The sequence below is a fragment of the Stenotrophomonas nematodicola genome (assembly GCF_009467805.1).
Taxonomy (GTDB): Bacteria; Pseudomonadota; Gammaproteobacteria; order Xanthomonadales; family Xanthomonadaceae; genus Stenotrophomonas; species Stenotrophomonas nematodicola.
In genome coordinates this window covers 1-56,317 of sequence record NZ_WIAY01000005.1, presented here as the reverse complement: position 1 = coordinate 56,317, position 56,317 = coordinate 1, and the positions used below count along the sequence as shown (strand labels likewise).

The 56,317-nt window shown below is 68.6% G+C and carries 50 protein-coding genes and 2 tRNA genes; 32 read left to right on the top strand and 20 right to left on the bottom strand.

The annotated features are described in order from the left end of the window. Positions 1-34: 34 nt before the first annotated feature. Positions 35-1,114, bottom strand: coding sequence for a ribonuclease D (rnd, locus tag GDJ08_RS14745; protein WP_153165167.1), 1,080 nt, complete (start codon positions 1,112-1,114; stop codon positions 35-37). 164 nt (positions 1,115-1,278) lie between these two features. Between rnd and GDJ08_RS14740 the strand changes: the two genes are divergently transcribed. Together GDJ08_RS14740 and GDJ08_RS14735 are read left to right on the top strand one after the other, a co-directional pair. Next, positions 1,279-3,102 carry a formylglycine-generating enzyme family protein gene (locus GDJ08_RS14740; RefSeq protein ID WP_153165231.1) on the top strand — a complete coding sequence of 608 codons (1,824 nt, stop codon included), beginning with the start codon at positions 1,279-1,281 and terminating at the stop codon, positions 3,100-3,102. Positions 3,103-3,161: 59 nt separating this feature from the next. After that, on the top strand, positions 3,162-4,058 hold the full coding sequence (locus GDJ08_RS14735; RefSeq protein ID WP_153165166.1) for a M48 family metallopeptidase: 897 nt from the start codon (positions 3,162-3,164) through the stop codon (positions 4,056-4,058). Between the two features lie 37 nt (positions 4,059-4,095). Here GDJ08_RS14735 and xseA read toward each other — a convergent pair whose 3' ends face one another. Together xseA and queG are read right to left on the bottom strand one after the other, a co-directional pair. Then, positions 4,096-5,436 carry an exodeoxyribonuclease VII large subunit gene (gene xseA, locus GDJ08_RS14730; RefSeq protein ID WP_153165165.1) on the bottom strand — a complete coding sequence of 447 codons (1,341 nt, stop codon included), beginning with the start codon at positions 5,434-5,436 and terminating at the stop codon, positions 4,096-4,098. 55 nt (positions 5,437-5,491) lie between these two features. Further along, positions 5,492-6,580, bottom strand: coding sequence for a tRNA epoxyqueuosine(34) reductase QueG (gene queG / locus GDJ08_RS14725; protein ID WP_136003242.1), 1,089 nt, complete (start codon positions 6,578-6,580; stop codon positions 5,492-5,494). Positions 6,581-6,605: 25 nt separating this feature from the next. Here queG and GDJ08_RS14720 point away from each other — a divergent pair, with 25 nt between their 5' ends. The 6 genes from GDJ08_RS14720 to GDJ08_RS14695 all read left to right on the top strand — a co-directional run bounded on the left by GDJ08_RS14720 (position 6,606) and on the right by GDJ08_RS14695 (position 14,321). Further along, positions 6,606-8,090, top strand: a complete 1,485-nt coding sequence (locus GDJ08_RS14720; RefSeq protein WP_153165164.1) for an NAD(P)H-hydrate dehydratase — start codon at positions 6,606-6,608, stop codon at positions 8,088-8,090. Beyond that, positions 8,087-8,569 (top strand): tRNA (adenosine(37)-N6)-threonylcarbamoyltransferase complex ATPase subunit type 1 TsaE, encoded by a 483-nt coding sequence (tsaE, locus tag GDJ08_RS14715; RefSeq protein ID WP_136003244.1) that lies wholly within the window; start codon positions 8,087-8,089, stop codon positions 8,567-8,569. Before GDJ08_RS14720 ends, tsaE begins: the two co-directional genes overlap by 4 nt. A gap of 82 nt (positions 8,570-8,651) precedes the next feature. Then, on the top strand, positions 8,652-10,253 hold the full coding sequence (locus GDJ08_RS14710) for an N-acetylmuramoyl-L-alanine amidase (RefSeq protein ID WP_423669153.1): 1,602 nt from the start codon (positions 8,652-8,654) through the stop codon (positions 10,251-10,253). A 273-nt stretch (positions 10,254-10,526) separates the two neighbouring features. Then, positions 10,527-12,407 carry a DNA mismatch repair endonuclease MutL gene (mutL, locus tag GDJ08_RS14705; protein ID WP_017357615.1) on the top strand — a complete coding sequence of 627 codons (1,881 nt, stop codon included), beginning with the start codon at positions 10,527-10,529 and terminating at the stop codon, positions 12,405-12,407. A gap of 47 nt (positions 12,408-12,454) precedes the next feature. After that, the gene (locus tag GDJ08_RS14700) at positions 12,455-13,357 is read left to right on the top strand and encodes a DUF1684 domain-containing protein (RefSeq protein WP_017357616.1); all 903 of its coding nucleotides are present in this window, start codon (positions 12,455-12,457) and stop codon (positions 13,355-13,357) included. A gap of 10 nt (positions 13,358-13,367) precedes the next feature. Beyond that, on the top strand, positions 13,368-14,321 hold the full coding sequence (locus GDJ08_RS14695) for a TraB/GumN family protein (RefSeq protein WP_051008666.1): 954 nt from the start codon (positions 13,368-13,370) through the stop codon (positions 14,319-14,321). A gap of 79 nt (positions 14,322-14,400) precedes the next feature. Here the strand turns inward: GDJ08_RS14695 and phaR are convergent, their stop codons facing one another. The 3 genes from phaR to gluQRS form a co-directional block, all read right to left on the bottom strand. Further along, positions 14,401-14,952 (bottom strand): polyhydroxyalkanoate synthesis repressor PhaR, encoded by a 552-nt coding sequence (phaR, locus tag GDJ08_RS14690; RefSeq protein WP_136003247.1) that lies wholly within the window; start codon positions 14,950-14,952, stop codon positions 14,401-14,403. 168 nt (positions 14,953-15,120) lie between these two features. Continuing rightward, entirely contained in the window at positions 15,121-15,861 is a 741-nt protein-coding gene (gene phbB / locus GDJ08_RS14685) for an acetoacetyl-CoA reductase (protein WP_017354975.1), read from the bottom strand. Positions 15,862-15,938: 77 nt separating this feature from the next. Continuing rightward, positions 15,939-16,823, bottom strand: a complete 885-nt coding sequence (gluQRS, locus tag GDJ08_RS14680; RefSeq protein WP_153165163.1) for a tRNA glutamyl-Q(34) synthetase GluQRS — start codon at positions 16,821-16,823, stop codon at positions 15,939-15,941. 93 nt (positions 16,824-16,916) lie between these two features. Here gluQRS and htpX point away from each other — a divergent pair, with 93 nt between their 5' ends. Next, positions 16,917-17,789 carry a protease HtpX gene (gene htpX / locus GDJ08_RS14675; protein WP_017354973.1) on the top strand — a complete coding sequence of 291 codons (873 nt, stop codon included), beginning with the start codon at positions 16,917-16,919 and terminating at the stop codon, positions 17,787-17,789. 240 nt (positions 17,790-18,029) lie between these two features. On the opposite strand, the gene GDJ08_RS14670 is transcribed toward htpX, so the two are convergent. Then, positions 18,030-18,857: an inositol monophosphatase family protein gene (locus tag GDJ08_RS14670; RefSeq protein ID WP_017354972.1), complete on the bottom strand. Its 828-nt coding sequence runs from the start codon at positions 18,855-18,857 to the stop codon at positions 18,030-18,032. A gap of 119 nt (positions 18,858-18,976) precedes the next feature. Between GDJ08_RS14670 and GDJ08_RS14665 the strand changes: the two genes are divergently transcribed. The 3 genes from GDJ08_RS14665 to GDJ08_RS14655 all read left to right on the top strand — a co-directional run bounded on the left by GDJ08_RS14665 (position 18,977) and on the right by GDJ08_RS14655 (position 22,852). Continuing rightward, entirely contained in the window at positions 18,977-19,744 is a 768-nt protein-coding gene (locus tag GDJ08_RS14665) for an RNA methyltransferase (protein WP_017354971.1), read from the top strand. A gap of 61 nt (positions 19,745-19,805) precedes the next feature. After that, positions 19,806-20,729 carry a phosphate/phosphite/phosphonate ABC transporter substrate-binding protein gene (locus tag GDJ08_RS14660; RefSeq protein WP_017354970.1) on the top strand — a complete coding sequence of 308 codons (924 nt, stop codon included), beginning with the start codon at positions 19,806-19,808 and terminating at the stop codon, positions 20,727-20,729. Continuing rightward, complete coding sequence (locus GDJ08_RS14655; RefSeq protein ID WP_136003249.1) at positions 20,726-22,852, top strand: putative bifunctional diguanylate cyclase/phosphodiesterase; 2,127 nt, start codon at positions 20,726-20,728, stop codon at positions 22,850-22,852. Before GDJ08_RS14660 ends, GDJ08_RS14655 begins: the two co-directional genes overlap by 4 nt. 66 nt (positions 22,853-22,918) lie before the next feature. Here GDJ08_RS14655 and epmB read toward each other — a convergent pair whose 3' ends face one another. Next, complete coding sequence (gene epmB, locus GDJ08_RS14650; protein ID WP_136003250.1) at positions 22,919-23,923, bottom strand: EF-P beta-lysylation protein EpmB; 1,005 nt, start codon at positions 23,921-23,923, stop codon at positions 22,919-22,921. Between the two features lie 124 nt (positions 23,924-24,047). Between epmB and efp the strand changes: the two genes are divergently transcribed. The 5 genes from efp to GDJ08_RS14625 all read left to right on the top strand — a co-directional run bounded on the left by efp (position 24,048) and on the right by GDJ08_RS14625 (position 28,443). After that, positions 24,048-24,617 (top strand): elongation factor P, encoded by a 570-nt coding sequence (gene efp, locus GDJ08_RS14645; RefSeq protein WP_017354967.1) that lies wholly within the window; start codon positions 24,048-24,050, stop codon positions 24,615-24,617. A 230-nt stretch (positions 24,618-24,847) separates the two neighbouring features. Next, positions 24,848-26,191, top strand: a complete 1,344-nt coding sequence (locus GDJ08_RS14640) for a TRZ/ATZ family hydrolase (protein ID WP_017354966.1) — start codon at positions 24,848-24,850, stop codon at positions 26,189-26,191. Between the two features lie 16 nt (positions 26,192-26,207). Beyond that, complete coding sequence (gene ubiG, locus GDJ08_RS14635; RefSeq protein ID WP_017354965.1) at positions 26,208-26,939, top strand: bifunctional 2-polyprenyl-6-hydroxyphenol methylase/3-demethylubiquinol 3-O-methyltransferase UbiG; 732 nt, start codon at positions 26,208-26,210, stop codon at positions 26,937-26,939. A gap of 19 nt (positions 26,940-26,958) precedes the next feature. Next, positions 26,959-27,627 carry a phosphoglycolate phosphatase gene (locus GDJ08_RS14630; protein WP_153165230.1) on the top strand — a complete coding sequence of 223 codons (669 nt, stop codon included), beginning with the start codon at positions 26,959-26,961 and terminating at the stop codon, positions 27,625-27,627. Positions 27,628-27,735: 108 nt separating this feature from the next. Further along, the gene (locus tag GDJ08_RS14625; protein ID WP_153165162.1) at positions 27,736-28,443 is read left to right on the top strand and encodes a squalene/phytoene synthase family protein; all 708 of its coding nucleotides are present in this window, start codon (positions 27,736-27,738) and stop codon (positions 28,441-28,443) included. Between the two features lie 45 nt (positions 28,444-28,488). Here GDJ08_RS14625 and GDJ08_RS14620 read toward each other — a convergent pair whose 3' ends face one another. The 3 genes from GDJ08_RS14620 to yidD are packed head-to-tail and all read right to left on the bottom strand — an operon-like array spanning position 28,489 to position 30,936. Continuing rightward, entirely contained in the window at positions 28,489-29,334 is an 846-nt protein-coding gene (locus GDJ08_RS14620; protein WP_136003252.1) for a M23 family metallopeptidase, read from the bottom strand. Then, positions 29,334-30,680, bottom strand: a complete 1,347-nt coding sequence (locus GDJ08_RS14615; RefSeq protein ID WP_136003253.1) for a dihydroorotase — start codon at positions 30,678-30,680, stop codon at positions 29,334-29,336. Before GDJ08_RS14615 ends, GDJ08_RS14620 begins: the two co-directional genes overlap by 1 nt. A gap of 1 nt (position 30,681) precedes the next feature. Then, complete coding sequence (gene yidD / locus GDJ08_RS14610) at positions 30,682-30,936, bottom strand: membrane protein insertion efficiency factor YidD (protein WP_136003254.1); 255 nt, start codon at positions 30,934-30,936, stop codon at positions 30,682-30,684. 272 nt (positions 30,937-31,208) lie between these two features. Here yidD and dksA point away from each other — a divergent pair, with 272 nt between their 5' ends. Beyond that, positions 31,209-32,459 carry an RNA polymerase-binding protein DksA gene (gene dksA, locus GDJ08_RS14605; RefSeq protein WP_153165161.1) on the top strand — a complete coding sequence of 417 codons (1,251 nt, stop codon included), beginning with the start codon at positions 31,209-31,211 and terminating at the stop codon, positions 32,457-32,459. A gap of 150 nt (positions 32,460-32,609) precedes the next feature. On the opposite strand, the gene GDJ08_RS14600 is transcribed toward dksA, so the two are convergent. From GDJ08_RS14600 to cysS, 3 genes are all read right to left on the bottom strand, one after another. Beyond that, positions 32,610-33,863: an MFS transporter gene (locus GDJ08_RS14600; RefSeq protein ID WP_136003256.1), complete on the bottom strand. Its 1,254-nt coding sequence runs from the start codon at positions 33,861-33,863 to the stop codon at positions 32,610-32,612. Continuing rightward, positions 33,860-34,309 carry a SufE family protein gene (locus GDJ08_RS14595; RefSeq protein WP_017356630.1) on the bottom strand — a complete coding sequence of 150 codons (450 nt, stop codon included), beginning with the start codon at positions 34,307-34,309 and terminating at the stop codon, positions 33,860-33,862. Before GDJ08_RS14595 ends, GDJ08_RS14600 begins: the two co-directional genes overlap by 4 nt. Positions 34,310-34,444: 135 nt before the next feature. Next, the gene (gene cysS, locus GDJ08_RS14590; RefSeq protein WP_153165160.1) at positions 34,445-35,857 is read right to left on the bottom strand and encodes a cysteine--tRNA ligase; all 1,413 of its coding nucleotides are present in this window, start codon (positions 35,855-35,857) and stop codon (positions 34,445-34,447) included. 222 nt (positions 35,858-36,079) lie between these two features. Between cysS and GDJ08_RS14585 the strand changes: the two genes are divergently transcribed. The 11 genes from GDJ08_RS14585 to GDJ08_RS14535 all read left to right on the top strand — a co-directional run bounded on the left by GDJ08_RS14585 (position 36,080) and on the right by GDJ08_RS14535 (position 47,417). Continuing rightward, complete coding sequence (locus tag GDJ08_RS14585) at positions 36,080-36,637, top strand: hypothetical protein (RefSeq protein WP_017356628.1); 558 nt, start codon at positions 36,080-36,082, stop codon at positions 36,635-36,637. A gap of 319 nt (positions 36,638-36,956) precedes the next feature. Continuing rightward, a complete protein-coding gene (locus GDJ08_RS14580; RefSeq protein ID WP_017356627.1) occupies positions 36,957-37,967 on the top strand; it encodes an N-acetylornithine carbamoyltransferase in 1,011 nt (336 codons plus the stop codon). 64 nt (positions 37,968-38,031) lie between these two features. After that, entirely contained in the window at positions 38,032-39,225 is a 1,194-nt protein-coding gene (locus GDJ08_RS14575; protein ID WP_017356626.1) for an argininosuccinate synthase, read from the top strand. Between the two features lie 94 nt (positions 39,226-39,319). Beyond that, positions 39,320-40,408, top strand: coding sequence for an acetylornithine deacetylase (locus tag GDJ08_RS14570; RefSeq protein WP_153165159.1), 1,089 nt, complete (start codon positions 39,320-39,322; stop codon positions 40,406-40,408). Between the two features lie 73 nt (positions 40,409-40,481). Next, a complete protein-coding gene (locus tag GDJ08_RS14565; protein WP_017356624.1) occupies positions 40,482-41,810 on the top strand; it encodes an acetylglutamate kinase in 1,329 nt (442 codons plus the stop codon). Positions 41,811-41,814: 4 nt separating this feature from the next. Beyond that, on the top strand, positions 41,815-42,414 hold the full coding sequence (locus GDJ08_RS14560) for a GNAT family N-acetyltransferase (RefSeq protein WP_153165158.1): 600 nt from the start codon (positions 41,815-41,817) through the stop codon (positions 42,412-42,414). After that, positions 42,411-43,367, top strand: a complete 957-nt coding sequence (gene argC, locus GDJ08_RS14555; RefSeq protein WP_153165157.1) for an N-acetyl-gamma-glutamyl-phosphate reductase — start codon at positions 42,411-42,413, stop codon at positions 43,365-43,367. The genes GDJ08_RS14560 and argC overlap by 4 nt, the downstream gene beginning before the upstream one ends. 12 nt (positions 43,368-43,379) lie before the next feature. Beyond that, positions 43,380-44,675, top strand: coding sequence for an argininosuccinate lyase (gene argH, locus GDJ08_RS14550; protein ID WP_153165156.1), 1,296 nt, complete (start codon positions 43,380-43,382; stop codon positions 44,673-44,675). A 45-nt stretch (positions 44,676-44,720) separates the two neighbouring features. Further along, positions 44,721-44,981, top strand: a complete 261-nt coding sequence (locus GDJ08_RS14545) for a YciI family protein (protein WP_136003260.1) — start codon at positions 44,721-44,723, stop codon at positions 44,979-44,981. A gap of 13 nt (positions 44,982-44,994) precedes the next feature. After that, the gene (gene proB, locus GDJ08_RS14540) at positions 44,995-46,146 is read left to right on the top strand and encodes a glutamate 5-kinase (RefSeq protein ID WP_153165155.1); all 1,152 of its coding nucleotides are present in this window, start codon (positions 44,995-44,997) and stop codon (positions 46,144-46,146) included. Between the two features lie 23 nt (positions 46,147-46,169). After that, positions 46,170-47,417 (top strand): glutamate-5-semialdehyde dehydrogenase, encoded by a 1,248-nt coding sequence (locus GDJ08_RS14535; protein ID WP_136003262.1) that lies wholly within the window; start codon positions 46,170-46,172, stop codon positions 47,415-47,417. Between the two features lie 24 nt (positions 47,418-47,441). Here the strand turns inward: GDJ08_RS14535 and GDJ08_RS14530 are convergent, their stop codons facing one another. From GDJ08_RS14530 to GDJ08_RS14505, 6 genes are all read right to left on the bottom strand, one after another. Continuing rightward, positions 47,442-48,653, bottom strand: coding sequence for a CynX/NimT family MFS transporter (locus tag GDJ08_RS14530; RefSeq protein ID WP_153165154.1), 1,212 nt, complete (start codon positions 48,651-48,653; stop codon positions 47,442-47,444). A 285-nt stretch (positions 48,654-48,938) separates the two neighbouring features. Then, a tRNA-Pro gene (locus GDJ08_RS14525) sits at positions 48,939-49,015 on the bottom strand. Between the two features lie 136 nt (positions 49,016-49,151). Then, positions 49,152-49,228, bottom strand: a tRNA-Pro gene (locus GDJ08_RS14520). A gap of 48 nt (positions 49,229-49,276) precedes the next feature. Continuing rightward, positions 49,277-49,390, bottom strand: a complete 114-nt coding sequence (cydX, locus tag GDJ08_RS14515; protein ID WP_017357474.1) for a cytochrome bd-I oxidase subunit CydX — start codon at positions 49,388-49,390, stop codon at positions 49,277-49,279. 31 nt (positions 49,391-49,421) lie between these two features. After that, positions 49,422-50,576, bottom strand: coding sequence for a cytochrome d ubiquinol oxidase subunit II (cydB, locus tag GDJ08_RS14510; protein WP_017357475.1), 1,155 nt, complete (start codon positions 50,574-50,576; stop codon positions 49,422-49,424). Positions 50,577-50,591: 15 nt separating this feature from the next. Further along, the gene (locus GDJ08_RS14505) at positions 50,592-52,181 is read right to left on the bottom strand and encodes a cytochrome ubiquinol oxidase subunit I (RefSeq protein ID WP_017357476.1); all 1,590 of its coding nucleotides are present in this window, start codon (positions 52,179-52,181) and stop codon (positions 50,592-50,594) included. A 230-nt stretch (positions 52,182-52,411) separates the two neighbouring features. On the opposite strand from GDJ08_RS14505, the gene cydD reads away from it, so the two are divergent. The 3 genes from cydD to GDJ08_RS14490 all read left to right on the top strand — a co-directional run. Beyond that, positions 52,412-54,139 (top strand): thiol reductant ABC exporter subunit CydD, encoded by a 1,728-nt coding sequence (gene cydD, locus GDJ08_RS14500; protein ID WP_153165153.1) that lies wholly within the window; start codon positions 52,412-52,414, stop codon positions 54,137-54,139. After that, positions 54,136-55,806, top strand: coding sequence for a thiol reductant ABC exporter subunit CydC (cydC, locus tag GDJ08_RS14495; RefSeq protein WP_153165152.1), 1,671 nt, complete (start codon positions 54,136-54,138; stop codon positions 55,804-55,806). The genes cydD and cydC overlap by 4 nt, the downstream gene beginning before the upstream one ends. A 403-nt stretch (positions 55,807-56,209) precedes the next feature. Further along, the coding region (locus tag GDJ08_RS14490; RefSeq protein WP_153165151.1) for a transposase at positions 56,210-56,317 on the top strand (108 nt) is incomplete at its 3' end.

Below are 56,317 nucleotides of genomic sequence, written 5' to 3'. Positions count from 1 at the left end.
GTGGCCCATGCCGACACGCAGACGTGTAGAGGGGTCAGCCTGCCGGCAGCAGCGGAGCCAGCGCCGGTTCCAGCTGCGCCTGGCGCCAGCCGGCCAATGCAGCAGGCCACTGGCGGCTCTCCAGATAGCTTTCCAGATGCTTGCGCGAGGCCAGCACGCCGTCGGGCAGGCCCAGCTCGGCCGTGCGTGCGGCGACCGCATCCTGCAGGCGCTTGAGCGCCTGCTTGTTGGTGTCGTTGGCCGGCAGTGCCAACGGTGCCTCGGCCTCGTCATCCAACGGCGTGACCAGCGCCTGCCAGACCTGTGCGGCCAGCTTGCGCGGCGCCTTGGGGAAGCCCTCCATCAGGGCGCCGAGCGCATCGACATCGGCCGGCGGCGTGCGCGCGAGTACAGCGGCCAGTTCGTTGTCGAGAATCCAGCTGCGCGGCTTGTCGCTGACGCGTGCCTGCACATCGCGCCAGCGCAGCAGCCGCAGCAGGCGCATCTGCGCGGGCGTATCCATGAACTGCGCCGAGCGCATGGCCACATGCGGCCAGCGCTCTTCGTCGTGCTCGACGCTGGCGAGCAGGCGCTCGGCATCGTCCTGCAGCCACTGGCGACGATCGAGTTCGCCCAGCCGGGCGTCGATCGCGTCGTGCAGCGCGAACAGGTACTCCACGTCATCGGCGGCGTATTCCAGCTGCGCGTCGGAGAGCGGGCGCCGCATCCAGTCCGACCGGGTCTCGCCCTTGGCCAGGGTGACGCCGGTGATCGCGTTGACCAGCTTCTGGTAACCCATGCCGCCGCCGATGCCGGCCAGTGCCGCACCGATCTGGGTGTCGAACAGCGGCCGCGGCAGCACCCCGCAGGCCACTTTGAAGGTGACCAGATCTTCGCTGGCGCTGTGCATGATCTTGAGGATCGACGTGTCGGTCAGCCAGGGGGCCAGCGCTTCGGTCATGCCGGGGATCAGCGGATCGATCAGCAGGATGTCATCACCGACCGCCATCTGCACCAGGGCCAGTTGCGGCCAGTAAGTGCGCTCGCGGATGAATTCGGTATCCAGGCCGATGCGGGTGGGGCGCTGGCGGTAGCGCTCGTCCAGTTCCGCCGGGGTTTTGATCCAGTAAGCCACGTGGGGTTCCATCGACTGCAGGGTCTGCTCAGGGTGGGGAGGATAGCGCGATGCACCCCTGCACGGCCGCGCCAGTATGATGAGGCCCTGAACCATCAGGCGGCAGGGAACCGAATTTGCGATCGTCCGGCACATTGCCGTTGTTGCTGGCCCTGACGCTGGGGATGGCCAGCGGCTGCTCGCCCTCGACGCCGCCGGCTGCCACGCCGCCTGCGGCGGGAACCGGGCCGGCGCCTGCCGTGCGTGGACCGGTGGCGGCGCAGGTCACCATCGGGGGCGAGGACGCGGCCGAAACCGTGCAGCGCTGGGAGCCGCCGCCGGTCGTGATTGACGCGCAGGGCGTGGCCAAGGCGCATCGCGAGGCGACGCAGGCATTCGAGCAGGGGCGGCTGTACGCCACGTCCGCCGATGCGATTCCGATCTGGCTGGGCCTGTTGCAGCACAATCCCGGCGATCGCCAGGCGCAGGCCGGGCTGACGCGTGCGCGACACCGCCTGCTGGACGAGGCGACCGCCCTGCTGGCCCGGCCGCTGAAGCAGCGCGAGGCGCTGGCCGAGGCCGGTGACATGGCGCTGGTGCTGCTGACCTTGGCTCCGGAGGACCCCAAGGTGCGCCAGTTGCAGACGCGCGTTGAGAAGGCGCAGCGGGTGCTCGCCTACAACCGGGCCGGCGAGGATGACCTGCGTGCCGGGCGCATCGGTGAAGATGGCGATGGCGCGATTCCCAACTTCCGTGAGGCCCTGGCCCTGGACCCGGACAACGCGCGGGCACGCCAAGGGCTGGCGGCAGCGGAAAGCGCCTTGATCCGGCGCGCCGAGGACGCCGCGCGCGCCACCGATTTCAGCACCGCCGGCACCTGGCTGGCCGAAGCGGCCAAGGTGCGCGATTCGTCGATCACCATTGCCGACGCGTTTGAACGGATCGAGCGCATCCGCGCCGAGACGCTGGTCCGCCTGCGCGATGAAGGTCTGCGCGACCTGGCCACGCCGCAGGGGCTCAAGCCGGCGCGGCAGAAGCTGGAGGATGCGCTGCGGATCGCCCTGCCGGGCGACCCGGTGGTGGTGCAGTTGCGTGAGCGGATCGAACTGGTCACCCATTACGGCAGCTTCCGGCCGCGCCAAGTGTTCAGCGATGCGCTGCGTGACGGCGGGCGCGGCCCGCAGATGATCGTCGTGCCGCATGGCGGCTTCCAGATGGGCGCGGGCGACAGCGAGCCTGGCGCCACCGATGCCGAAAAGCCCTCCCACTATGTGCGGTTCGAGCGCGGCTTTGCCCTGTCGATCACCGAGGTGACGGTCGCCGACTTCCGCCGCTATGTGGAGGCGACCAAGGCGCGCCCGCGCGCGACCCGGCGCGGCCATTCGATCGTGTATGACGAGCGCAGCGGCAACTTCATGCGCCGCAGCGGCGTGGACTGGCAGTCGGACTACAGCGGCGCCCCGGCAATCGCCACCCTGCCGGTGATGCATGTGAGTGTGCGTGATGCCGAGCACTACGCCGCCTGGCTGTCCGAGCAGACCGGCCGTTCCTACCGGCTGCCGAGCGAAGCCGAGTTCGAGTACGTGCTGCGCGCGGGCAGCAGTGGTCGCTACCCCTGGGGCGACGCTGGCACGCCGCCGCCGCGCGCGGGCAACTTCACCGGTGGCAAGGACGTTTCGCCGTCCGGGCGCCGCTGGTACAACGCCTTTGTCGGCTATGGCGACGGATATTGGGGACCGGCGCCCGTGGCGACCTTCGAACCCAACGCCTGGGGCGTTCACGACATCGCTGGCAATCTCAGCGAGTGGGTTGCCGACTGCTGGCATGCCAGCTATCGGCGCGCGCCGTCCGACGGCGTGGCCTGGTTCAACCCGGGCTGCCGCCAGCGCGTGATCCGCGGCGGCAACTGGGCCAACGCGCCCGAGCAGACCCGCGCGGCCTGGCGGCAGTCGCAGGACTCGGACACCACCAGCGCCCGCATCGGCTTCCGGCTGGTGCGCGGCATCTGAGCGATCTAGGATGGGCGGGCGCGGGGCGGCGTGCCCCGGACCCACCAGGAACCACGAGCATGCGCAACGATCCATTTGGCGGTCAGCAGCAGGGCCGGGCCCGGCGACCGGGATTGTTCGGCAACATCCGCTGGTGGGTGCTGCTGGCGTTCGCCGGCTACGCCGCCTTCTACTGGTTCTCCAACCGTGCGGTGGACCCCTATACCGGGGAAAGCGTGCTGATCGACAGCTCGCTCGATGCCACTCAGGAGAAGGCGCTGGGGCTGCAGGCCTACCAGCAGATCCTGGCGCAGGAGCGCCCGGTCGATCCGAACCTGCAGGTGTCCCGGGATGTGCGTGCGATCGCCCAGCGCCTGATCAACAAGGTCGACGTGGTGGAAACCGCGCTTGCCGAGGAGCATGGGCTCAAGCCGGCGCATTTCTCCCGCGACTTCGAGTGGGAGGTGAACGTCATCCAGTCCGATCAGGCCAATGCGTTCTGCCTGCCGGGCGGCAAGATGGCGGTGTACACCGGATTGATCCCGGTGGCGCGCACCACCGATGCGATGGCGGTGGTGATGGGGCACGAGATTGCCCACGCGCTGCTGCGTCACGGGGCACAGCGCATGGCCCAGCAGAAGCTGACCCAGATCGGACAGATGGCCGGCGCGGCCAGCGGCATGGACCCGCAGCAGCAACAGATGGTGATGTCGGCGATGGGCTACGGCTACCTGCTGCCGTATGCACGCAGCCACGAGACCCAGGCCGACGAAGTGGGCCTGATGCTGGCGGCCGCCGCCTGCTTCGACCCGCGCGAAGCGATTCCACTGTGGGAGCGGATGGGCCAGAGCAGCGGGCAGGCACCGCCGGAGTTCTCCTCCACCCATCCCAACCCAGGCACGCGCATCCAGAACCTGCAGGCGCTGATGCCCAAGGCGATGGAGTACCGCAAGCGCTTCTGCGAGAGCGCGGGCTGACCTGGCCACTGCCGGCACGCATCGCCGGCACGGTGCCTCAGCGGGCGGGGTCTTTCACCACGACCTGGATCGCCCCGTCCTGCACGCGCGCGGTGAGCGTGTCGCCGGGACGGACCTGCAGCGGGGACCGCACCAGGCTGCCATCGTCCTCGCGGGTCAGGATGGCGTAACCGCGTGCCACCGTGGCCAGCGGGCTGACCGCTTCCATTGAACGGGCGAGGGCACGCAGGCGCAGGCCATCACGTTGCAGGTGACGCGCGATGGCGCCATCGGCACGTGGCTGCAGACGCTGCAGCCGTTCCCGTAGTGCATCCAGGCGACGCTGCGGGTGACCGTTGCGCAGCACCGCCGCGGCATGGCGAAGCCGCGCCAGGCGGCGCTCATGCAACTGCTGCCACAGGGCGACCAGGTGCCGTGCCGCGTCCTGCTGGCGCCGCCGCAGCAGCTGCAGGCGGGCCTGCGGGCTCTGCGCGTTGAGGCGCAGCAGGGCGCGGTCGGTGCGTTGCATGGCCTGGCCCAGCGCATGGCGTTGCAGTTGCGCCAGGCGCGCGTCCAGGCGACGCAGGTGCAGCGCCAGGTCGCGCTGGTCGGGCACCAGCAGTTCGGCGGCGACGGAGGGGGTGGGCGCGCGCAGGTCGGCGGCGAAATCGGCCAGGCTGAAGTCGGTTTCGTGACCGACCGCCGAGACCACCGGGGTGGTGCAGGCGGCGATGGCACGGGCCAGCTGCTCGTCGTTGAACGCCCACAGATCCTCCAGCGAGCCGCCACCGCGGGTGAGCAGGATCACGTCGTAGCGGCCGCTGGTGTCGGCGCCGCGCAGCAGCGCGGTGATCTGCGCGGCGGCACTGTCGCCCTGCACCAGGCTTGGCAGCAGGTCCACTTCCAGCAGCGGGAAGCGCCGTTCCAGCACGCTCAGCACGTCGCGTACGGCTGCGCCGGTGGGCGAGGTGATCACCGCCAGACGGCGCACGTGGGCGGGCAGGGCGCGCTTGCGCTCGGGCGCGAACAGGCCTTCGGCTTCCAGGCGCGCCTTGAGCTGTTCGTACGCGCGGCGCAGGGCGCCTTCGCCGGCTTCCTCCATGTGGTCCAGCACCAGCTGGTACTCGCCGCGCGCTTCGTACAGGGTCAACCGGCCGCGGGCCAGCACGCGCATGCCTTCGCGCGGGATGAACTTCAGCCACTGGCTCTTCGGCTTGAACAGCGCGGCGCGGATCTGCGCGCGCGCATCCTTGAGCGTGACGTACATGTGGCCGGACGCCGGGCGGGTGACGCTGCCGAGTTCGGCTTCCACCCAGATCAGCGGGAAAGCGCCTTCCAGCAGGTCGCGGGCCAGGATGTTGAGCTGGCTGGGCGTGAGGATCTGCGCGCTGCGGTCCATGAGGGGATAGAACGGTACGAACGGGGAGGCATGGTCGCACGTTGGCGCGCGTGCTTCATCCCGCGGCGTCGCGCCCGGCGTGCTGCTGCAGCGCCCATTCCACGTGTTCACGCACGATGGCTGACGGATGCGCGCGACGCGCGTGCAGCGCGGCGAGGGTGTCGGCATGGGTGGGCGCGTTGCCGAGCGCCACGGCGATGTTGCGCAGCCAGCGCTCGTGGCCGCTGCGGCGGATGGGGCTGCCTTCGGTACGCCGCAGGAACTCGTCTTCCTCCCAGGCGAACAGCTGCGCCAGCGAGGCGGTGTCCAGATCGTTGCGGGCGCGGAAATCGGGCTCGTCGGTACGCCGGGCGAATTTGTTCCAGGGGCACACCAGCTGGCAGTCGTCGCACCCGTAGATGCGGTTGCCCATCAGCGGGCGCATCGGCTCGGGAATGGCACCCTCGTGCTCGATGGTCAGGTAGGAGATGCAGCGCCGCGCATCCAGGCGCTGCGGCGCGATGATCGCCTGGGTGGGACACACATCGATGCAGCGCGTGCAGGTGCCGCAGTGCGCAGTCGCGGGCGTGTCCACCGGCAGCGGCAGATCGACGTAGATCTCGCCGAGGAAGAACCACGAGCCGCCCTGGCGGTCGATCAGGCAGGTGTGCTTGCCGATCCAGCCCAGCCCGGCATTGCGCGCCAGCGCGCGCTCCAGCACCGGCGCCGAATCGACGAACACCCGGTAGCCGAACGGACCGATCTCGGCGGCGAGGGCATCGGCGAACTTCTGCAGCCGGTTGCGCATCAGCTTGTGGTAGTCGCGGCCCAGCGCGTAGCGCGCCACGTAGGCGCGGTCGCCATCGTGCAGGGTGTCCCAGGCCTGGGCATCGTCCTTGTGGCCATAGTCCATGCCCACCGAGATCACCCGCACGGTGCCGGGCAGCAATTCGGCGGGGCGCGCGCGCAGCGTGCCGTGGCGGGCCATCCACTGCATGGTTCCGTACAGGCCTTTGCCGAGCCAGTCGGCGAGGTGCGCCTCATCCTCGCCCAGCTCGATGCCGGCCACCCCGCAGCGCTGGAATCCGTGCGCCCGCGCAAGGGCGCGCAGCCGGTGGGCGGCCAGGGCGGGGTCGAGCGGGACAGGGGCGGGGACGGCGGACATCAGGGGGCAAGTATAGAATCCCGTCATGCTTGAACTCGCTGAACTCTTCGACACCCCTGCCGCCCGCCGCATCGATGCCCAGGCCAGTGCGCTGCTGGGCGACGGTGGCGCTTCGCTGATGGACCAGGCCGGTCTGGCCGCCTGGCAATGCCTGCTGGAGCACTGGCCGCAGGCCCAGCGCATCGGCGTGCTGGCCGGGCGCGGCAACAACGGTGGCGACGGCTACGTGCTGGCGGCGCTGGCGCGGCAGTCCGGCCGCCACGTGCAGGTGCTGCACCTGCCTGGCGACGCACCGGCCACGGCGCTGGCCCAGCGCGCACAGGCGGCCTTCCTGGCGCAGGGGGGGGATGTGCTGGCCGGCGACGGGCCGCTGCCCGCGATGGATGTCTGGGTGGACGCACTGTTCGGGATCGGACTGGATCGCGCGCCGGAGGCGGCCGCCGCGGCACGCATCGCCGCACTCAACCAGGAGACGGCCCCGGTGCTGGCACTGGATGTGCCCAGCGGCGTGGATGCGCGCACCGGCGCGGTGCCGGGCGTAGCCGTGCGGGCTGCTGTGACCCTGCAGTTCATTGTGTGCCACCAGGGCCTGTACACCGGCGATGCGCTGGAACATGTCGGCGAGCGCCGACTGGCACCGCTGCAGCTGCCCGAGGGCAGCGCCCGGGACGTGGTCGCATCGGCGTCGCGCTGGCACCACGAACGCGTGCGCGCGCTGCTGGCGCCCCGTCGCGCCAACACCCACAAGGGCGAATCCGGGCAGGTCCTGTGCGTGGGCGGCAACCTTGGCAGCGGTGGCGCGGTGATGCTGTCCAGCGAGGCGGCCCTGCGCAGTGGCGCCGGACTGGTCCGTGTGGCCACCCGCCAGGCGCATGTCACCGCGCTGCTGTCGCGCCTGCCCGAAGCGATGGTGCACGCGGTTGAGGACGCCCAGGATCTGTCCGCGTTGCTGCCGCAGTCCGGCGTGATTGCGATCGGCCCGGGACTGGGTCAGGACGACTGGGCCCACGAACTGTGGCGGCAGGTGCTTGGCGCCGGCCGTCCGCTGGTGGTCGATGCGGATGCCTTGAATCTGCTGGCGCAGTCACCGCAGCCGCTGCCCGATGCCGTGCTGACCCCGCACCCGGGCGAAGCCGCGCGGCTGCTCGGCTGCAGCACCGCCGAGGTGCAGGGCGACCGCTTCGCCGCCGTACAGGCGCTCGCCCAGCGCTACCAGACCGTGGTGGTGCTGAAGGGGGCCGGCACGCTGGTCGCCGCGCCGCACGCCCGCCCGCGGGTGATTGCCGCCGGCAATCCCGGCATGGCCGTCGGAGGCATGGGAGACCTGCTGACCGGCGTGATCGCGGCACTGCGCGCGCAGGGGTTGGGAGCGTTCGACGCGGCCAGCACCGGCGCGCTGCTGCATGCCCTGGCCGGCGACGCCGCCGCCGCCGAAGGCCAGCGTGGCCTGCTGCCCACCGATCTTCTGGCGCCGCTGCGCCGCTTCGTCAATCCGGACCGCCCCGCATGATCACGTTTTTCCTCGCCGAACCCGCCGACACCGACCTGCTCGGGCAGTGGCTCGCGGCCACCCGCCCGGCGCAGGCCGTGGTGCAGCTGCAGGGCGACCTGGGGGCCGGCAAGTCGACGCTCGCCCGCGCGCTGCTGCGCGCGCTGGGGGTACAGGGCCCGATCCGCAGCCCGACGTACACGCTGGTGGAGCGGTATCCGCTGGCCGATGGGCACGAGGCCTGGCATCTGGACCTCTACCGTATCGGCCACGCCGGAGAGCTGGATTTCCTCGGGCTCGACGAGGGCAGCGCGTCGCTGTGGCTGGTCGAATGGCCGGAACGGGGCGCTGGCGCCCTGCCGCCCACCGACCTGGTGGTGGCGCTGGAGATCGAGGGGCAGGGGCGTCGCGTGCGGCTCCGCGCGGACAGCGCCGCGGGCCGTGAATGGCTCGATCGCCTTCCCCAAGGGGGTGACTTGCAGGCCCTTTCTGTCGGCTGACACTAGGAAAATCCGGCAGGTTACGGATTATTAAGGGAAAAGGAGTTGCATTTCATTCAGCGCGGTGATTGAATCCTGACCCATGCCAATGGGGAAACCACTCACTGCCCTCTGCGCCGTCGTCGGACTCTGTCTGGCGAGCGCCGTGGCGTGGGCGGGCGAGATCCGCCAGGTGGCGCTGGACACGGGCGCCACCGGCACCCGCGCGGAAATCGCGCTGTCCGGCAGCGGCGGCTACAAGACCCTCACCCTGGCCGGCCCGAACCGCCTGGTGGTCGATTTCCCCGACTCCACGGCCATCCGCAACCTCAGGCTGCCCACGCCGAAGGGCGTGGTGACGGCCGTGCGCACCGGCCAGCCGGTTCCCGGCACGTTCCGGGTGGTGTTCGACCTGGCCGAGTCGGTGGCGCCGTTCAGGCCGCAGATGCGCAGGCAGGGCAATGAGTCGACGCTGGTGATCGAATGGCCGGGCGATGGCGGCACGAACGTGGCCAGCACACCGGCCAGCGCGGCGCCGACCGCGACCGTTCCCGCATCGACCGCCACGCCGGCCTCCTCGGCTGCGCCGACGGCAGTCGCGCAGACGCCTGCACCGACGCCGGCAGACAGCGCCCAGGCGCGCAACGATGCCGCCCGCGCGACCGCGCTGCTGACCGCCTCGGTGCGACAGCAGGCCAGCGCTACTGCGGCTGCGCCGCTGCCGACCCCCGCCCCGACCACGGCTACGGCCAACGTGGCCGCCGCGGGCAGCGCCAACGCCGCCAGCAACTCTGCCTCGCCGGCAGCGATCCTCGCAGGCCAGCCCACTGCAGCCGTGGTGGCAGCGCCGGCTCCCGCGCCGGTACCGGCCTCCACGACCGCAGCCGAGGCCCCGCGTCCGGCGATGCCCAGCGATGCGTCGCGGATGAAGATGCGTCCGGGCATGCGCACCCTGGTGGTCGCCATCGATCCTGGTCACGGTGGGCAGGACCCCGGCGCGGTCGGCCCGACAGGCAAGCGCGAAAAGGACATCACCCTGGCCGTCGCGCGCGAACTGGCGCGGCAGGTCAATGCCACGCCGGGCCTGAAGGCGTTCCTGACCCGCGACACCGATGTGTTCATCCCGTTGCCGATGCGTGCGCAGAAGGCCCGCGCCGCCAAGGCCGACATCTTCATCTCGATCCATGCCGACGCGGCCGAGAACCGCGCGGCCACCGGGTCGTCGGTGTACGTGCTGTCCACCAAAGGCGCGTCCTCGCAGCGCGCCCGCTGGCTGGCGGACAAGGAAAACGCCGCCGATCTGGTCGGTGGCGTGCGCCTGCAGCAGACCGAGGGCACCCTGGCGAACGTGTTGCTGGACCTGGCCCAGAGCGGTTACATGAAAGCCTCCGAAGACGCGGCCGGGCACGTGCTGGGCGGGTTGAAGCGGATCGGCAAGAACCACAAGCCGAACATCGAGCGCGCCAACTTCGCGGTGCTGCGCACCTCCGACATGCCGGCGATGCTGGTGGAAACGGCCTTCATCTCCAACCCGGACGAGGAACGGCGCCTGATCGATCCGGCCTACCAGCGCCAGATCGCCGGGGCCGTGCTCGACGGCGTGCACACCTTCTTCAGCCGCCAGCCTCCGCCCGGCACCCTGTACGCCGCACGCGCCCAGGCCGAAATCGACGCCGCCGGCACTGTCGCCGGGGGAAGCAAATAAAAACCCGCCAAAGGCGGGTTTTTATTTGCCCGTAGAGCCGGCCTCTGGCCGGCTGACCTCAGCGCCAAAGGCGGGTTTTTATTTGCCCGTAGAGCCGGCCTCTGGCCGGCTGACCTCAGCGCCAAAGGCGGGTTTTTATTTGCCCGTAGAGCCGGCCTCTGGCCGGCTGACCTCAGCGCCAAAGGCAGGTTTTTATTTGCCCGTATGGCGGGTTTCGATTCACCCGTAGAGCCGGCCTCTGGCCGGCTGCACGGATGCCGCTATCATTCACGCATGACCATCCGCCAACTTCCCGACATCCTCATCAATCAGATCGCTGCAGGCGAGGTCGTCGAACGACCGGCCTCGGTGGTCAAGGAACTGGTGGAAAACGCGCTCGATGCCGGCGCCACACGCGTGGACATCGACCTGGAAGAAGGTGGCGTGCGCCTGATCCGGATCCGCGACGACGGCGGTGGCATCGCTCCCGAAGAGCTGCCGCTGGCCGTCTCCCGGCACGCCACCAGCAAGATCGCCAGCCTGGACGATCTCGAAGCGGTGGCCACGCTGGGTTTCCGTGGCGAAGCCTTGCCGTCGATCGCCTCGGTCAGCCGCTTCACCCTGTCCTCGCGACGCCCCGGTGACGCACACGGCTCGGCGTTGCAGATCGAGGGCGGCAAACTCGGGGAGGTCACCCCGCGCGCGCATGCACCCGGTACCACGGTAGAAGTGCGTGAGCTGTTCTACAACGTGCCCGCCCGACGCAAGTTCCTGCGCGCCGAACGCACCGAACTGGGCCATATCGAAGAATGGTTGCGGTCGTTGGCGCTGGCCCGCCCGGACGTGGAGCTGCGTGTTTCACACAACGGCAAACCGTCGCGACGCTACAAGCCCGGCGACCTGTATTCCGATGCGCGCCTGGGCGAGACGCTCGGCGACGACTTCGCGGCCCAGGCGCTGCGCGTGGACCACAGCGGTGCCGGCCTGCGCCTGCACGGCTGGATCGCGCAGCCGCATTACTCGCGGGCCAGTACCGATCAGCAGTACCTGTACGTCAATGGCCGGTCGGTGCGTGACCGCAGCGTCGCCCATGCGGTGAAGATGGCCTATGGCGACGTGCTGTTCCACGGTCGGCAGCCGGCCTACGTGCTGTTCCTGGAGCTGGACCCGACCCGCGTTGACGTCAATGTGCACCCGGCCAAGCACGAGGTGCGTTTCCGCGATTCGCGCCTCATCCACGATTTCGTCTACCGCACCCTGAAGGACGCGCTGGCCGAGACCCGGGCCGGCATGACCGCCGTCGGCATCGAGGCAGGTGCAGGCATCGCCGCGCCGATGGAGATGCAGGCAGGACAGAGCGGCGCTGCAGCGACCGGCGGTTACGCGTTGGCCGGCGGGGCGGGCGGTGGTGGCGGGATGGGGGGCGGCCAATGGCGGCCGCAACAGTCGCCGTTGGGCCTGCGCGTGGCCGACGCGCCCTCGGCCTATGCCGCGCTGTATGCGCAGCCGCGCGCCGACGATGACGCCGCACCCGCGTCGATGCCGGTGCCGGGCCAGTCCGGGCTGCCGGCGACCTCCGCCGACAGCGGCGTGCCGCCGTTGGGGTACGCCATCGCGCAGCTGCACGGCATCTACATCCTGGCCGAGAACGCCGAAGGCCTGATCGTGGTGGACATGCACGCCGCCCATGAGCGCATCGGCTACGAGCGGCTGAAGACCGCGCACGACGGCATCGGGCTGCACGCGCAACCGCTGCTGGTGCCGATCACCCTGGCGGTGGGCGAGCGCGATGCCGATACCGCCGAGCGCGAGGCGGACACGCTGGTGGCGCTGGGCTTTGAGATCACCCGGTCGGGACCGGGCTCGCTGCATGTGCGCAGCATTCCGGCGCTGCTGGCCAACGCCGAACCCGAAGGCCTGCTGCGCGATGTGCTCACCGACCTGCGTGAGCACGGCCAGAGCCGGCGCATCGCCAGCGCACGCGACGAACTCCTGTCGACGATGGCCTGTCACGGTGCCGTGCGCGCCAACCGACGGCTCACGGTGCCGGAAATGAACGCGCTGCTGCGCGACATGGAAATCACCGAGCGTTCCGGCCAGTGCAACCACGGCCGGCCGACCTGGGCCCGTTTTTCGCTGGCGGAAATCGACCGCTGGTTCCTGCGCGGACGTTGAAGGGGACAGACATGGGGAAGTGGGGAAGGCAGGTCGCACTGGCCTGCATGGTGATCGTGTTCGGAGGCTGCGGGGACAAGGCGGCGGATGCGCCGGTGGCGATGGCGACCGATCCAGCCTTCGCGGCCGAGCAGCAGCAGTGGCGCCAGCAGCGTTACACCGACCTGGTGGCCGCCGATGGCTGGACCACCCTGGTCGGCCTGCACTGGCTGGAGCACAAGGCGCATTACATCGGCCGTGGTCCGGGCAGTGGCATCCGCCTTGCCGTGGGGCCGGACAAGCTGGGCATGGTGGCGCGCACGGGGGACCAGGTCTGGTTCACGCCCGAACGTGGCGTGGCGCTCACCGTGGACGGGGCACCGGTGCACGGGCGCATCCGCTTCTTCAGCGATCGTGATGCAACCCCGACCGTGATCGCCTTCGATGGCGGCAAGGGCCACCTGAGCCTGATCCATCGGGGCGAGCGTTTCGCGCTGCGGGTCAAACATGCCGATGCTGCCTCGCGCACCGGCTTCACCGGCCTGCTGTACTGGCCCGGCGGCCCGTCATGGAAGGTGCAGGCCCGCTTCGTTCCGCACCCGGCGGGTAAAACGCTGTCGATCGTGGACATCACCGGCCTGACCACCGCCATGCCCAACGCCGGCGCGTTGGAGTTCGAGCGCGATGGCGCCACCTACCGGCTGGAGGCCATCGGAGAACCGGGGGGGCCGCTGTTTGTGATCTTCGGTGACCGCACCAGCGGCCACGGCAGTTACCCGGCGGGTCGCTACCTGGACACGGACGCGCCCGATGCCCAAGGCCGGGTCGTGCTGGATTTCAACCACGCCTACAACCCGCCGTGCGCGTTCACACCGTTCGCCACCTGTCCGCTGACACCCCCTGAAAACCGCCTCGATCTGCGCGTTGACGCCGGTGAGAAGGCTTATCACGCACCCGAAGGAGAGGGTTGAACCCATGCGCATGTTGTCCCGTTGCCTGTTCCCGTTGCTGATCGCCGCCGGCCTGTCGTTCGGCATGCCCGCGCAGGCCCGCGCTGCCGCCCCGGCTGCAAAACCGGCGGCAAAGGCGGCCGCCCCGGTGCCGCTGTTGTGGAAGGTCACCGGCCCCGGCGACAGCCGTGTCTATCTGCTGGGCTCCTTCCACCTGCTGCGCCCCGGCGACTACCCGCTCTCGGCGGACGTGGACCGCGCGTTCGCCGACGCGCAGCGCGTGGTGTTCGAGCTGTCGCCGCAGGACATGGAGTCGCCGCAGCTGGCACAGAAGATGGTGCAGGCGGCGGTGCGTACCGATGGCAGCGAGCTCAAGCGCGACCTCGATGCGCCCACCTGGACGCGGCTGCAGGCCTATGCGCGCGACAACAACCTGCCGCTGGCGCAGCTGCAGGGCATGAAGCCGTGGTTCGTCGGGCTGACCATCACCCTCAGTCAGTTCACCAAGATGGGCCTGGACCCGAAGCTCGGTCTGGACCGCCACTTCATGACCCAGGCAGCTGCCTCGGGCAAAGCCACCGCCGGCCTGGAAGACATCGACACCCAGATCGCAGTGTTGTCGGGGATGTCGGCGCAGGAGCAGCAGCAGATGGTCGCCGAGGCGCTGGAACAGGCCGACAAGGGTGACGAGGACGGGCGCAAGCTGCACGATGCCTGGCGCCGCGGCGACGACAAGCTGCTGTGGAATTCGATGGCCACGCAGATGCGCGGCCAGTACCCGCAGTTGTACAAGCGCATCAATACCGACCGCAATGACGCTTGGGTGCCCAAGCTGCAGCAGCACCTGCAGGCCGGGCAGGGCGGTACGCTGGTGGTGGTGGGCACGCTGCACCTGCTGGGCAACGACGGCGTGGTCGAGAAGCTGCGCGCCAAAGGCTACACGGTGGAGCGGATCTGCACGGGCTGCGCCAAGCCCAAGCGCTGAGTCTGCGCGCAGCACCTGCGAAAACGGCGCGGCCCGAGGGCTGCGCCGTTTGTCGTTGCGGAGCCGGACGCGCGGTGGATCAGCGGCGCGTCTTGCCGGTGCCCGGGGTGGACGGTGCATCGGGCTTGCGTGCGCCGCCGGCGGTGCCGCCGCCCGCCGCGGGGCCGGTACCGGTGCCACCCGGACGCCCGCCGAAGCCGGTGCCCATGTTGCGCTGGAAGTCCTGCCACAGCTCCAGGTTGCGCTCGGTCAGCTGGTTCATCATCGCCCACGGCGTCTGGCCGAGCAGGTTGCCCATCTGCTGGCGGAACTGCTGCTGCTGGTCCAGGAACACCTGCATGCTGCGCTCCAGGTAATTGCCCATGAAGCCCTGCAGCGAATCGCCGTAGAAGCGGATCAACTGGCTCAGCAGCTGGGTGGACAGCATCGGTTCGCCGTCCTGTTCCTGGTCGGCGATGATCTGCAGCAGCACCGAACGGGTCAGATCGTCGCCGCTCTTGGCGTCGCGGACTTCGAAGTCCTCGCCATCCAGGATCAGCTGGCGGACGTCTTCGATGGTGATGTAGCTCGAAATTTCAGTGTCGTAGAGACGGCGGTTGGGATACTTCTTGATAATGCGGGTCGCAGCCATGAAGCAATCACTCGTCACAGTAGGCGCGCAGCATGGCGCAGTGCAGCAGCCTATGCAACCGCCGGAAGGCCCATGCGGCGGGGTATCCGGGCCGATTCATGTTGCGCAGCATGGAATTTCGAGGGGTGCAGCATTGGCGCGTGCGCCGGGCGGTGCCCGGCGGCGCACTCACCAGCCCATATGGTGGCCGCCGTTGATGTCCAGGTTCGAACCGGTGATCCAGGCCGCTTCCTCGGCCACCAGGAAGGCCACCGCATAGGCGATTTCCTCGGGCTTGCCGAGGCGGCCGGTCGGAATGTCGGCGATGATCTTGGCGCGCACTTCGTCCGGTACCGCCATCACCATGTCGGTGGCCACATAGCCGGGCGAGATGGTGTTGACGGTGATGCCGAAGCCGGCATTCTCGCGCGCCAGCGAGATGGTGAACCCGTGCATGCCGGCCTTCGCGGCGGCGTAGTTCGCCTGGCCGTACTGGCCCTTCAGACCGTTGATCGAACTGATCTGGATGACCCGGCCCCAGCCCCGGCGACGCATGCCTTCGATCACCGGGCGGGTGACGTTGAACACCGAGTTGAGGTTGGTGTTGATGACGTCGTGCCACTGCTCGGCGCGCATGCGGTGGAAGGTGGTGTCGCGGGTGATGCCGGCGTTGTTGATGAGGATCTCCACCGGGCCCAGCGCGGCCTCGACCGACTGCACCATCGCCTCGGCCGTGTCCGGGTTGGAGACGTCGCCACGGAAGAGCGCCACGTCGCAGCCGCGCGCCAGCATCATCTCCCGCCAGGCGTCGGCCTTGGCCTGGTCGCGGTAGTTGGTGGCGACCCGATGGCCCTGGTCGGCCAGGCGCTGGCAGATGGCGGTGCCGATGCCGCCGGTGCCACCGGTGACCAGTGCGACGCGAGATGTCATGAGCAGCTACTCCGAACGGCAGGGCCAGCAATAGGGGGGAAGGGGATTCTGCAACAACCGCAAAAAAAAGGGGGCGGTCACGGCGCGGCGGGGCGGAGCGGAATGTCGACCGGTGACAGGCGGCGCGGGTCGAACGCTGCGCGGGCGGCGCGCAGGGCGTCGCCGGCCTCATCGACCGTCGCCAGCGCTCCCGGGTCCTGGCCCAGCGCGGCCCAGGCCTGGCGCAGGGCCGGCAGCGGGTTGACGGCATCCACCGGCGCGGCGGCCGTGGATTTGGACAGCTTGCGGCCATCGGCATCGAGCAGCAGCGGCAGGTGCAGGTAGCGCGGGGTGGGCAGGCCGAGCGCCTGCTGCAGCAGGATCTGGCGCGGGGTGGAATCGAGCAGGTCGGCCCCGCGCACGATATCGGTGATGCCCTGCGCGCCGTCATCGACCACCACTGCCAGCTGGTAGGCCCAGTAGCCATCGGCGCGGCGCAGCACCACGTCGCCGACGTCGGCATGCACGTCCTGGCGGATCGGGCCGCGCAGGCCGTCGTTGAAGCTCACCACCGTGCCGGGTGCGACACGCAGGCGGATGGCCGGCTGGGCGCGCGGAGGACGTGGGACGCAGTGATGGTGGATGCCGCCCTGGTCGGCCAGATCGCGGCGGCTGCAATGGCAGGCGAAGGCCAGGCCGGCGTCCAGCAGCTGCGCGAGCGCGGCCTGGTAGGCAGCGTCCCGCTGACTCTGGTGCAGGACCGGGCCATCGCTGTGCAGTCCGAAGGCGGCCAGCGTGGCCAGTTGCCCGGCAACGGCTCCGGGCACGGTGCGCGGCGGGTCGACATCCTCCACCCGTACCAGCCATTGCCCGCCGGCGTGCCGCGCGAGCAGCCAGCTGCCCAGCGCGGCAAGCACGGAGCCGGGGTGCAGCGGGCCGGTGGGGGAGGGGGCGAAACGCCCGACGTAGGGAGTCATGGACATGAACTATGAATCGTCGGTCAGTTTCCGACTTGAATTCAACATGAAGGCACCGCAGATTTGCAGTCAAATCCCTCTTCAAAGCGTCCCTTTCCCATGTTCAGTCGCATTGCCCTCTTTCTTCTGACCAACCTCGCGGTGCTGATCCTGGCCGGTATCGTGATGTCGGTGCTGGGGGTCAACCCCAACCAGATGAGCGGCCTGCTGGTGATGGCGGCCATCTTCGGCTTCGGCGGTTCGTTCATTTCGCTGCTGCTGTCCAAGTGGATGGCCAAGCGCTCCACCGGCGCGGTGGTGATCACCGAGCCGCGCAACCCGACCGAGCGCTGGCTGCTGGCCACGGTGGAACGCCAAGCCCGTGCCGCCGGCATCGGCATGCCGGAAGTGGCGGTCTACGACGGCCCGGAGATCAACGCGTTCGCCACTGGCGCCAACCGCAACAAGGCCCTGGTGGCGGTGTCCACCGGCCTGCTGCACAACATGAGCGAAGACGAGGCCGAGGCCGTGCTGGGCCACGAAATCGCGCACGTGGCCAATGGCGACATGATCACGATGGCGCTGCTGCAGGGCGTGCTGAACACCTTCGTGATCGTGCTGGCCCGCGTGGTCGGTGGTGTCATCGACAGCGCGCTGTCGGGCAACCGCGAAGGCGGCGGCCGTGGCTTCGCCTACTACATCATCGTGTTCGTGCTGGAGATGGTGTTCGGCCTGTTCGCCACGATGATCTCGATGTGGTTCTCGCGCCACCGCGAATTCCGCGCCGACGCCGGCGGTGCCAACCTGGCCGGCCGTCAGAAGATGATCGCCGCGCTGGAACGCCTCAAGCTCAACCACGGCCAGAGCACCCTGCCGACCCAGATCGCGGCCTTCGGCATCGCCGGCTCCACGGCCCGCAAGCTGTTCATGAGCCACCCGCCGCTGGACGAGCGCATCGCTGCCCTGAAGGCCGCCAACAGCACCGTCGCCTGATCCCGGACGGCACTGCCCCCCGAAACGCCCGGCCCTGGCCGGGCGTTTCGTTTGCGTCGCAGCGGGAGACGACCGACGGGTCCCTACGGGGCCCACCCGTGTTCCGCCACCGACCCACTGACCACGCCGTCCTGCCCAGCCGAGGATCGAGGATGCTGGGCGGGTCGCGTCTTTCAGGTACGCCCAAACAAAAACGGCGCCCAGAGGGCGCCGTTTCCGGGCGGGTGCCGGTGCAGTCGATCAGAACTTCGCGTCGAACTCGGCAGCGTAGCCCGTGTTCACCAGCACCTTCTGCAGGATCTCGGTGTTCTTCACGTTGCCGGCCACGATCTGCTGGGTCTCCGGACCACGGCTGTCCATGCGGGCCGGGGTGGCACCCTTGAAGTCGCAGACCCGGCCGCCGGCCTCGCGGACCAGCAGAACGCCGGCGGCGATGTCCCAGGCCTTCACACCGGCTTCGAAGTACGCATCGGCACGGCCACAGGCCACGTAGGCCAGGTCCAGCGCCGCCGAACCGGTGCGGCGGATGTCCTCGGCGTGCACCAGCAGCGCATCCACGGCTTTCAGCTGGGCGCTGCTGCGCGCGCGCTCGCGCGGGGCGAAACCGGTGTGGATCATCGCGCCGGCCAGGTCCTTGCGGTCGGCCACGCGGATGCGGCGGTCGTTGAAGACCGCGCCGGCGCCGCGGCTGGCGGTGAACAGTTCATTGCGGAGCGGGTCGAAGATCACCGCGTCGATCGGCTCGCCGTTCTCGACCAGGGCGATGGACACACAGTAGTGCGGGAAGCCGCGCAGGTAGTTGCTGGTGCCGTCCAGCGGGTCGATGACCCACATGTAACGGTTGACGCCCTGCACGCCACCTTCCTCGCCCATGATCCCGTACTCGGGATAGGCGCGCTTGAGTTCCTTGACGATGACCTTTTCCGCGTCCGCATCGACTTCACTGGCATAGTCCATGCGCCCCTTCTGCACGACGTTCAACGCCTCGAGCTTGTTGATGTTGCGCAACAGGACGTTGCCGGCGAGGCGGGCGGCCTTGACCATGACGGTGACGGCGGGTTTCTGCATGGCGAAAAGCTCCCGTAAAGGCAGAGATGGGGTTTGGCGGGGGAAAAGAGCGGTCCCGGCGCAGAGGCCGGTCGCACAGTTTACCATTTGTGGCTGTCCTGCTCGCGTCTGGCCTGTTCATGTCCATTGAAACCGCTCCGTCCCGCATCCGATTCGTCCTCGTCGGCACCCAGCACCCCGGCAACATGGGGGCCGCCGCGCGCGCCATGAAGACTATGGGCCTGGGCCGCCTGGTGCTGGTGGCCCCTGAAAAGCCCCTCAACGAAGAGGCCTTCCGGCGCTCGGCCGGCGCCGAGGACGTCCTCGGCGACGCCCCGGTGGTCGCCACCTTGGCCGACGCCGTGGCCGATTGCCGGCTGGTGCTCGGCTGCACCGCACGTGCGCGCCGGGTCCAATTGGAGGAGCTGCTGCCGGGCGTTGCCGCGCAGCGCGCCCTGGCCAAGGCCGCCGAGCCGGCCGAAGTGGCCTTTGTATTCGGCCGCGAGCGTACCGGCCTGACCAACGAAGAGCTGCAGCTCTGCCACCTGGCCGTGCATATTCCCTCCAACCCCGACTTCAGTTCCCTGAACCTGGCGGCCGCCGTGCAGGTGCTGGCCTATGAGCTGAGGATGGCCAGCCTGGGGGGCGTCAGCGCCGCCGCGCCGGCCGAGCCGGGCTTCCGCGAGGAGCCGGCCAGCCATGCCCAGGTCGAGGGCCTGTTCGGCCAGCTCGGCGACACCCTGGACGACATCGACTTCCACAAGGGCCGCGCGCCCGAATCGGCGATGCGCAAACTGCGCCGCCTGTTCCTGCGCACCGAACTGAGCGAACAGGAAGTGCGCCTGCTGCGCGGCATCCTGTCCGATGCGCAGCGGATGGCACGCCTGGCCGCAGGCAAGCCTCAATGATCTGACGCAGTTCTCACTTTTTCGGGTACGCTGTTTCGATATCTCGGGGGAGCAATGACGCGTGTCAGTACTGCGATGGCTGCTGCAGGGGGGACTGCTGTGTCTGGCCATCGCTCTGGCGGTCGGTCCGGCATCGGCGGGGCCGTCCAACGTACTGGTGCTGGGACGGATAAGCGATGATCCCAAGTCACACTATGCGCAGCTGCAGCCCCTGCTGGACTACGTCGTGCCGCGCATGCGGGATGTGGGCATCACCGAAGGCCGCATTCTGATGGCCAGCGACTCGCAGCGCATGGGCAGCTACCTGCGTCGCGGCCGCGTGGACTGGGTGACAGAGACCTCCGGCACCGCCGTCGCGCTGGGCATGCGCAGCGGCGCACAGCCGTTGCTGCTGACCGAGCGCAGCGGGGTGCGCGAGTACCACACCGTGTTCTTCGTGCGCCGGGACAGCCCGGTCCGCACCCTGGAAGACCTGACCGGGCGCACCGTGGCCCTGCAGAACGTGGCGTCCACCAGTGCGTACCTGGTCCCGGTGATGACCCTGCTCGAACACGGCATGACCCCGGAGATACTGCACTCGGCAAACGACACGGCCGCGCCCGATACGGTGGGTTACGTGTTCGCGCGGTCCGAGCTGAACATCGCCACCCTGGTGCACAAGGGGCTGGTCGATGCCGGGGCGGTCAGCAGCGTGGACTGGGGGGACGACAAGCGCGTTCCACCGGTCTTCCGGCGCGATTTCCGGGTCATCCACCGTACCGAGCCGTATCCGCGCGGCGTGGAAATGGTGCGCGCCGGTCTGGACCCGCAGGTGCGTGACCGCCTGCAGCAGGTGCTGCTGGATGCAGCATCGGATCCACACGCGCAGGATGCGCTGGAAAAGTTCTTTGGTACGTCCGGGTTCCATCGGGTGGATGCGCAGATGCAGCACCGGCTGGATGAATTGAAACAGGGTTGGGCACGCGTGCGGATGGAAGTGGAATGAGGCCGTTGGGTTCCGGAATGCAGGCACGTTTCGTGCTGGCGATGAGCGGTGCCATGCTGGTGGTGGTGGCGATCGTGGCGGTCGTGCTGGGGCGCCAGGCCACCATGCAGGATGAGGTCAAGCACCTCAGTGGCAGCGTGATCCACGGTCTGTTCGACCGCAGCGTACGCAGTCGTGGCGAGGCTCTGGCGCGCGAGCTCTCCGATGCGCTGGCCAATCCGCTTTACTACAACGACCTGGAGCAGGTCGGCGCGCTGGTGCGCAACACCTCGCGGCAGCAGGTGGTGCGTTATGTGCTGGTGTTCGACGCCGATGGCCGCCTGATCCATGACGGATCGGTGGAGGTGCTGGGCTTCGGCCGTGCCATGACCGACCCGCTGGCCGAAGGGGCCAAGGGCGCCCGCCAGCTGGTGGTGCAGGAGTCGCCCAAGGTGCTGGACAACGCGATGCCGATCATGATCGGCAACCAGCGCATCGGCGGTGTCCGCGTGGGCATGGCGCTGGACGACGTGCAGGCGATGGAGCAACGCGCCAACCAGACCCTCGGCGACCGCCTGCAGCAGGTGGGCAAGCGGCACCTCGGCTGGCTGCTGCTGATGCTGGGTCTGCTGGTGGGGATCGGCGTGGTGGTGATCATCTACGTGCAGCGCACCCTGGTCACCCCGATCCGCGGGCTGGCCGCCGCCGCGCGCCAGATCGAAGCGGGCGACTACCAGGTGCAGCTGCGCGAAAGCTCGCGCAGGGACGAGGTCGGCGAGCTGGTGCGTGCGTTCGGGCGGATGAGCGAGGCCATCGCCCGGCACGACCGCGAGGTCCGGCACATGGCCTATACCGATGCCTTGACCGGCCTGACCAACCGCCTGGCGTTCCGCGAAGCGCTGGATCACCGCCTGATGGCCGCGCGCGCCTCCGGTCATCGGCTCGGGCTGCTGTTTGCCGACATCGACGACTTCAAGCGCGTCAATGACACCCTCGGCCATGAGGCCGGCGACGAGGCCCTGCTGCAGTTCGCCCAGCGCATCAGCGCGGCGGTGACGCAGGCCGGTGGCGACGAGGCCCTGCTGGCGCGCTTTGGTGGCGATGAGTTCGTGATCCTGATCGGCGATGGCGACGTCGCGGCCACCGCGCGCCACCTGGCCGAGATCCTGGTGCGCGAGCTGGGCAAGCCGCTGGTGGTGCAGGGCAGGGAGCTGTTCCTGGGTACCTCCATCGGTGTGACCCTGTTCCCCGACGATGCCGCCGACGCGACCACGCTGCTGAAGAATGGCGACATCGCGATGTACCAGGCCAAGATGGCCGGCAAGAACTGCTATCGCTATTACAGCCGTGCCATGGACCACGCGGTCGAGCGGCGCGTGCACATGGAGCAGGAGTTGCGTGGCGCCTGGGAACGCGGCGAGCTGCGGCTGGTGTACCAGCCGATCTTCCGCACCCGCGACCGCCGCATGGTGGGCGTCGAAGTCCTGCTGCGCTGGCAGCACCCGACGCTGGGCACGATCCCGCCGTCGGTGTTCATTGAAGTGGCCGAGCAGAGCGGCCTGATCGAAGTAATCGGTCCCAAGGTGCTGCGCGCGGCCTGCATGGAGGCGGTGCAGTGGCCACACGGTGCCGACAGTGACGGCCTGTTCGTGTCGGTCAACGTGTCGCCGCGCCAGCTGCGCGGTGGCGAGCTGCCCACCCTGGTCGCCGACTGCCTGCGCGATACCGGCCTGCCCGCCTCGCGCCTGCATCTGGAACTGACCGAAACGGCGGTGATCGGCGACGAGATGCTGGCCGCCGCACTGCTGGACAAGCTCCACCGCACCGGCGTGAAGGTGTGGCTGGACGACTTCGGCACCGGCTTCTCCGGGCTCAGCCACCTGCGCCAGGTGCCGGTGGACGGGGTCAAGATCGACAAGAGTTTCGTTGCCGACATGCAGCGCGATCCGGACGACCTGGCGCTGACCACGGCGATCATCGCGATGGCCCACGCGCTGGGCATCACCGTGGTGGCCGAAGGCATCGAGCAGGAAGTGCAGTTCGACCTGCTGTGCCAGCGCGGTTGCGACCTGGGCCAGGGCTACTGGCTGAGCCACCCGGTCAGCGCGACCGAGGTGGTGCAGATGATCGAGGCGGGCCGGTAACGTGGACGTCGTGATGACCAGTAGTCATCACCTGTCCGCCGATGCCCCTTATTCCCGCCCACGCCCCTAGACGGGGCGTTTGCTGGAATCGCCGGCGATCTCGCGGACCAGTTTGGGGACCAGGTAGCCGGACAGGCGTGCGGTGAGCTGGGCGTGCAGTGCCTTGGCGGTGTCGTCCGGTACCTCGAAGTGGGCCACGCCTTCGACCCGGTCCACCTGGTACAGGTAGTACGGCAGCACGCCGGCGGCGAAGCTGCGTTCGCTCAGGTCCTGCAGCGCCTGCAGGGAGTCGTTGACCCCGCGCAGCAGCACCGCCTGGTTGAGCAGGGTGGCGCCGGCGCCGCGCAGGCGGGCCATCGCCGTGTCCACGGCGGCGTCGAACTCGTTGGCATGGTTGGCATGGATCACAAATGCCACCGGCCAGGGCAGGGCGGCGATCCACTGCACCAGGGCGTCGTCCACCCGTTCGGGCAGCACCACCGGCAGCCGGCTGTGGATGCGCAGACGGCGCAGGTGCGGAATCCGCGCCAGGGCCTGGGTCAGCTCTTCCAGCTTGTGGGTGGCCAGTGACAGCGGGTCGCCGCCGGACAGGATCACCTCGTCGATGTCCGGGTCCTGCGCGATGGCGTCCACCGCCTCGCGCCAGCCCTCTCTGGCGGCATTCTCGGTGCCGTAGTCGAAGTGGCGGCGGAAGCAGTAGCGGCAGTTGATCGCACAGCTGCCGGTGGTCACCAGCAGGGCCCGGCCGCGGTACTTCTGGATCACCCCGGTGGCCTTTCTGGCCAGCCCGTCGCCCACCGCATCCAGGCTGAAGCCCGGTACTACCTGCATTTCATCGGTGACCGGCAGCACCTGCCGCAGCAGCGGGTCGTGGCGGTCGCCCGGGCGCATCCGGGCGATGAAGCCCTGCGGCACGCGCAGCGCGAACTGGCTGGCCGCCTCGGCCGAAAGGGGCAGCCCGGCCGGGTCGAGGTCAAGCTGCGCCAGCAGCTGCCGCGGGTCGCGGACCGCCTCGCGCCAGAGCTGTTGCCAGCGCACGGGGGTGGGCAGGGGCGTGGCGGAAAGCTGCATGGAATGGGGGCCTGCGGTTATCATGTCGGTCAGAAAAACGAGTCACCCCACCGGTGCCGGTGGGTTTTCCATTCTATCCGGCTCGCCGCGCCTGCGCGGCGTTTGCCCATTCAGGAGTTTCAGCATGGCCACTGTTGGCATGAACGATGTCAAGAACGGGATGAAGATCCTGGTCAACAATGAACCGGCGGTCATCACCGAGACCGAGTACGTCAAGCCGGGCAAGGGCCAGGCCTTCACCCGCATGAAGTACCGCTTCATCAAGTCGGGCCGCGTGGTCGAAATGACCATGAAGGCCACCGATGACGTGGAAAAGGCCGACGTCGTCGACACCAACATGAACTACATGTACACCGACGGCGAGTACTGGCACTTCATGGACCCGGAGTCGTTCGAGCAGGTCCAGGCCACCAAGGCCGGCATGGGCGGCGCGGACAAGTGGCTCAAGGGTGAGGAATCCTGCATCGTCACCCTGTGGAATGGCGAGCCGATCTTCGTCCAGCCGCCGAACTTCGTCGAACTGAAGATCACCGAAACCGATCCGGGCGTCCGTGGCGACACCTCGGGCGGTGGCGGCAAGCCGGCCACCCTGGAAACCGGCGCCGTGGTCCGCGTGCCGCTGTTCGTCAACCAGGATGAAATCATCAAGGTCGACACCCGCTCGGGTGAATACTCCGCACGCGCCGGCAAGTAATCCGCCCCACGGTCGGATGACGGCAGAGCCGACCGCTGGTCGGCTGTTGCCCACGACCAACGATCGGATACGGGTAGAGCCGACCGTTGGTCGGCTGCTGGTGGCGGGGTCTGAACGCGCGTCGCGAACGGCAGCCGACCAACGGCCGGCTCTACAGACGGCATGTCCCCGGCGTGTCGCCGGCACACCGCCGCCCCTCCGCTGCATCCCCCCTGCCTCAGCGAGCCCGCATGACCGACACCGCACGCATTCCCGAAGCCTGTGACCTGCTGATCGAAGCCGGTTACGTGGTCCCGATCGAGCCGCATGCGGTGGTGCTGGAAGACCATGCCGTGGCCATCCGTGGCAGCGAGATCATCGCGATCCTGCCGCGTGCCGAGGCGCGTGCGCGCTTCGCGCCGATGCAGACCGTGTCACGCCCGGACGCGGCGCTGATGCCGGGCCTGGTCAACGCGCACACCCACAACCCGATGACCCTGCTGCGCGGCGTCGCCGACGACCTGCCGCTGATGGTGTGGCTGCAGCAGCACATCTGGCCGGTGGAAGCGGCGGTGATCGGGCCGGAGTTCGTGGCCGACGGCACCACGCTGGCGATCGCCGAGATGCTGCGTGGCGGCACCACCTGCGCCAACGAAAACTACTTCTTCTCCGACGTCCAGGCGGCCGTCTACAAGCAGCATGGTTTCCGCGCCCTGGTTGGCGCGGTGATCATCGATTTCCCTACTGCCTGGGCAAAGACCGACGACGAGTACTTCGCCAAGGCCGGCGAGCTGCACGACCAGTGGCGCAACGATCCGCTGATCGGCACCTCGTTCGCGCCGCACGCGCCGTACACCGTCAACGACGCCAATTTCGAGCGCGTGCGCATGCTGTCCGACCAGCTGGACATGCAGGTCCACCTGCACACGCATGAAACCGCGCAGGAAATCAGCGATTCAATCAAGCTGCACGGCCAGCGCCCGCTGGCGCGCCTGGACCGCCTGGGCCTGGTCAACGACCGCCTGATCGCGGTGCACATGACCCAGCTCACCGAGGCCGAGATCCACCTGTGCGCCGAGCGTGGCGTCAGCGTGGTGCATTGCCCCGAATCCAACCTCAAGCTGGCCTCCGGGTTCTGTCCGGCCTGCGCCCTGCAGCGCGCCGGCGTGAACCTGGCGATCGGCACCGACGGTTGCGCCAGCAACAACGATCTGGACATGTTCAGCGAGAACCGCACCGCGGCGATCCTCGCCAAGGCCGTGGCCAACGATGCCACCGCGCTGGACGCGGCCACCACGCTGCGCGCGGCCACCCTGGGCGGTGCACGCGCGCTGGGCTTTGGCGACCGCATCGGGTCGATCGAGGTGGGCAAGCAGGCCGACCTGGTCTGCGTGGACCTGTCCGCGCTGGAAACCCAGCCGCTCCACCATGTGCTCTCGCAGCTTGTCTACGCCGCCGGCCGCCACCAGGTCAGTGATGTCTGGATTGCCGGCCAGCCCAAGCTGGTCCAGCGCGAACTGGTTGGCATGGACACGGCGGCGATCGTCGCCAACGCGCGCCAGTGGCGCGAGCGCATCCGCCACATCCGTGCTTGATGCACCAAGGATCCCCATGAACGCCCCCCACGCTTCCACCAATTTCGATCAGGCCGAACTGGACAAGTTCGCCGCACTCGCCAACCGCTGGTGGGATGCGGACGGCCCGCAGAAGCCGCTGCACGCCCTGAACCCGGTGCGCCTGCAGTACGTGGCCAGCCGCGTACCGCTGCGTGGCGCACGGGTGCTGGACATCGGCTGCGGCGGTGGCCTGCTCAGCGAAGCACTGGCCAAGGAAGGCGCCGAGGTCACCGCGATCGACCTGGCCCCGGAACTGGTCAAGGTCGCGCGGCTGCACAGCCTGGAGTCTGGCGTCACGGTGGACTACCGCCTGCAGGCCGCCGAGGACCTGGCCGCCGAACAGCCGGGCAGCTTCGATGTGGTCACCTGCATGGAAATGCTGGAGCACGTCCCCGACCCGGGCGCGATCATCGCCGCCTGCCACCGCCTGCTCAAGCCCGGCGGCCAGCTGTTCCTGTCCACCGTCAACCGCACCCCGGCCGCGTTTGCGGTGGCCATCGTCGGTGCCGAGTACGTAGCGCGGCTGCTGCCCAAGGGCACGCACCATTACCAGGACTTCATCAAGCCGGCCGAACTCGGCAAGTGGCTGCGCGAGGCCGACTTCACCCTGCGCGATGTCAGCGGCATGGCCTATGAGCCGTGGCGCAACCGCGCGCGTCTGAGCAGCCGCACCGACATCAACTACCTGGCCTATGCCGTGAAGCCGGACGATGCTGCCGGTGTCTGAGTCCGCAGGTCACGCGGGCATGTTCCCGCAGGCGGTGCTGTTCGATCTGGACGGCACACTGCTGGACAGCGCCCCGGACATGCTGGCCACCGCCAATGCGATGCTCGGCGCGCGCGGCCGTGCTCCGATCAGCCTTGACGTCCTTCGCCCGGTGGTGTCCAAGGGCTCCCGGGCGATGGTATCGGTCGCGTTCCCGGAGCTGGGGCAGGCCGAGCGTGACGCGCTCGTGCCCGAATTCCTGGAGCGCTATGAAGGCCTGATCGGCCGCCATGCCGTGCTGTTCGACGGCGTGGCCGGCATGCTCGACGCGCTGGAGGCGGCCGGCTGCCGCTGGGGCATCGTCACCAACAAGCCGGAATACCTGGCGCGGCTGATCGTGCCGCAACTGGGGTGGGAACAGCGCTGTGCCGTGCTGATCGGCGGCGACACGCTGGCCCAGCGCAAACCGCATCCGTTGCCGCTGCTGGCGGCGGCCGAACGTATGGCGATGGCCCCGGCCACCTGCATCTACGTCGGCGACGACGAGCGCGATATCGTCGCTGCCAACGCCGCCGGCATGGCCTCGGTGGCCGCGCTGTGGGGCTACCGCCTGGACGCCGACGACCCGCACGCGTGGGGCGCCGAACGCATGGCCGAACACCCCGCGCAGCTGCAGCGCCCCGACGCCTGGCCGCCCGCGCGCGGGTAGACCGGACGACCGGCCGATGACCCACTCCGGCAGGTGCCAACCGTGGGTCGGCACATTTCCCCAGGCAAGTGCGGACCGTGGGTCCGCACAGCATTTGAAGGACTTCCCGTGACAACTTCCAGCGCCCTGGACAGCTTCCTGGACAAGTGGCGAACCCGCTGGCCGGAATGGTCGGTAGCCGAACCTTTCGTGCCGGAGGCACAGCGCCTCCGCGTGGTGGCGTGGTTCGCGCTGCTGCAGGAGTTCGACGACATCCTCAATATCGGCGGCGACCCGACCCCGGCCGACGCCAAGCTGGCGTGGTGGGGCGAAGAGCTGCGCAGCTGGGCCGCCCAGCGCTCCAGGCATCCGCTGGGCCGTGTACTGGAACCGTTGCGCGCGCCGTGGGCGGAACTGGCCCAGACCCTGCCGGACCTCATCGACGCGCGTGCCGTGCCGGTGGACCCGGCGCAGGCGCTCGCCGCGCTGCGCGCCTACGCCGCTGCGGTGGCCGCAGTGGAGGCGGTGATTTTCGAGGCGGCTGTCCGCGGTGACACCACCACGCCGGTGGTGCTGCAGACCCTGGCGCAGCGACTGCACGAGGCCGGCGTCGCCGCCGTGCCACGCGCATTGCTGGCGCAGGGCGAGCAGGACGTGGCGCAGCGCTGGGGGCAGCAACTGCTGCGCGACTGGCCCGCGCGCGTGGCCGGGCCGCGCCCGCGCCGCCTGTATGCCTCGCTGGCACGCACGCGCCAGCAGGCCTGGGTGCAGGGGCGCGAACTCAAGGCAACGCCGCTGCGTACGCTGCTGCGCACCTGGTGGGCAGCCCGCGGCTGATCGCTGGGGCAGGGTGGGTACCGACCGTGGGTCGGTACGCCTTCGTCAGCGCCGCTCCAGCACCAGCAGCGGATCGATGCGGGTATCGAACCAGTTCATGCCCCAGTGCAGGTGCGGCCCGGTCGCACGACCGGTGGCGCCGACTGCGGCGATCACCTGGCCCTGTTCGACCCGGTCGCCGACCTTCACGTCGATGCGCGACAGGTGCAGGAAGTTCGAGCTCACCCCATAGCCGTGATCAAGCAGCAGGGTGCCACCGGTGAGGTACAGGTCCGGCCCGGCAAACGTGACCACGCCAGCGGCCGGTGCTTTCACCGGCGTGCCGGTCGGCACCGCGATATCCATGCCCGAATGCCCGGCGCCGGGTTGCCCGTTGTAGACGCGTGCGTTGCCGAAGCGACCGCTGATGCGTCCCTGCACCGGCCAGATGAACGCCTGCGCGAAATCGGTCCGGTCGTCGTCGCGGGCGCGGGCAGCAGTGACCTGGGCCTGCTCGCGTTTGATCCGCTCGGCAATCGCCGGCGGCGGGTTGACCGTCTTGGGAGGGACGCCGTTGACGCGCTCCACCGGCCAGTCGCGCGGCGTCACCGCGATGCTGGCCGTCTCGGTGGCGCCGTCCGGGCGTCGCACCTGCACCTGCAGTGGGCCCTTCTCGTCGCGGCCGATGCCAAACACGACACTGCCGTAGCCGCTTACCCGCAGCGTGCGGCCGCCGTACTGCACCGAGCTGCCGGCGGGCACCTTTCCGATCACCATCGCACCCTGCGAGGCGCTGGCCGGGAACACCACGCGGGTGTCGGCCTGCGCCTGGGCGCCCACGGGCAACAGCAGGGCGCCCAGCGTCGCCCCGCCCGCCAGAAGCAGGCTCCAGCCCAGCAGACGCGCCCGCATCAGCGGTCGAAGCTCATGCGCTGGCCGTTCGGCGACCCGACCAGCCGCTCGCCGTCCCACGCAAGCTGGCCGTTGACCCAGGTCGAGGCGATGCGCGAGCGGAAGGTCATGCCCTCGAACGGCGACCAGCCGCACTTGGACAGCACGTCCTCGCGCTTCACCGTGAACGGCACGTCTTCGACCAGCACCAGATCGGCGAAATAGCCCTCGCGCAGATAGCCGCGCTGGCTCACGTCGAACAGCTGCGCCGGGGCGTGCGCGAACTTCTGCACCACCTGGGTGATCTCCAGCTTGCCTTCGTGCACCAGCTCCAGCGCGGCCACCAGCGCGTACTGCACCAGCGGCAGGCCGGACGGCGCCTGCGCATACGGCTTCTGCTTCTCTTCCCAGGTGTGCGGGGCATGGTCGGTGGCCAGTACGTCAATGACGTCCTCGGCCACCGCGCGGGTCAGGGCCTCGCGGTCGCTGGCGTCCTTGATTGCCGGGTTGCACTTGATCAGATTGCCCAGCCGCGCGTAATCGCTGCGGTCGAAGCGCAGGAAGTGGATGCAGGTTTCGGCCGTGATCTGCTTGCGGCTGCCGTCGGCGCGGATCAGTGGACCCTTCTCGAACAGCTTCAGCTCATCGGCGGTGGAGATGTGCAGCACGTGCAGGCGGGTGCCGTGCTTCTTCGCCAGCGCCACCGCCAGCTCCGACGACTTCAGGCAGGCCTCGCGCGAGCGGATATCCGGGTGCTGTTCCGCGCTCAGCGCGTCGCCGTATTTCTCGGCGTATTCCTTCGCCTTGGCGTCGATCATCGGGGTGTCTTCGCAGTGCGTGATGATCGGCGTGGGGGCGTACTTGAAGATCGCGTCCAGCGTCTCCGGGTTGTCCACCAGCATGTTCCCGGTGGAGGCGCCCATGAACACCTTGATGCCCGGCGATTGCTTCGGGTCCACCACCTTGATGTCGGCCAGGTTGTCGTTGCTGGCGCCCATGTAGAAGCCGTAGTTGGCGCGTGCGCGGCCGGCGGCAGCGTCGTATTTGGCCTGCAGGACCGCTGCATTGAGCGTCGGCGGATTGGTGTTGGGCATGTCCATGAAGCTGGTCAGGCCACCGGCCACGGCCGCCGCCGATTCCGTGGCGATATCACCCTTGTGGGTCAGGCCCGGTTCGCGGAAGTGCACTTGGTCATCGATCATGCCCGGCAGCAGCCAGCGCCCGGCGGCGTCGACCACGGTCTCGCCCGGGCGCGCCTCCAGGCCGGTGCCGATCTGCGCGATGCGGCCGTTTTCGATGCGCAGGTCGCCGTCGGTGATGCGACCTTCGTTGACCAGGCGGGCGTTGACGATGAGCGTGGAGGACATTTCAGTGTTTTCCTGTGCAGCGGCAAGCGGCGTGCGGGGCGCGCGGCGGCACCTCGTCCACGCCACCGGGATGGAAGGGATGGCAGCGACCGAGCCGGCGGGCGGCGAGCCAGCTGCCGCGCGCGGGGCCATGCAGGGCGATGGCTTGCATGGCGTATTCAGAACAACTGGGCACGAAGCGGCAGCGCGGCCCCAGCAGCGGGCTGATGAAGCGCTTGTAGAAGCGCAGCAGGGCAATGAGCAGGCGCGAGATCACCCCGCCATCTTAGAGCAGTTGGCATGAAGGCCGCATTTGTCGCAGGATGGGGCGTTGGACCCGCTCACGCCCACGCGCGTGGCGGGCCGCCCCGGTGGCATCACCGGGTCAGGTGCCGAACTGCGCGAGCCGGTCCGCCCAGCGGGCAGGCCGGCTTCACCCCTTGCGACTCCGGGGCTGAACGGAGTAGGCGGTGTGGTTGCTGCTGCTGGTCGGGTAGGCTATAAAGGCCCGCTTTCCCGGGCCCCGGGGAATCCAAGGAAGAGCGTTTCGTGGCTGCTAAAAAAACTGCAAAGAAGGCCGTCAAGGCCGCCAAGAAAACCGCCAAGCCTGTTGTAACGAAGTTGGCGGCCAAGTCCGTTGCCAAGAAGCCGGCCGCCAAGCCGGCCGGCAAGCCTGCATCCAAACAACCGGCGGCCAGGACGGCACCCGCAACGAAATCCACCGGCAAGACCCCGGCCAAGGCGGCCAAGAAGACCGCCACCAAGGCGCCCGTGGTCAAGAAGGCAGCCGCGAAGAAGGTCGCGCCCGCCAAGGCGGCGCCCAAGAAGGCCACGGCCGGGAAGACGGCTGTGGCCAAGCCGGTCGCCAAGGCGCCGGTGAAGAAGGCCGCCGCCAGCAAGACCGTGGCAAAGAAGACGGTGAAGCCGGTGGCTGTCAAGCCGGCCGCCAAGCCTGCACCGGTGAAGAAGGTCGCGGCCAAACAGCCGCCGGCCAAGCCGGTGAAGGCAAGCAAGATCGCCAGCAAGCCCGTGGCAACCAAGCCGGCCGCCAAGCCGGCCGCAGCACCTGTAGTCAAGTCCGCACCGAAGCCGGCATCGCCGGCGCCGGCCAAGTCTGTCCCGGCCAAGTCCGCGGTCACGCCTGCCACCCCTCCGGCGCCTGCGCCGGCGCCGGTAGCAGCGTCCCCCGCCTCGAAAGCCCCGCAAAACAAGAATCCCGTGCCCGTTTCGAAATCGCCTGCAAAAACCCCCGCCAAGTCCGAGTCCGCCCCCAAGCCCGTGTCCCGTCCGGTCGGCAAGGTCGCCGTTGCCGTGGCAGCGCGTTCGGCCGCCCCGGCCCCGCGCACCAAGGTGAAGGTGGTGGAATACAAGACTGACGAAGCCACCGGTCGTCCGATCCTGCCCGACGGTTACAAGCCGAGCGCGGAAGAGGAATACATGAATCCGCTGCAGCTGGAGTATTTCCGCCAGCGCCTGCAGCACTGGCGCAATGATCTGGTCGAGGAATCCAAGCAGACCATCGCGAATCTGCAGGAGGAAGTGCGTGATATCGGCGATGAGGCCGAGCGTGCCACCCGCGAGACCGAGAACTCGCTGGAACTGCGTACCCGTGATCGTTACCGCAAGCTGATCGGCAAGATCAACAGCACCCTGAAGCGCCTGGAAGACGGTGACTACGGCTACTGCGTGGACACCGGCGAAGAGATCGGCCTGGATCGTCTGGAAGCGCGTCTGACTGCAGAGCGCACCATCGACGCCCAGGAGCGTTGGGAGCACCTGCAGAAGCAGCAGGGCGACTGATCGCCGATCGGTCGCGACGCAATCAAAAACCCGGCCTCGGCCGGGTTTTTTTTGATCCGCGGAATTTCGGCGCTCTGCTGCACAGGCAGCCGACCAACGGTCGGTACCTGCCACCGCCGGCGGCCGACCGTCCTGGCAGGCCGCTCCCGGTCAGTGCAGGTCGCGCAGGTTCAGGCGGCGCAGGGTGGGGTTCTTCCAGGCAGTAATGCCGGCCACGCTCAGCACCGCGAAACCACCCAGCACCACCGCCGGCACCAGACCGAGCAGCTTGGCCATCGTGCCCGCATAGAACGCGCCCAGCTCGTTGGACGAACTGATGAAGATGCCGTTGATCGACGATACCCGTCCACGCATTTCTTCCGGCGTGGCCAACTGCAGGATGGTCGAACGGATCACCACCGACACGCCGTCGAAGGCACCGTAGAACAGCAGGATCACCGCCGACAGCCAGAAGCTGTGCGACAGCCCGAACCCGATCACGCACAGCCCGAACCCGGCCACCGCGAACAGCAGCACGCGGCCGGCGTTGCGCTGCAGCGGCCGGCGGGCCAGCCACAGCCCCACGCACACCGAGCCCAGTGCCGGCGCCGCGCGCAGGATGCCCAGGCCCTCCGGACCGTGGTGCAGGATCTCGTGCAGGAACGCCGGCAGCATCGCCACCACGCCGCCGAGCAGCACCGAGAACATGTCCAGCGCCATCGCCCCGACCATGATCCGGTTGCCCAGCACGAAGCGGCCGCCCTCGGCGATGCTCTTGAAGATCGGTGCGGCCGGACCGCTGTGCACCGGCTCGGACACGCGCAGCACGGCCAGACAGCCCACCGCGACCGCCGCCACGCCTACCGCCACGCCGTAGGCCACGCCCTTGCCGCCCCAGGCGACCAGCAGCCCGCCCAGCGCCGGCCCGGCCACCATGCCGGCCTGGAACACTACCGCCCCCAGACCCGCGCCGCGCGCGTACTGCTGGCGCTCGAGCACCCGCGCGAACAGCGCGTTGTAGATCGGCGACAGAAACGCGCGCACCATCCCCGTCATCGCGATCGCCGCATAGATCGGCCACACCCCGTGGAACGGCAGCCAGCCCTGCGCCACCGCGGTCAGCACCACCGCCGTCAGCACCAGCCCGCTGGCTGCCACCATGCCCAGCCGGCGGCGCGGCAGGTGATCGACCAGATAGCCGGCGAACGGTGCCACGCAGAAGAATGGCAGCACCTCGGCCAGTCCGACCAATCCCAGCGAGAACGGATTGCGGGTTACTTCATAGATGTGCCACCCGACCGTGACCGCCACGATCTGGTAGGACAGCATCGCGCAGATGCGATAGGCCAGCAGCAGCGAGAAGCCGGGGCGGGACAACAGGCTGAGCGCGCTGTCGCCTGTGTCGGACGGGGCGTCGGCACTCACGACTGCGCGGACTGCGACTGTGCGGTATCGCGGATGAAGGCCAGCATGGCCGCCACGCCGTTGCTGCGCGTCGGCGACAGATGGCGCGACAGGCCGATGTCCTGGATGTAGGTCGGCTCGGTGGCCAGGATTTCCTCGGCCGACCGGCCCGAGTACACCCGCAGCGCCAGGTAGATCAGCCCGGACACGATCGCCGAATCGCTGATGGCGTGGAAGCGCAGCGACTGCGCATTGCCTTCCGGCACGATCCACACCATCGACTGGCAGCCGAGCAGACGGTGCTGCTCGGTCTTCCACTCCTCAGGGAAGGCCGGCAGCTTGCGCCCCAGGTCGATCAGGTACTGGTAGCGTTCGGACCAGTCGCCAAAAAAGGCGAACTCATCGGCGATGGCCGCCTGCGCGTCGGCGGCGGTGGGTTCGAGCGGGAACGGGGAAACGGTGGTCATGGGGGACTCCGGGCCGGTATGCGCCTTCCGTGGTCGGGCCGTGATGGTTCGGGGGAAGCACCCGGCCATCCGTGGCCGGGACTGTGTCAGGGCGCCCGACGCCGGGGCCGGGCAGGTCAGTGGCTGGGCGGGCCCTCAGCGCTTGCGCACCCAGCGCACGCCCTGCGCGGTGTCTTCCAGGGCGATACCTTCGGCCGCCAGCGCATCGCGGATCGAATCGGCGCGGGCGAAATCGCGCGCCTGCTTGGCGGCCGTGCGCTCATCGATCAGCGCCTGGATGCGCGCGCCCTCGTCGCTGTCGGTGGCCTGGCTGCCGAACCACGCGGACGGGGCCTGCTGCAGCAGCCCCAGCGCCTTGCCGGCGCCGAGCAACTGGCTCTTCAGGTCGACCAGTTCGGCCAGCGTGGCGCCCTCGCGCGGATGGTCCGGGCCGCCGGCCGAGGCCGAGGCGTGGCGCAGCTTCCTGGCCAGTTCCGACAGCAACGCCAAGGCGCGCGGCGTGTTGAGATCCTCGTCGAGCACCGCTTCGATCGCCTCGGGAATGCGTGCCGTGGCCGCTACCGCCTCGACCTCGCGAAGTGCGCCGTACAGGCCATCCAGCGTGCGTGCGGACTGCTCGATCAACGCATCGGACCAGTCCAGCGGCTGCCGGTAGTGGGCCGACAGCAGCGCATACCGCAGCGCCTCGGGCGCATGCGCGCGGACCAGATCGTGCACGCGTTCGATGTTGCCGATCGACTTGCTCATCTTGGCGCCGCCGAAGTTGAGCATGCCGTTGTGCAGCCAGAAGCGGGCGAAGGTCTGCCCGCCGTGCGCGCACTCGCTCTGCGCGATCTCGTTCTCGTGGTGCGGGAACTGCAGGTCGACGCCGCCGGCGTGGATGTCGATGGTCGGGCCCAGGTGCGCGGCGGCCATCGCCGAGCACTCGATGTGCCAGCCCGGACGGCCGCGGCCCCAGGGGGATGCCCAGCCGGGCAGGTCCTCGGAGGACGGCTTCCACAGGACGAAGTCGCCCGGGTCGCGCTTGTACGGGGCCACGTCCACGCGCGCGCCGGCGAGCATCTCGTCGGGATCGCGCCGTGAGAGTTTGCCGTAATCGGCATAGGTTCCCACGGCGAACAGCACATGGCCTTCGGCGGCGTAGGCATGCCCGGCCTCGATCAGCTGTTCGATCATTTCAATGATCTGCGGGATGTGCGCAGTGGCTTCCGGCTCGATGTCCGGCGGAACCACGCCAAGTGCGGCCATGTCCTCACGGTACGCGGCGGCGAAACGATCGGTGATTGCCGAAATCGGCACATTCTGGTCCCGCGCGGCCGTGTTGATCTTGTCGTCCACGTCGGTGATGTTCCGCGCGTAGCGCAGGGCGCCGAAACGGCGTCGCAGCAGATCGGCCAGCACCCCGAACACCACCGGGCCACGGGCGTTGCCGATGTGGACATAGTTGTAGACCGTGGGACCGCAGACATACAGGGTCGGACAGGCCGGATCGAGCGGTTGGAACGTTTCGAGCTGGCGTGTCAGGGTGTTGTGCAGTCGCAGGGTCATGGTGGCCGTGGTGGGGGATGGGTGGGGGGCAAGCGGTCGATTTTAGATCACAACGGCGCCCAGCGCCGGGCCGTCCGGCGGCCCCGCAGGGCCGGCATGGCGTCCCTGGCCGGGGGGCGGGCGCGGCCTGCCTATGGGCAGAAACGTTACGGAAGGGTAATGTTCAGCCCCTTGTGCCTGGCACTGCCTAAACTATCCCCCTTGTCCTCTTACCTGTTGCCAATGAAATCCGCTTCGTTGTTGACGCTGGCCTGTCTGCTCGCAAGTGCCGCCTTCGGGGTGCGCGCCCAGGACGGTGAGGCCCGCAACCGGGTGGTGATCGTCGAGAACGTGAAGTTCGACTACGCGCAGGTGCTCAACGTCGAGCCCGTGTTCCAGACGCTGCGGGCCACCCGCACGGAAGAACACTGCGAGCCGGTGTCCACCCGGACCCTGGCCCCGGTCAACGTGACCGGCGAAGAACCGCAGGAAGAAAAGGGCCGCTTTGGCCGCTTCATGGACTCGGTGCGCTCGATCTTCCGCCGTGAAGACGGCAGCGAGGAGGAAATGCCCGTGGTCGAGGCGCCGCCGGCCAACAACGGCCCGCTGCTGACCCGCGACTGCCGGATCATCCCGGTCGGCCGGGAATTCCGCCGGCCCATCGCCTATGACGTGGATTACGTCTACAAGGGCACCAAGTACCGCTCCCGCCTCCCCGACGATCCCGGCAACCGCCTGAAGATCCGCGTGTCCATCACCCCGTGGGTGGCGGCCGAGCAGGGCGGGCCGGCCAATCCGTGACCGGCCCGGAAGCCGCCTCGTTCGCTACGCTGATCTGCATGTTCCATTCAGGCCTTGCACCCGCCCCGGGCGCGTGCAAAGATGGGCGGCCATGAAACTCACCGACTTCCAGCACGACACCAGCGCCGCCCGTATGGCTACGGGCATGACGTCGCGTGCCCGCCGACCGGAACCCCACATTTTCGCTGGGTAACCGGAGCTTCGTGCTGTCTGTTCGGAAAACCCAGCCCCCGTGCTGGGTTTTTTCGTTTCTGCGATCTGAAAAGTTTCATCTGTACGTTTTTCCGACCCCCTGAATCCCGCCGCAAAGGATCGATCGATGTCCCTGAAGCACTTCCTGAACACCCAGGACTGGAGCCGCACCGACCTGGATGCCCTGCTGACCCAGGCCGCGTTGTTCAAGCGCAACAAGCTGGGCGACGAGCTCAAGGGCAAGTCGATTGCCCTGGTGTTCTTCAATCCGTCCATGCGCACCCGCACCAGCTTCGAGCTGGGTGCCTTCCAGCTGGGGGGCCACGCGATCGTGCTGCAGCCGGGCAAGGATGCATGGCCGATCGAGTTCAACCTCGGCTCGGTGATGGATGGCGACACGGAAGAGCACATCGCCGAAGTGGCCAAGGTGCTGGGCCGCTACGTCGACCTGATCGGCGTGCGCGCATTCCCGAAGTTCGTCGACTGGAGCAAGGACCGTGAGGACGAAGTGCTCCGGAGCTTCGCGAAATACTCGCCGGTGCCGGTGATCAACATGGAGACCATCACCCACCCGTGCCAGGAGCTGGCCCACGTGATGGCGCTGCAGGAACATTTCGGCACCCAGGACCTGCGCGGCAAGAAGTTCGTGCTGACCTGGACCTACCACCCCAAGCCGCTCAACACCGCGGTGGCCAACTCGGCGCTGACCATCGCCACCCGCATGGGCATGGACGTGACCCTGCTGTGCCCGACCCCGGATTACATCCTGGACGAGCGCTACATGGGCTGGGCCGAGCAGAACGTGGCCGAGAGCGGCGGTTCCCTGCAGGTCAGCCATGACATCGCCAGCGCCTACACCGGTGCCGACGTGGTCTACGCCAAGAGCTGGGGCGCGCTGCCGTTCTTCGGCAACTGGGAGCCGGAAAAGCCGATCCGCGACCAGTACAAGCACTTCATCGTCGACGAAGCCAAGATGGCCCTGACCAACAACGGCGTGTTCAGTCACTGCCTGCCGCTGCGCCGCAACGTCAAGGCCACCGACGCGGTGATGGACTCGGCGCAGTGCATCGCCATCAACGAGGCCGAGAACCGCCTGCACGTACAGAAGGCGATCATGTCGGCCCTGATCGGCCGCTGAGATTCTGTTGATTCCCCCTTTGCCCACCGCCGGGCCGTGTCCGGCGCTACGAGATCAGACCCCCATGAGCAAGAAAGACATCGTCCTGGCCTTCTCCGGCGGACTCGACACCAGCTTCTGCGTGCCTTACCTGCAGGAGCGCGGCTACAACGTGCACACCGTGTTCGCCGACACCGGCGGCGTGGATGACGAAGAGCGTGATTTCATCGAGAAGCGCGCCGCCGAGCTGGGCGTCACCAGCCACGTCACCGTCGATGGCGGTCCGGCAATCTGGAGCGGCTTCGTCAAGCCGTTCGTGTGGGCCGGCGAAGGCTACCAGGGCCAGTACCCGCTGCTGGTGTCCGACCGCTACCTGATCGTGGATGCCGCGCTCAAGCGCGCCGCCGAGCTGGGCACCAACATCATCGCCCACGGCTGCACCGGCATGGGCAACGACCAGGTCCGCTTCGACCTGGCCGTGAAGGCGCTGGGCGACTACCAGATCGTCGCGCCGATCCGCGAAATCCAGAAGGAACACACCCAGACCCGCGCCTACGAGCAGAAGTACCTGGAAGAGCGCGGTTTCGGCGTGCGCGCCAAGCAGCAGGCCTACACCATCAACGAAAACCTGCTCGGCCTGACCATGTCCGGTGGCGAGATCGACCGTTGGGAAGCCCCGGGCGAAGGCGCCCGCGGCTGGTGCGCACCGCGCAGCGAGTGGCCGGCCGAGGCGCTGACCGTGACGCTGAAGTTCGTCGAAGGCGAGGCTGTCGCCCTGGACGGCGAGGCGATGGCGGGCGAGCAGATCCTGGCCAAGCTCAACAAGCTGTTCGCCCCGTACGGCGTGGGCCGTGGCGTGTACACCGGCGACACCGTGATCGGCCTGAAGGGCCGCATCGTGTTCGAAGCGCCGGGCCTGGTCTCGCTGCTGGCCGCGCACCGCGCGCTGGAAGATGCCGTGCTGACCAAGCAGCAGAACCGCTTCAAGCCGGACGTGGCGCGCAAGTGGGTGGAGCTGGTGTACGAAGGCTTCTACCACGACCCGCTGAAGACCGATATCGAGGCGTTCCTGAAGTCCTCGCAGGCCAAGGTCAACGGCGAAGTGGTGCTGGAAACCCGCGGTGGCCGCGTCGATGCGGTGGCCGTGCGCTCGCCGCACCTGCTCAACACCAAGGGCGCCACGTACGCCCAGTCGGCCGACTGGGGCGTGGAGGAGGCGGAAGGCTTCATCAAGCTGTTCGGCATGAGCTCCACGCTGTACGCGCAGGTGAACCGCTGAGCGATCCACGTAGCGCCGGGCTCTGCCCGGCGCCGCGCCACCCGTAGTGGCGGCCCGCGGCCGGCACTGCCCACCCTGATGGATTCCCGGACTGATGTTGGAACACACGCTCAACCACCTGCAGGCACTGGTGTCCTTCGACACCCGCAATCCGCCGCGTGCGATCACCACCGGCGGCATCTTCGACTACCTGCGCGCGAACCTGCCCGGGTTCAACGTCGAGGTGATCGATCACGGTGACGGTGCGGTCAGCCTGTACGCGGTGCGGGGCACCCCGAAGTACCTGTTCAACGTGCATCTGGATACCGTGCCCGATTCGCCGCACTGGACCACCGACCCGCATGTGATGCGGCGTACCGACGACCGCGTCATCGGTCTGGGCGTGTGTGACATCAAGGGCGCGGCGGCAGCCTTGGTGGCTGCGGCCAATGCCAGCGATGGCGATGCCGCGTTCCTGTTCTCCAGCGACGAGGAAGCCAACGATCCGCGCTGCATCGCCGCGTTCCTGGCCCGTGGCATTGCATATGACGCGGTGCTGGTGGCCGAGCCGACCATGAGCGAAGCGGTGCTCGCCCATCGCGGCATCAGCTCGGTGCTGATGAACTTCGCCGGACGCGCCGGGCATGCCTCGGGCAAGCAGGATGCGGCCGCCAGCGCGCTGCACCAGGCGATGCGCTGGGGCAACCGCGCGCTGGACCACGTGGAATCGCTGTCGCATGCGCGCTTCGGCGGGCTCACCGGCCTGCGCTTCAACATCGGCCGGGTCGAGGGCGGCATCAAGGCCAACATGATCGCGCCGGCGGCTGAACTACGGTTCGGCTTCCGTCCGCTGCCGTCGATGGACATCGACGCGCTGCTGGCCACCTTCGCTGGTTTCGCCGAACCGGCCGCGGCGCTGTTCACCGAAACCTTCCGTGGCCCGAGCCTGCCGGCCGGCGACATCGCCGAAGCGGAAAACCGCCGCCTGGCCGCGCGTGACGTGGCCGACGCACTGGATATCCCGATCGGCAACGCGGTGGACTTCTGGACCGAAGCCTCGCTGTTCTCGGCGGCCGGTTACACCACGATGGTGTACGGTCCGGGCGACATCGCCCAGGCCCACACCGCCGACGAGTTCGTGACGCTGGAGCAGCTGCAGCGTTACACCGATGCCGTGCACCGGATCATCGCGCACGGCGCCTGATCGAACGACGCCGTCGTGGCCTGCCACTGACGGACCCTCCATCGCGGCTGCGGCCGCCTGTGACGATACTGAAATGCCTTCTTCCCTCCAGCCCCACCGCCAGACCCGCCAGACCATCGTGCGCCTGCTCTCGAGCATGGCCAGCGCGAAGGAGATCAGCCAGTACCTCAAGCGCTTCTCGCAGCTGGACGCCAAGCGCTTTGCCGTGGTCAAGGTCGGCGGCGCCGTGCTGCGCGACGACCTGGACGCGTTGACCTCCTCGCTGTCGTTCCTGCAGGAAGTCGGGCTGACCCCGATCGTGCTGCACGGCGCCGGTCCGCAGCTGGATGCCGAGCTGTCGGCCGCCGGGATCGTCAAGGAAACGGTCAACGGCCTGCGCGTGACCTCGCCGGAAGGCCTGGCCATCGTGCGCCGGGTGTTCCAGGCGTCCAACCTGCAGCTGGTCGAAGCGCTGCAGCAGAACGGCGCGCGTGCAACCTCGATCACCGGTGGCGTGTTCGAGGCCGAGTACCTGGACCAGGCCACCTACGGGCTGGTCGGCGAGGTGAAGAAGGTCAACCTGGCCCCGATCGAAGCGAGCCTGCGTGCCGGGTCGATCCCGGTCATCACCAGCCTGGGCGAAACCCGCTGCGGGCAGATCCTCAACGTCAACGCCGACTTCGCCGCCAACGAGCTGGTGCAGGAACTGCAGCCGTACAAGATCATCTTCCTCACCGGTACCGGTGGCCTGCTGGATGAAGAGGGCAGGGTGATCGACTCGATCAACCTGTCCACCGAATACGACCAGTTGATGCAGCAGCCGTGGATCCACGGCGGCATGCGCGTGAAGATCGAACAGATCAAGGACCTGCTGGACCGCCTGCCGCTGGAGTCGTCGGTGTCCATCACCCGCCCCTCGGACCTGGCCAAGGAACTGTTCACCCACAAGGGCTCGGGCACGCTGGTGCGCAAGGGCGAAAAGGTGCTGCGCGCCACCGCCTGGAGCGAACTGGACCTGCCGCGCCTGAAGGGCCTGATCGAATCCAGCTTCGGCCGCACCCTGGTGCCGGACTACTTCGACAAGACCCGCCTGCTGCGCGCGTACGTCAGCGAGAACTACCGCGCCGCGGTGATCCTCACCGACGAGGCCGAAGGCGTGTACCTGGACAAGTTCGCGGTGCTCGACGACGCGCAGGGCGAGGGGCTGGGGCGCGCGGTATGGAACGTGATGCTGGAAGAAACCCCGCAGCTGTTCTGGCGCTCGCGCCACGGCAACCCGATCAACCACTTCTACTACGCCGAATCCGACGGGTGCTACAAGCAGGGCGCCTGGAAGGTGTTCTGGTTCGGCGCCGACGGCTTCGAGCGGATCAAGACCTACGTCGATCATTGCGCGGTGCGTACACCGAGCCTGGAGGGCTGAACCGATGAATCACGCCGATTGGACCCGGGTTCCCACCCTGGCCGGCACGCACGCGCGGCTGGAGCCGCTGCAGATGTCCCACATCGATGGCCTGCGCGGCGCGCTGGGCGACGGCGCCCTGTCGCAGCTCTGGTACACCCAGGTGCCCTCGGCCAGGACCATGACCGGCTACGTCCAGGCCGCGCTGCAGGCGCAGGCCGAGGGCAAGGTGCTGCCGTTCGTGGTGTTCAACGCGGACGACGAGATCGTCGGTACCACCCGTTACTACCGCTTGGAAGAAGAGGTGCCGCGCCTCAGCATCGGCTACACCTGGTACGGGCAGGCCGCGCAGCGCACCGGGGTCAACACCGAGGCCAAGCTGATGCTGCTCACCCATGCCTTCGAGCGTCTGCAGTGCCTGAGCGTGGTGTTTGAGACCAGCTGGTTCAACTTCGCCTCGCGCACCGCCATTGCGCGCCTGGGCGCCAAGCAGGACGGCGTGTTGCGCAACCACAAGCGCCACGCGGACGGCACGCCGCGCGACACCGTCATCTTCTCCATCATCGACGCGGAGTGGCAGGGCGTGAAGCGCCACCTGCAGCACCGCCTGGACGCACACGCATGAGTACCTCCACCCCCTTCACCGTCGGCATCGTCGGCGCCCGTGGCCACACCGGTGCCGAGCTGATCACGCTGATTGCCGCGCACCCGAACCTGCAGCTGGGCTTTGTGTCCTCGCGCGAGCTGGCCGGGCAACCGGTTCCCCACCTGACGCAGCAGGACGGAGCACCGCTCCTGTATGAGAACCTGGATGCCGACGCGGTCGCTGCCAAGGGCATGGACGCGGTGATCCTGGCGCTGCCCAACGGCCTGTCCGCGCCGTTCGTGGCCGCCCTCACCGCTGCGCGTCCTGACACGGTGATCGTGGACCTGTCGGCCGACTACCGCTTCAACGAGCACTGGTACTACGGTCTGCCGGAACTGACCCGTGGCGACTACCTGGGCCAGAAGCACATCAGCAACCCCGGCTGTTACGCCACCGCGATGCAGCTGGCGATCAGCCCGCTGCTCAAGCACCTGGCCGGCCCGCCGCAGTGCTTTGGTGTCTCGGGTTACTCCGGCGCGGGCACCACGCCGTCGGACAAGAACAACCCGGCGCTGCTGCACGACAACCTGATGCCGTATTCGCTCACCAACCACATCCACGAGCGCGAAGTGTCCGCGCACCTGCGTGTGCCGGTGGAATTCATGCCGCACGTGGCACCGCATTTCCGTGGCATCACCATGACCGTCAACCTGTGGCTGGACCGCGTCCACACCCGTGAGGAGGTCGTGGCCGCCTACCAGGCCTACTACGCCAACGAGCCGCTGATCGAGGTGATCGACGAGGCGCCGTGGGTGAGCCGCATCGCCGGCCGGCATGGCGTGCAGATCGGCGGCTTCGATGTGGCCCCGGGCGGCAAGCGCGTGGTGGTGGTGGCGACCCTGGACAACCTGCTCAAGGGCGCGGCCAGCCAGGCCATGCAGAACCTCAACCTCGCGCTTGGCCTGGACGAACTCAGCGCAATTCCGCATTGATTGGAGCAAGACATGGCAGACCTTCTGTGGCAGAAGCCCGGCGTGGCGGTGGACGCCAGCATCCAGACCTTCCTGGCCGGCGACGACGTGATCCTGGATCGCGAGTTTTTCCTGTACGACGTGGCCGCCAGCAAAGCGCACGCCCAGGGGCTGGAGAACATCGGCATCCTGTCTGGCGATGAGCGCACCGGCCTGCAGCGCGAACTGGACGTGCTGGCCGACGATTTCCGCAGCGGCGCCTTCGTGCTCGACGAGCGCTTCGAGGACTGCCACTCGGCGATCGAAGCGCGCCTGACCGAGCGCCTGGGCGATGCCGGCCGCAAGATCCACACCGGGCGCAGCCGCAACGACCAGATCCTGGTCGCCACGCGCCTGTGGTTGAAGGACAAGCTGCTGCACGTGGCCACGGTGAGCCGCGAAGTGGCCAAGGTCGCACTGGACCGTGCCGAGGCCGAGAAGGACCTGCCGGTGCCGGGCTACACCCATATCCAGCGCGCCGTGGTGTCCTCGGCGGGCATGTGGTGGGCCGGCTGGGCCGAAGCCTTCATCGACAACGCCATCCGCGCCCACGACACCTTCGCCCTCATCGACGCCAACCCGCTCGGCACCGCCGCCGGCTACGGCGTCAACCTGCCGCTGGACCGCGCGCACACCACCGCCGCGCTCGGCTTCGCGCGCATGCAGGTGTCGCCGATCTACGCGCAGCTCTCGCGCGGCAAGTTTGAACTGGCCGCACTGGAAGCGCTCGGCGGGGCCACCCTGGACCTGCGCCGCATCGCGTGGGACCTGTCGCTGTTCACCAGCGGCGAGTTCGGTTTCGTCGCGCTGCCGGCGCAGTACACCACCGGCAGTTCGATCATGCCCAACAAGCGCAACCCGGACGTGATCGAGCTGATGCGCGCCACCCACGCCAGCGTGGCGGCCGCACGCACCGAGATCGAACAGCTGCTGTCGCTGCCGTCCGGTTACCACCGCGATCTGCAGAGCAGCAAGGGCGCCATCTTCCACGGTTTCGGCCGCGGCCTGGCCGCGCTGGACCTGCTGCCGGCGCTGCTGGCCAACCTGGAATGGCGCGAGGACAAGCTGCGCGCGGCGATCGACTCGGGCATGTACGCCACCGATGTCGCCGTTGAAGCCGCGGTTGCCGGCGTGCCGTTCCGCGAGGCCTACAAGGCCGCCGCGGCCGCCTCGGACACCGCTGGCCAGGGCCGCACGCCCGAAGGCAGCCTGGCCGCGCGCGTGTCGCCCGGCGCGGCTGCCGACCTGCGGCTGGACGAACTGCGCGCCCGCTGGGCCGCGCTGGTGTAATCACGACGGCGGCCGCGAGGCCGCCGTTTTTCTTGGGAGACTGACATGAAGATCTGCTACCTGGTACTGGTCACCCGCACGCCCGCGTTCCGCGACGAGGTGGGCGTGGCGCACGCGCGCTTCCTCGATACGCTGCGCGCCAATGACCAGCTGCTGCTTACCGGTGGCTTCACCGACAAGACCGGCGGCGCCTACGTTCTGCAGAACCTGACCGATCGCGCCGCCGCGCAGGCCATTGTCGACGCCGACCCGTTGATGGCAGAGGGCAGCGCCACGGCCACGGTCCACGAATGGTCCACCCGATGAGGCGTACGTCGCGATGACTCCGACCCGCGTGCAATCACCGTTTCCCGAGCAGCCGGTGCCCGCGTGGAAGCGCGCGGTGCTCAAGGTCGGCAGCAGCCTCCTGGCCGCCGACGGGGGTGGCCTTTCGCCGCGCCATGCGCTGGGCCTTGCCCAGTTCGTGTCCGCGCATGTGCTGGCCGGGCGCGAAGTGGTGATCGTGTCATCCGGCGCGGTCGCGGCCGGGCGCGCCATCGTGCCGCGCGCACTGGAAGCCGGTGCCGCGATGGCGGCGCGCCAGGCGCTGGCCGCGCTTGGCCAGGCGCAGTTGATCGGGCTGTGGCAGCGCTTCTTCGAACGCCCGGTGGCGCAGGTGCTGCTCACCCACGACGACCTGCGCAACCGCCGCCGCTATCTCAATGCACGCGCCACCCTCAACGAACTGCTGCGCCTGGGTGCCTTGCCCGTGGTGAACGAGAACGACACCGTGTCGGTGGACGAGCTCAAGCTGGGCGACAACGACAATCTCGCCGCCACCGTGGCAGCGCTGATCGATGCCGACGTATTGTTCATCGCCACCGACATCGACGGCCTGTACAGCGCCGACCCGCGCCGCGATCCGCAGGCGCACCCGATCCACGACGTCCCCGAACTGACCCCGCAGGTGCTGGCGATGGCCGGCGGTGCCGGCAGCGGGGCTGGCACCGGCGGCATGCATACCAAGCTGGAAGCGGCGGCCAAGGCCGGCCGTGTCGGTATCGAGACCTGTCTGTTCAACGGCCGCGACAGCGACGTGGTACGTGCACTGGCGCAGGGCCGGCTGTTCGGCACGCGCATCCATCCCGGCCAGACCCGGGTTGCCGCACGCAAGTACTGGCTGCGCCATGCGCCGTTGGAGCCGGGCGCGATCCTGGTCGATGACGGCGCCGCCGCCGCGCTGCGCGACAAGGGCGCATCGCTGCTGCCCGGTGGCGTGCTCGGTGCCGAGGGCGACTTCCGCCGCGGCGACATGGTCGAGGTGCGGCTGCGCACCGGGACCGGCGAGCTGCGCCTGGCGCGCGGCGTCAGCCAGTACTCGGCCAGTGATATCCGCCGCGTGGCCGGCCACCACTCGCGCGACATCGAGCGCGTGCTGGGCTACAACTACGGGGGCAACGTGATCCACCGCGACGACCTGGTGCTGCTGTGATGCCTTCGACCGAGACCCCTGCCATGACCGATATCCGATCCCTGGCCACGCAGTGCCGGGATGCCGCGCAGCAGCTGGCGCAGTTGTCTTCGCCGGCCAAGGCGGCCCTGCTTGAGGCAATGGCGGCAGCGCTGGAAACCGATGCCGAGGGGATTCTGGCCGCCAATGCGCGCGACCTCGCGGCGGCGACGGAGAAGGGCGTCGGCAGTGCGATGCTGGACCGCCTCGCGCTGGACCCGCGTCGGCTGGCCGGTATCGCCGCCGCACTGCGCGAGGTGGCCGCACTGCCGGACCCGGTCGGCGTGGTCACCCGCGACGACGTGCGCCCCAACGGTATCCGCGTGCAGAAGGTGCGCGTGCCGCTGGGGGTGATCGCGATGATCTACGAGGCACGCCCGAACGTCACCGCCGATGCGGCCGCGCTGTGCATCAAGGCGGGCAATGGCGTGATTCTGCGTGGTGGTTCCGAGGCGATCCACTCCAATACGGCGATTGCCGCCGCCCTCAAGCGCGCGCTGCGCGAGGCGGGGGTGCCCGACGCGGCCCTGACCCTGGTCGAGGACCTGCGCCGCGAGACCATGCTGGCGCTGCTGCAGCTCAACGACCTGGTGGACCTGGCGATTCCGCGCGGCGGCGAAGGCCTGATCCGTTTCGTGGCCGAGCATGCGCGGGTGCCGGTGATCAAGCACTACAAGGGCGTCTGTCATCTGTACGTGGACCGTGCCGCCGATCTGCAGCGCGCCGTGGCGCTGCTGGTGGATGGCAAGTGCAGCCGGCCGTCGGCCTGCAATTCACTGGAGACGCTGCTGGTGCATGCCGATGTCGCCGGCACCTTCCTGCCGCTGGCCGATGCGGCGCTGCGCGAGCGCGGTGTCGCGCTGCGTGCCGACGACCGCGCCCGCCAGTGGCTGGCCGATGCCGCACCGGCCACCGAGGACGATTACGCCGCCGAGTACCTGGACCTGATCCTGGCCGTGCGCGTGGTCGACGATCTCGACCAGGCGCTGGCGCATATCCAGCAGTATAGTTCGGACCATACCGAAGTGATCGCCACCGACGACCCCGCTGCCGCCGACCGCTTCGTCCACGCACTGCGCTCGGCGGTGGTGATGGTCAACGCTTCGTCGCGGTTCTCCGATGGCGGCGAACTCGGCCTCGGCGCGGAGATCGGCATCTCCACCACGCGCCTGCACGCCTACGGCCCGATGGGGCTGGAGGCGCTGACAGTGGAGCGTTTCGTGGTGCGTGGCGACGGCCAGACGCGGGCGTAGGGCGCGGTTACCGCGCCCGGTGTCTCACCACTGGTCTTCCAGCTTCTGCGGCTTGCAGGCAATCCACGACGCCGTGAGCAGCACCAGCGCGCACAGCGCCAGGAAGCCGAAGGGCAGGTGCCAGCCACCGCTGACCGCATGCAGCCAGCCGAACAGGAACGGGCCGAGGCAGCTGAACGCGTAGCCGACGCCCTGCATGAACCCGGACAGCGCGGCCGAGCCGGCCGGCGTGCGGGTGCGCAGGTTGATCAGGGTCAGCGCCAGCGGGAAGGTGGACGGACCAATACCCAGCAGCACCGCCCACAGCCACGGCGCCTTCATCGGCGCGAACAGCAGCCCGGCGAAGGCGATCAGGAAGGCGGTGAAGCCGATCAGGACCAGCGGGAAGGGGTTGCGCAGGCGCACGGCCAGCGCCGGCATGGTCAGCGAGGGCAGCAGGCCGAGTGCGGCGAAGATGGCCACCATGATGCCGCCGAAACGCGGCGTGGCGCCGGCTTCCACCACGATGCGCGGCAGCCAGGTGAACATCGAGTAGGTCATCAGCGAGGTCATGCCGAACATCAGCGTCATGCCCCAGCCCAGCGGCGTCTTCCAGACCTTGCCGTGCGGCTGGGCACCGGGATCGCTGGTCGGGGCCAGCGGATCCGGGTGCGGGCGGCTGCGCGCCAGCAGCAGCCAGGGCAGGGCGGCGGCCACGGCCAGCAGCGCCCAGATGCCCAGCGACACGCGCCAGCCGGCCTGTTCGGCCAGGGGCACGGCGAGCAGCGCCGGCATCATGGTGCCGATCTGCAGCACGGTGATGTAGAGCGTGCTGACAGTGCCGACGCGGTTGGCGAAGTAGCGCTTCACCAGCGGCGGCACCACCACATTGCCGATGCCCATGCCGGCCAGGGCGACCACCGACCCGAACAGCAGGCTGCCCACGCCACCGGCCAGCGAGCGCAGCAGCAGGCCCACGGCGGCCAGGGCCATCGCCAGCAGCGCGGTGCGCTCCAGGCCGATGCGGCGTGCCAGCATCGGCGTGGTGACGCCGAACAGCGCGAACGAGGCGGTCGGCAGCATGCCGAGCACGCCGGTCATGGTGGTGCCGAAGCCAAAGGTCTGGCCGAGCACATCCAGCAGCGGCGTGACCGAGGTGACGGCGGTGCGCAGGTTCAGCGCGGCCAGCAGGATCGCGGTGAAGGCGAGCACGCGCCCCTGCAGCAGGGACGTGTCATGGGAAGGGGTATGGGGCATGGCGTGGATCTCTTGCAGGTGGCGCGATCACGGTGGGGGCCGGATGTGCGGAAGCGCAGACACCGGCAGAGTGCCGGAGACTGCGGGAGTGCGATGGCAGGGATGCGGCAGAGTGCGCGCATCCCGGTGGCGGGCATTGTACCCGCCACCCATGAACCGGTCGTGCCCACCCGGTGGGCCGACCGCCGCCAAGGAGGGGGCGGCCGCTGGGCGGCAACCCCAGACAGAGGGACACAAAAAAGCCCGGAGGACGGATGTCTTCCAGGCTTCAATGTGACCATCAACTGGTCGGGGAGACAGGATTCGAACCTGCGACCTCTACGTCCCGAACGTAGCGCTCTACCAGACTGAGCTACACCCCGTAAGGAGCCGCCTATTGTATCGATCCCACCCTTCGGCGGCAAGGGGGACCGTGAAATGCCTTCGGTGCCGTGTTGCCACGGCTCTTACAGAAAAGCCTGGAATTGACGCTTCCAGGCTTCAATGCGACCACCGGAGTGGTCGGGGAGACAGGATTCGAACCTGCGACCTCTACGTCCCGAACGTAGCGCTCTACCAGACTGAGCTACACCCCGAAGGAGCCGACAAGGATACGGTGTGAAGACCGCGCCGGCAACCTTTTTTTAGCCTTCTTCGTTATCCGTACGGCTCTGCTCGCGGGCTTCGAACCACATGCCGTTGAGGATGGCCACGACCGAAGCCAGCCCTGCACCAAGAATCCAAGCGAAGTACCACATTGTAGGTCTCCTAGAGCGCCACCGGGGCGCGTCAGTAAGCGTTGGGGTTGTCGCCCATTTCTTCAGTCGTGGTCTTGCCCTTCATCACGCGGTAGACCCAGGAGGTGTAGGCGATGATGATCGGCAGGAAGATGGCCGTGGCGATCAGCATGATCCCCAGGGTCAGGTGGCTGGAGGAGCTGTCCCAGACGGTCAGGCTGGAGCCCGGCTGGCTGGAGGAGGGCAGCAGGAACGGGAAGATCGCAAAGCCCACGGTCAGGATGATGCCGGCGATCGAGGCGCCCGACGCGATGAACGCCAGGCCGCCGCGACGGGCCCGCAGCAGGACCGCGCTGGCCAGTGCACCGATCAGGCCGAGGATCGGGAACAGCACGGTGGCGGGCATGCTGCTGTAGTTGCGCATCCAGCCACCGGCCAGGCTGCCCAGTTCAGCGGTCTTGAGCAGCGGGTTGGTCGGGCCATCGGTGACCACCTGGGAGGTGATCTGGTAGCCCGGCAGGCCGAAGGCCACCCACACACCGGCCAGTGCAAACAGCACGAACGTCAGCACCGCCGCGACGCTGCCGTAGCGGGCAGAGCGCTCGGCCACCGGGCCGTCGGTCTTGAGCACCAGCATTGCGGCACCGTGCGCGACCACCATCGCCACGCTCACCAGACCGGCCAGCAGCGCGAACGGGTTGAGCAGGCCGATCAGGGTGCCGGTGTAGAAGATGCGCATGCTGTCATCGAAGTGGAACGGCACGCCAACCAGCACATTGCCCACCGCCACGCCGGCGATCAATGCCGGCAGCAGGCCGCCGACGAACAGCGCACGGTCCCAGTTCCCACGCCAGCGCTTGCTGGGCATCTTGCTGCGGTACTTGAAGGCGACCGGGCGCAGGATCAGCCCGAACAGCATCAGGAACACCGCCAGGTAGAAGCCGGAGAAGCTGACCGCGTACAGCGGCGGCCACGCGGCGAAGATCGCACCGCCACCGAGCACCAGCCACACCTGGTTGCCTTCCCACACCGGGCCGACGGTGTTGATCACCAGCCGGCGTTCGTCGTCGGTCCTGGCCACGAACGGGAGCAGGGTGCCAACGCCGAGGTCGAAACCGTCCATCACCGCCCAGGCGATCAGCAGAATGCCGAGCAGCAGCCACCAGATCACGCGGAGCGTGGTGTAATCGAGTCCAATGAATTCCATCTGGGTTCTCCTGCCTTACGCCTGACCGTGGGTCGGCGCAGCGGCATTGGGGGAAAGGGACGTGGCTGCAGCCTGCAGCGACGGCAGGATGTCGTCCGGGCCCTTGCGGATCGCCTTCAGCATCAGCTTCACTTCGATCACCAGCAGCACCGTGTACAGCGCGGTAAACACCGCCAGCGTGGTCAGGATTTCATGCAGGGCCAGGCCCGAGGCGGCATAGAAGGTCGGCAGCACGCCGTCCACCGCCCACGGCTGGCGGCCGTACTCGGCCACGAACCAACCGCATTCGATTGCAATCCACGGTGCCGGCAGCGTCCACAGGGCGAGCTTGAGGAACCAGCGCTTGTCCTGGAAGTTGTGGCGGCAGGAGAAGTAGAAGGCCACCGCGAAGAACGCGATCAGGTAGAAGCCCAGCCCGGCCATGATGCGGAAGGTCCAGAACAGCGGGGCGACCCGCGGCACGGTGTCCATCGCCGCCTTCGAAATCTCCTCGGGGGTGGCGTTGAGGATGTCCTCGCGATAGCGCTTGAGCAGCAGGCCGTGGCCCAGATCCTGCCAGTGGCGATCGAACATTTCGCGCGCTTCGACGTCGTTCTTGTCCTTGCGCACGCGCTCCAGCGCACCGTAGGCCAGCTGGCCACCGCGGACGCGGTGTTCCGCACGCTCGACCAGCTCCAGGATGCCCGGAATCGGCTGGTTGAACGAACGCGTGGCGATCAGGCCCATCAGGTACGGGATCTTCACCGCGTAATCGTTCTGCTGGGTCTGCTGGTTGGGAATGCCGAAGGCGGTGAAGTCGGCCGGCGCACGCTCGGTTTCCCACATCGCTTCAATGGCCGCCAGCTTCATCTTCTGGTGCTCGCTGGCGGCGTAACCGCTCTCGTCACCCAGCACCACCACCGACAGCGAGGACAGCAGGCCGAAGGCCGCGGCCACTGCGAAGGAGCGGCGCGCCATGTCCCTGTGCTTGTTGCGCAGCAGGTACAGCGCGCTGATCGACATCACGAACACCGCACCGGTCACGTAGCCGGCGCTGACCGTATGCACGAACTTGGCCTGCGCCACCGGGTTGAACAGCACGGCGGCGAAATCCACCACCTCCATGCGCATGGTTTCCGGATTGAAGATCGCGCCCGTCGGGTTCTGCATCCAGCCGTTGGCGATCAGAATCCACACCGCCGACAGGTTGGTACCCAGGGCCATCAGCCAGGTCACGGTGAGGTGCTTGACCGGGGTCAGGCGCTTCCAGCCGAAGAAGAACAGACCGATGAAGGTCGCTTCCAGGAAGAACGCCATCAGGCCTTCGATCGCCAGCGGGGCGCCGAAGATATCGCCGACGTAGTGGCTGTAGTACGACCAGTTCATGCCGAACTGGAATTCCATCACGATGCCGGTGGCAACGCCGATGGCGAAGTTGATGCCGAACAGCGTGCCCCAGAACAGGGTCATCTGGCGCCAGACCTGCTTGCGGGTCATGACGTACACGCTTTCCATGATGGCCACCATGAAGGACAGGCCAAGCGTGAGCGGTACGAAAAGGAAGTGGTACATCGCGGTCAGAGCGAATTGCAGCCGCGACAGTTCTACGACTGTCTGATCAATCATGGCCTGGCTACCTCGTTGGGTTTTGCCGTTACAGGTGGCGGGAAGGGGGGTCTACGGGGTGAATTCTGTGACCGACAACTTCAATTAGCCTTGATTTAGATCAATGTACAAACGATCTCGCGAAGGAATGGTATGCACCCTGGCCGAGCCTGCGACCGCTTGCCGCACGAGCGACGTGCCAGCACCCTCTACAATCGACGGAACCTCCTTGTGGCCGCCAGTGAACCGTTTTGAGCATACCCCCTGACGCCACCGTTGTTGAGACCGCCGCCCTGCGCCGGCAGCGCCTGCGCTGGCTGGGCGGGCTGGGCGGGGCCGCCCGCCGCCAGCAGCGGCTGGCCGCCCTGTGCATCTGCCTGTCCGGGGCGCTGCTGATCGGCCAGGCCGCCGCCATCGCCTGGCTGATCCAGGCCGTACTGGTCGACCACCGGCCGCTGGCCGAGGCCACCCCGGTCCTGCTGGGGCTGCTGGGGCTGCTGGCGGTACGGGCCGCGCTCGGCACCGCCACCCAGGCGGCCGCCGGCGATGTGGCCGACGCGGCGCGCCTGGCACTGCGCGAGCGGGTCTACCGGCGGCTGCTCGGGCGCGGCCCGTTGTGGCTGCGGCAGCAGCGCACCGGCGAGATGGGCGAGCTGATGCTGGCCCATGCCGATGCCATCGAGAGTTACTACGCCGGCTATCAGCCGGTCCGCATCGAAGTGGTGGTGGTACCGCTGCTGATCGCCCTGGCCGTGGCCTGGGCCGACTGGGTGGTGGCGTTGATCCTGGTGTTCACCGCGCCGCTGGTGCCGTTCTTCATGATGCTGGTGGGGTGGGGCGCCGAAGCCGCCGGCCGCGCGCAGCTGGGCGAGCTGGCACGGATGAGTGGCCATTTCGCCGACCGCATCAAGGGCCTGGGCCTGCTGCGCCTGTATGGCCGCGGCGAGGCCGAGCTGGCCGGGGTCGAGGCCGCCGCCGAAGGCGTGCGCGAGCGCACCATGAAGGTCCTGCGCATCGCCTTCCTGTCCTCCACCGTGCTGGAGTTCTTCGCGTCGGTCAGCGTGGCGATGGTCGCGCTGTATCTCGGTCTGAGTTATCTGGGCCTGATGTCGCTGCATGCGCAGGTGCCCACGTTGGGCATCGGCGTGTTCTGCCTGCTGCTGGCGCCGGAGTTCTACGCGCCGCTGCGGCGGCTGGCCGCGCACTACCACGACCGCGCCAACGCACTGGCCGCGGCCGCCGAGGTGGAGCGCCTGCTCGGCGAGCTGCCGGAAGACGTCACGGCCGACGCGCCGGCCGCCACCGCGCGCACGCCGGAGCTGCTGGAAGCGCACGCGCCGCCGGTGGTGGTGCGCGATCTCAGCCTGCGCCCGCTGGGCGCCCAGCACGACGTGGTGCAGCACCTGTCGTTCCACATCGAGGCGGGCCAGCGCGTGGCGCTGGTCGGGCCCAGTGGCAGTGGCAAGAGCACCCTGCTCGAAGCGCTGGCCGGCTGGCTGCCGCCGCAGTCGGGCAGCATCGTGCTGCGGCCGGGCCTGGAGATCGGCTACGCCGGCCAGCGCCCGTACCTGTTCCACGGCAGCATCGCCGACAACCTGCGCCTGGCCGACCCCGGCGCCACCGATGCGCACCTGCGTGCGGTCGCCGAGGCGGCGCAGGTGATGCGCTTCGCCGCCGCCCTGCCGCAGGGCCTGGACACCGTGATCGGCGAGCGTGGCTTTGGCCTGTCCGGTGGCGAGGCACGGCGTATCGGCCTGGCCCGCCTGCTGCTGCGCGACCCGCAGCTGCTGCTGCTTGATGAGCCTACCGCGTTCCTCGATCCGGAGACCGAAGCCGACCTGCTGCGCACCCTGGCCGCGTTTGCGCGCGGCCGCAGCGTGGTCATCGCCACCCACAGCGAGGCCGCCATGCGCTGGGCCGACACGCGGCTGACCCTGACCGCCGGTGGCGCCCGGCACGCCTCGGAGCTGCCGGCATGAGCGCGCCCCGCATCGACACCCTGCGCGGCGTGTTCGCCCGCCATCGTGCCCGCCTGCTGCTCACCGTCCTGCTGCTGTGGACCACGATGCTGGCCGGCACGGCACTGCTGGGGCTGTCCGGTGGTTTCCTCACCGCCGCCGCGCTCGCCGGTGCCGCCGGGCTGGGCAGCGGCTTCAACTTCTTCTCGCCCTCGGCCGGCATCCGCGGCCTGACGATGGCGCGCATCGTCTCGCGCTACTTTGAAAAGCTGGTCGGCCACGACGTCACCCTGCGCATCGCACGCGACCTGCGCGTGTGGTTCTTCCGCCGCGCGCTGCCGCTGGCGCCGGCGCGTCTGGCCGGCATCCGCACCGGTGAGCTGCTGGCGCGACTGATGTCGGACATCGGCGAAGTCGACGGCCTGCTGGTGCGCGCGATCGGGCCGCTGCTCGCACTCGGCGGCATCTCGCTGGTGGGCGTGCTCTCGGCCGGCATCATCTACCCGCCGGCGGCCGTGCTGCTGGCGGTGCTGACGCTGCTGGTCGGCATCGGCGTGCCGTGGCTGACCGTGCGTGGCGTTGCCGGGCAGGAGCGCGATCGCGCGCTGCACCGGGCCCAGCTGCGCACCCAGGCGTTTGAAGGCCTGGAAGGCGCGGCCGACCTGACCGCCCTGCAGGCACGCGAGCACTGGAACCTGCGCGTGCTGGTCGCCGCCAAGCAGCTGCGCTCCCGCGACCGCCGCCGCCGCTGGCGCCTGCTCAGTGGCACCGCGCTGCACGGCCTGTGCGCGGCCGGCGGCCTGGTGGCCATGCTGTGGCTGGCCTTGCACGGCTTCGAGACCGGTGCCATCGACGCCGCACTCGCGGCCGCGCTGGTGTTTCTCACGGTGGCGCTGCTCGAACTCTGGGCCGGCATCGGCCTGGCCTGGCAGTCCTGGCTGTCCGGCCGCGTGGCAGCGGTGCGCCTGGATACCATCGTCGACCAGCCGCCGGGCGTGGACGAGCCGGCCGACCCGGTCGCGATTCCGCTTGAGCCGGCCACCCTGGCATTCGAGCGCGTCAGCTTCCGTTGGCCGGGCCAGTCGCGCGCACTGCTCGACGAAGTACAGCTGCAGCTTCGCCCCGGCGAGCGCATCGCCATCCGCGGCGACAGCGGCAGCGGCAAGACCACCCTGTCGTCACTGCTGCTGCGGCTGTGGGACCCCGATGGCGGCTACGTGCGCTATGGCGGCATCGACATCCGCCACGTCGCGCAGGATCAATGGCACCGCCAGATCGCCTGGCTGCCGCAGAACGCACCGGTGTTCGCCGGCACCGTCGCCGACAATCTGCGTCTGGGCGACCCCGAGGCCAGCGACGCGCGGCTGTGGCAGGTGCTGGCAGACGTGCGCCTGCAGACATGGGCCGAACAACTGGGGGGATTGTCCGCCTGGGTCGGCGAGAACGGGGCCACGATGTCGGCCGGCCAGGCACGCCGTCTGGCGCTGGCCCGCGCGCTGCTGCGCGAGGCACCGATCCTGCTGCTGGACGAGCCCACCGAAGGCCTGGACGTGGATACCGCGCAGGCACTGCTGCACGACATGGTGGCCGCGCTGGGGCAGCGCAGCCTGTTGATGATCACCCACGACGAACTGCCGGAGGGCATCGTGCACCGGAGTTATCGGTTGCGTGAGGGTGGGTTGGGGTAGGGCGGAAGGTTTGCTGACCTGGCGATCGTTTGGGCATCAATGGGAAGCATGTCGCTCCGGAGCCGCCGGAAGCGCATCTTCCCCTCAAGACGAAGTGGGGTTTTGATGCACGATTGGGCGCTTCTGGAGATACGAAATCGACTGGGCTGCAAGTTCGGCGGTGCTCATTGTGCTGGACGAACGCTCTTTGAGCCGGTCGATATTCTTCAGAGGGCTACGCGAATTCTCAGCTGACAGGCGAGAGCACTGGGGCCAAGCAGTTCAATCAATGAGGCTTCCTGGGACGATTCGTCAATGGATGGCAGAGTTTGTTTGAAGGTCGAGATGCATCCGCCCGACGTCCGCCCGAGATTGAGTAGCACGACGGTTTGGAGTCCAATCCTCAACGACAAGGAGATTGGACGTGAAGAAGCGCTTTTCCGAAGAACAGATCATCGGCTTCCTGCGCGAGGCGGAGGCCGGCATGCCGATCAAGGATCTGTGCCGCCAACATGGCTTCAGTGAGGCCTCG

Bases quoted from the DNA above. Each gene is read 5' to 3' on its own strand.
- GDJ08_RS14735 (WP_153165166.1), top strand. From the start codon at position 3,162: ATGCGCAACGATCCATTTGGCGGTCAGCAGCAGGGCCGGGCCCGGCGA.
- GDJ08_RS14545 (WP_136003260.1), top strand. From the start codon at position 44,721: ATGAAGATCTGCTACCTGGTACTGGTCACCCGCACGCCCGCGTTCCGC.
- argC (WP_153165157.1), top strand. From the start codon at position 42,411: ATGAGTACCTCCACCCCCTTCACCGTCGGCATCGTCGGCGCCCGTGGC.
- GDJ08_RS14565 (WP_017356624.1), top strand. From the start codon at position 40,482: ATGCCTTCTTCCCTCCAGCCCCACCGCCAGACCCGCCAGACCATCGTG.
- phbB (WP_017354975.1), bottom strand. From the start codon at position 15,861: ATGACATCTCGCGTCGCACTGGTCACCGGTGGCACCGGCGGCATCGGC.
- GDJ08_RS14560 (WP_153165158.1), top strand. From the start codon at position 41,815: ATGAATCACGCCGATTGGACCCGGGTTCCCACCCTGGCCGGCACGCAC.
- argH (WP_153165156.1), top strand. From the start codon at position 43,380: ATGGCAGACCTTCTGTGGCAGAAGCCCGGCGTGGCGGTGGACGCCAGC.
- gluQRS (WP_153165163.1), bottom strand. From the start codon at position 16,823: ATGTCCATGACTCCCTACGTCGGGCGTTTCGCCCCCTCCCCCACCGGC.
- cysS (WP_153165160.1), bottom strand. From the start codon at position 35,857: ATGACCCTGCGACTGCACAACACCCTGACACGCCAGCTCGAAACGTTC.
- GDJ08_RS14670 (WP_017354972.1), bottom strand. From the start codon at position 18,857: ATGCAGAAACCCGCCGTCACCGTCATGGTCAAGGCCGCCCGCCTCGCC.
- GDJ08_RS14665 (WP_017354971.1), top strand. From the start codon at position 18,977: ATGTCCATTGAAACCGCTCCGTCCCGCATCCGATTCGTCCTCGTCGGC.
- proB (WP_153165155.1), top strand. From the start codon at position 44,995: ATGACTCCGACCCGCGTGCAATCACCGTTTCCCGAGCAGCCGGTGCCC.
- cydC (WP_153165152.1), top strand. From the start codon at position 54,136: ATGAGCGCGCCCCGCATCGACACCCTGCGCGGCGTGTTCGCCCGCCAT.
- GDJ08_RS14595 (WP_017356630.1), bottom strand. From the start codon at position 34,309: ATGACCACCGTTTCCCCGTTCCCGCTCGAACCCACCGCCGCCGACGCG.
- GDJ08_RS14700 (WP_017357616.1), top strand. From the start codon at position 12,455: ATGGTGATCGTGTTCGGAGGCTGCGGGGACAAGGCGGCGGATGCGCCG.
- xseA (WP_153165165.1), bottom strand. From the start codon at position 5,436: ATGGACCGCAGCGCGCAGATCCTCACGCCCAGCCAGCTCAACATCCTG.
- htpX (WP_017354973.1), top strand. From the start codon at position 16,917: ATGTTCAGTCGCATTGCCCTCTTTCTTCTGACCAACCTCGCGGTGCTG.
- GDJ08_RS14535 (WP_136003262.1), top strand. From the start codon at position 46,170: ATGACCGATATCCGATCCCTGGCCACGCAGTGCCGGGATGCCGCGCAG.
- GDJ08_RS14615 (WP_136003253.1), bottom strand. From the start codon at position 30,680: ATGTCCTCCACGCTCATCGTCAACGCCCGCCTGGTCAACGAAGGTCGC.
- GDJ08_RS14740 (WP_153165231.1), top strand. From the start codon at position 1,279: ATGGCCAGCGGCTGCTCGCCCTCGACGCCGCCGGCTGCCACGCCGCCT.
- GDJ08_RS14710 (WP_423669153.1), top strand. From the start codon at position 8,652: ATGCCAATGGGGAAACCACTCACTGCCCTCTGCGCCGTCGTCGGACTC.
- cydX (WP_017357474.1), bottom strand. From the start codon at position 49,390: ATGTGGTACTTCGCTTGGATTCTTGGTGCAGGGCTGGCTTCGGTCGTG.
- GDJ08_RS14575 (WP_017356626.1), top strand. From the start codon at position 38,032: ATGAGCAAGAAAGACATCGTCCTGGCCTTCTCCGGCGGACTCGACACC.
- tsaE (WP_136003244.1), top strand. From the start codon at position 8,087: ATGATCACGTTTTTCCTCGCCGAACCCGCCGACACCGACCTGCTCGGG.
- ubiG (WP_017354965.1), top strand. From the start codon at position 26,208: ATGAACGCCCCCCACGCTTCCACCAATTTCGATCAGGCCGAACTGGAC.
- GDJ08_RS14580 (WP_017356627.1), top strand. From the start codon at position 36,957: ATGTCCCTGAAGCACTTCCTGAACACCCAGGACTGGAGCCGCACCGAC.
- cydB (WP_017357475.1), bottom strand. From the start codon at position 50,576: ATGGAATTCATTGGACTCGATTACACCACGCTCCGCGTGATCTGGTGG.
- GDJ08_RS14720 (WP_153165164.1), top strand. From the start codon at position 6,606: ATGCTTGAACTCGCTGAACTCTTCGACACCCCTGCCGCCCGCCGCATC.
- GDJ08_RS14620 (WP_136003252.1), bottom strand. From the start codon at position 29,334: ATGCGGGCGCGTCTGCTGGGCTGGAGCCTGCTTCTGGCGGGCGGGGCG.
- queG (WP_136003242.1), bottom strand. From the start codon at position 6,580: ATGTCCGCCGTCCCCGCCCCTGTCCCGCTCGACCCCGCCCTGGCCGCC.
- GDJ08_RS14530 (WP_153165154.1), bottom strand. From the start codon at position 48,653: ATGCCCCATACCCCTTCCCATGACACGTCCCTGCTGCAGGGGCGCGTG.
- GDJ08_RS14695 (WP_051008666.1), top strand. From the start codon at position 13,368: ATGTTGTCCCGTTGCCTGTTCCCGTTGCTGATCGCCGCCGGCCTGTCG.
- GDJ08_RS14630 (WP_153165230.1), top strand. From the start codon at position 26,959: ATGTTCCCGCAGGCGGTGCTGTTCGATCTGGACGGCACACTGCTGGAC.
- epmB (WP_136003250.1), bottom strand. From the start codon at position 23,923: ATGCAGCTTTCCGCCACGCCCCTGCCCACCCCCGTGCGCTGGCAACAG.
- GDJ08_RS14570 (WP_153165159.1), top strand. From the start codon at position 39,320: ATGTTGGAACACACGCTCAACCACCTGCAGGCACTGGTGTCCTTCGAC.
- mutL (WP_017357615.1), top strand. From the start codon at position 10,527: ATGACCATCCGCCAACTTCCCGACATCCTCATCAATCAGATCGCTGCA.
- GDJ08_RS14640 (WP_017354966.1), top strand. From the start codon at position 24,848: ATGACCGACACCGCACGCATTCCCGAAGCCTGTGACCTGCTGATCGAA.
- GDJ08_RS14655 (WP_136003249.1), top strand. From the start codon at position 20,726: ATGAGGCCGTTGGGTTCCGGAATGCAGGCACGTTTCGTGCTGGCGATG.
- efp (WP_017354967.1), top strand. From the start codon at position 24,048: ATGGCCACTGTTGGCATGAACGATGTCAAGAACGGGATGAAGATCCTG.
- GDJ08_RS14505 (WP_017357476.1), bottom strand. From the start codon at position 52,181: ATGATTGATCAGACAGTCGTAGAACTGTCGCGGCTGCAATTCGCTCTG.
- phaR (WP_136003247.1), bottom strand. From the start codon at position 14,952: ATGGCTGCGACCCGCATTATCAAGAAGTATCCCAACCGCCGTCTCTAC.
- GDJ08_RS14585 (WP_017356628.1), top strand. From the start codon at position 36,080: ATGAAATCCGCTTCGTTGTTGACGCTGGCCTGTCTGCTCGCAAGTGCC.